60 protein-coding genes are annotated in these 51543 nt (G+C 36.5%); 31 read left to right on the forward strand and 29 right to left on the reverse strand.

All coding sequences use genetic code 11. The features are described 5' to 3' along the window. Positions 1-750 precede the first annotated feature (750 nt). The gene (locus LW137_RS06225; RefSeq protein WP_233034326.1) at positions 751-888 is read left to right on the forward strand and encodes a hypothetical protein; all 138 of its coding nucleotides are present in this window, start codon (positions 751-753) and stop codon (positions 886-888) included. Between the two features lie 75 nt (positions 889-963). Here the strand turns inward: LW137_RS06225 and LW137_RS06230 are convergent, their stop codons facing one another. The 4 genes from LW137_RS06230 to gap all read right to left on the reverse strand — a co-directional run bounded on the left by LW137_RS06230 (position 964) and on the right by gap (position 5031). Beyond that, positions 964-1392, reverse strand: coding sequence for a DUF302 domain-containing protein (locus tag LW137_RS06230; RefSeq protein ID WP_233034327.1), 429 nt, complete (start codon positions 1390-1392; stop codon positions 964-966). Between the two features lie 9 nt (positions 1393-1401). After that, the gene (gatB, locus tag LW137_RS06235) at positions 1402-2823 is read right to left on the reverse strand and encodes an Asp-tRNA(Asn)/Glu-tRNA(Gln) amidotransferase subunit GatB (protein ID WP_233034328.1); all 1422 of its coding nucleotides are present in this window, start codon (positions 2821-2823) and stop codon (positions 1402-1404) included. An 88-nt stretch (positions 2824-2911) separates the two neighbouring features. Next, a complete protein-coding gene (locus tag LW137_RS06240) occupies positions 2912-4018 on the reverse strand; it encodes an outer membrane beta-barrel protein (RefSeq protein WP_233034329.1) in 1107 nt (368 codons plus the stop codon). A gap of 29 nt (positions 4019-4047) precedes the next feature. Then, positions 4048-5031: a type I glyceraldehyde-3-phosphate dehydrogenase gene (gene gap, locus LW137_RS06245; RefSeq protein ID WP_233034330.1), complete on the reverse strand. Its 984-nt coding sequence runs from the start codon at positions 5029-5031 to the stop codon at positions 4048-4050. 150 nt (positions 5032-5181) lie between these two features. On the opposite strand from gap, the gene LW137_RS06250 reads away from it, so the two are divergent. Beyond that, positions 5182-5868 (forward strand): Bax inhibitor-1/YccA family protein, encoded by a 687-nt coding sequence (locus LW137_RS06250; RefSeq protein ID WP_233034331.1) that lies wholly within the window; start codon positions 5182-5184, stop codon positions 5866-5868. A 39-nt stretch (positions 5869-5907) separates the two neighbouring features. Here the strand turns inward: LW137_RS06250 and LW137_RS06255 are convergent, their stop codons facing one another. The 6 genes from LW137_RS06255 to pheS all read right to left on the reverse strand — a co-directional run bounded on the left by LW137_RS06255 (position 5908) and on the right by pheS (position 13523). Further along, positions 5908-6363, reverse strand: a complete 456-nt coding sequence (locus LW137_RS06255; RefSeq protein ID WP_233034332.1) for a hypothetical protein — start codon at positions 6361-6363, stop codon at positions 5908-5910. Continuing rightward, complete coding sequence (locus LW137_RS06260; RefSeq protein WP_233034334.1) at positions 6363-8024, reverse strand: 30S ribosomal protein S1; 1662 nt, start codon at positions 8022-8024, stop codon at positions 6363-6365. Before LW137_RS06260 ends, LW137_RS06255 begins: the two co-directional genes overlap by 1 nt. A gap of 72 nt (positions 8025-8096) precedes the next feature. Beyond that, a complete protein-coding gene (locus LW137_RS06265; RefSeq protein ID WP_233034336.1) occupies positions 8097-8921 on the reverse strand; it encodes a 4-hydroxy-3-methylbut-2-enyl diphosphate reductase in 825 nt (274 codons plus the stop codon). 3 nt (positions 8922-8924) lie between these two features. Next, positions 8925-10193, reverse strand: a complete 1269-nt coding sequence (gene aroA, locus LW137_RS06270; RefSeq protein WP_233034338.1) for a 3-phosphoshikimate 1-carboxyvinyltransferase — start codon at positions 10191-10193, stop codon at positions 8925-8927. Continuing rightward, entirely contained in the window at positions 10190-12538 is a 2349-nt protein-coding gene (pheT, locus tag LW137_RS06275) for a phenylalanine--tRNA ligase subunit beta (protein WP_233034340.1), read from the reverse strand. The genes aroA and pheT overlap by 4 nt, the downstream gene beginning before the upstream one ends. 4 nt (positions 12539-12542) lie before the next feature. Next, positions 12543-13523: a phenylalanine--tRNA ligase subunit alpha gene (gene pheS / locus LW137_RS06280; RefSeq protein ID WP_233034456.1), complete on the reverse strand. Its 981-nt coding sequence runs from the start codon at positions 13521-13523 to the stop codon at positions 12543-12545. Positions 13524-13610: 87 nt separating this feature from the next. Here pheS and LW137_RS06285 point away from each other — a divergent pair, with 87 nt between their 5' ends. Continuing rightward, positions 13611-13946: a histidine triad nucleotide-binding protein gene (locus tag LW137_RS06285; protein WP_233034342.1), complete on the forward strand. Its 336-nt coding sequence runs from the start codon at positions 13611-13613 to the stop codon at positions 13944-13946. Here LW137_RS06285 and hemW read toward each other — a convergent pair. Beyond that, complete coding sequence (hemW, locus tag LW137_RS06290) at positions 13938-14969, reverse strand: radical SAM family heme chaperone HemW (protein WP_233034344.1); 1032 nt, start codon at positions 14967-14969, stop codon at positions 13938-13940. The two genes, LW137_RS06285 and hemW, sit on opposite strands and share 9 nt — an antisense overlap. A 104-nt stretch (positions 14970-15073) precedes the next feature. On the opposite strand from hemW, the gene LW137_RS06295 reads away from it, so the two are divergent. The 6 genes from LW137_RS06295 to LW137_RS06320 are packed head-to-tail and all read left to right on the forward strand — an operon-like array spanning position 15074 to position 19558. Further along, entirely contained in the window at positions 15074-15544 is a 471-nt protein-coding gene (locus LW137_RS06295) for an RNA pyrophosphohydrolase (RefSeq protein ID WP_233034345.1), read from the forward strand. Continuing rightward, positions 15538-16755, forward strand: coding sequence for an aspartate kinase (locus tag LW137_RS06300; protein ID WP_233034346.1), 1218 nt, complete (start codon positions 15538-15540; stop codon positions 16753-16755). The genes LW137_RS06295 and LW137_RS06300 overlap by 7 nt, the downstream gene beginning before the upstream one ends. Before the next feature lies 1 nt (position 16756). Next, a complete protein-coding gene (locus tag LW137_RS06305) occupies positions 16757-17290 on the forward strand; it encodes a HobA family DNA replication regulator (RefSeq protein WP_233034347.1) in 534 nt (177 codons plus the stop codon). After that, positions 17257-17871 carry a DNA polymerase III subunit delta' gene (locus tag LW137_RS06310; protein ID WP_233034348.1) on the forward strand — a complete coding sequence of 205 codons (615 nt, stop codon included), beginning with the start codon at positions 17257-17259 and terminating at the stop codon, positions 17869-17871. Before LW137_RS06305 ends, LW137_RS06310 begins: the two co-directional genes overlap by 34 nt. Next, positions 17868-19022, forward strand: a complete 1155-nt coding sequence (folP, locus tag LW137_RS06315) for a dihydropteroate synthase (protein ID WP_233034349.1) — start codon at positions 17868-17870, stop codon at positions 19020-19022. The genes LW137_RS06310 and folP overlap by 4 nt, the downstream gene beginning before the upstream one ends. After that, complete coding sequence (locus LW137_RS06320; protein WP_233034350.1) at positions 19010-19558, forward strand: hypothetical protein; 549 nt, start codon at positions 19010-19012, stop codon at positions 19556-19558. The genes folP and LW137_RS06320 overlap by 13 nt, the downstream gene beginning before the upstream one ends. A gap of 17 nt (positions 19559-19575) precedes the next feature. Here the strand turns inward: LW137_RS06320 and rplS are convergent, their stop codons facing one another. From rplS to rpsP, 5 genes are read right to left on the reverse strand one after another with little or no spacing between them, the layout of a single operon-like run. After that, positions 19576-19932 (reverse strand): 50S ribosomal protein L19, encoded by a 357-nt coding sequence (rplS, locus tag LW137_RS06325; protein WP_233034351.1) that lies wholly within the window; start codon positions 19930-19932, stop codon positions 19576-19578. Then, positions 19929-20636, reverse strand: a complete 708-nt coding sequence (trmD, locus tag LW137_RS06330; protein ID WP_233034352.1) for a tRNA (guanosine(37)-N1)-methyltransferase TrmD — start codon at positions 20634-20636, stop codon at positions 19929-19931. The genes rplS and trmD overlap by 4 nt, the downstream gene beginning before the upstream one ends. Beyond that, positions 20637-21155 (reverse strand): ribosome maturation factor RimM, encoded by a 519-nt coding sequence (gene rimM / locus LW137_RS06335; RefSeq protein WP_233034355.1) that lies wholly within the window; start codon positions 21153-21155, stop codon positions 20637-20639. Continuing rightward, positions 21152-21388, reverse strand: a complete 237-nt coding sequence (locus LW137_RS06340) for a KH domain-containing protein (RefSeq protein WP_233034356.1) — start codon at positions 21386-21388, stop codon at positions 21152-21154. The genes rimM and LW137_RS06340 overlap by 4 nt, the downstream gene beginning before the upstream one ends. Beyond that, positions 21388-21621 carry a 30S ribosomal protein S16 gene (gene rpsP / locus LW137_RS06345; RefSeq protein WP_233034357.1) on the reverse strand — a complete coding sequence of 78 codons (234 nt, stop codon included), beginning with the start codon at positions 21619-21621 and terminating at the stop codon, positions 21388-21390. The genes LW137_RS06340 and rpsP overlap by 1 nt, the downstream gene beginning before the upstream one ends. 140 nt (positions 21622-21761) lie before the next feature. Here rpsP and LW137_RS06350 point away from each other — a divergent pair, with 140 nt between their 5' ends. Next, positions 21762-22778: a pyridoxal-phosphate-dependent aminotransferase family protein gene (locus LW137_RS06350; RefSeq protein ID WP_233034358.1), complete on the forward strand. Its 1017-nt coding sequence runs from the start codon at positions 21762-21764 to the stop codon at positions 22776-22778. A 50-nt stretch (positions 22779-22828) separates the two neighbouring features. Here LW137_RS06350 and LW137_RS06355 read toward each other — a convergent pair whose 3' ends face one another. Then, on the reverse strand, positions 22829-23425 hold the full coding sequence (locus LW137_RS06355; protein ID WP_233034359.1) for a peroxiredoxin: 597 nt from the start codon (positions 23423-23425) through the stop codon (positions 22829-22831). Between the two features lie 189 nt (positions 23426-23614). Between LW137_RS06355 and metK the strand changes: the two genes are divergently transcribed. From metK to LW137_RS06390, 7 genes are all read left to right on the forward strand, one after another. After that, on the forward strand, positions 23615-24772 hold the full coding sequence (metK, locus tag LW137_RS06360) for a methionine adenosyltransferase (protein ID WP_233034360.1): 1158 nt from the start codon (positions 23615-23617) through the stop codon (positions 24770-24772). A gap of 105 nt (positions 24773-24877) precedes the next feature. Beyond that, the gene (locus LW137_RS06365) at positions 24878-25153 is read left to right on the forward strand and encodes a DUF362 domain-containing protein (RefSeq protein WP_233034361.1); all 276 of its coding nucleotides are present in this window, start codon (positions 24878-24880) and stop codon (positions 25151-25153) included. A 105-nt stretch (positions 25154-25258) separates the two neighbouring features. Continuing rightward, on the forward strand, positions 25259-25672 hold the full coding sequence (gene ndk / locus LW137_RS06370; protein WP_233034362.1) for a nucleoside-diphosphate kinase: 414 nt from the start codon (positions 25259-25261) through the stop codon (positions 25670-25672). Between the two features lie 26 nt (positions 25673-25698). After that, complete coding sequence (locus LW137_RS06375; RefSeq protein ID WP_233034365.1) at positions 25699-26025, forward strand: DUF177 domain-containing protein; 327 nt, start codon at positions 25699-25701, stop codon at positions 26023-26025. A gap of 3 nt (positions 26026-26028) precedes the next feature. Next, entirely contained in the window at positions 26029-26175 is a 147-nt protein-coding gene (gene rpmF, locus LW137_RS06380; protein WP_233034366.1) for a 50S ribosomal protein L32, read from the forward strand. A gap of 5 nt (positions 26176-26180) precedes the next feature. Then, complete coding sequence (gene plsX / locus LW137_RS06385) at positions 26181-27161, forward strand: phosphate acyltransferase PlsX (protein WP_233034368.1); 981 nt, start codon at positions 26181-26183, stop codon at positions 27159-27161. A 3-nt stretch (positions 27162-27164) separates the two neighbouring features. Further along, positions 27165-28160, forward strand: coding sequence for a beta-ketoacyl-ACP synthase III (locus tag LW137_RS06390; protein WP_233034370.1), 996 nt, complete (start codon positions 27165-27167; stop codon positions 28158-28160). A 29-nt stretch (positions 28161-28189) separates the two neighbouring features. On the opposite strand, the gene mnmH is transcribed toward LW137_RS06390, so the two are convergent. From mnmH to uvrB, 4 genes are all read right to left on the reverse strand, one after another. Then, a complete protein-coding gene (gene mnmH, locus LW137_RS06395; RefSeq protein WP_233034372.1) occupies positions 28190-29155 on the reverse strand; it encodes a tRNA 2-selenouridine(34) synthase MnmH in 966 nt (321 codons plus the stop codon). Further along, positions 29156-29713 (reverse strand): hypothetical protein, encoded by a 558-nt coding sequence (locus LW137_RS06400; protein ID WP_233034374.1) that lies wholly within the window; start codon positions 29711-29713, stop codon positions 29156-29158. Further along, on the reverse strand, positions 29710-30858 hold the full coding sequence (locus tag LW137_RS06405) for an exo-alpha-sialidase (protein ID WP_233034375.1): 1149 nt from the start codon (positions 30856-30858) through the stop codon (positions 29710-29712). The genes LW137_RS06400 and LW137_RS06405 overlap by 4 nt, the downstream gene beginning before the upstream one ends. Before the next feature lie 122 nt (positions 30859-30980). Beyond that, positions 30981-32951 carry an excinuclease ABC subunit UvrB gene (uvrB, locus tag LW137_RS06410; protein ID WP_233034379.1) on the reverse strand — a complete coding sequence of 657 codons (1971 nt, stop codon included), beginning with the start codon at positions 32949-32951 and terminating at the stop codon, positions 30981-30983. A 104-nt stretch (positions 32952-33055) separates the two neighbouring features. On the opposite strand from uvrB, the gene LW137_RS06415 reads away from it, so the two are divergent. From LW137_RS06415 to LW137_RS06480, 14 genes are read left to right on the forward strand one after another with little or no spacing between them, the layout of a single operon-like run. Next, positions 33056-33283 carry a hypothetical protein gene (locus tag LW137_RS06415; protein ID WP_233034380.1) on the forward strand — a complete coding sequence of 76 codons (228 nt, stop codon included), beginning with the start codon at positions 33056-33058 and terminating at the stop codon, positions 33281-33283. Continuing rightward, positions 33270-33545: a hypothetical protein gene (locus LW137_RS06420; protein ID WP_233034382.1), complete on the forward strand. Its 276-nt coding sequence runs from the start codon at positions 33270-33272 to the stop codon at positions 33543-33545. Before LW137_RS06415 ends, LW137_RS06420 begins: the two co-directional genes overlap by 14 nt. Next, on the forward strand, positions 33542-35377 hold the full coding sequence (locus LW137_RS06425; RefSeq protein WP_233050803.1) for a primosomal protein N': 1836 nt from the start codon (positions 33542-33544) through the stop codon (positions 35375-35377). The genes LW137_RS06420 and LW137_RS06425 overlap by 4 nt, the downstream gene beginning before the upstream one ends. 26 nt (positions 35378-35403) lie before the next feature. Further along, positions 35404-35724 (forward strand): hypothetical protein, encoded by a 321-nt coding sequence (locus LW137_RS06430; RefSeq protein ID WP_233034387.1) that lies wholly within the window; start codon positions 35404-35406, stop codon positions 35722-35724. Further along, positions 35724-36299, forward strand: a complete 576-nt coding sequence (rsmD, locus tag LW137_RS06435; RefSeq protein ID WP_233034389.1) for a 16S rRNA (guanine(966)-N(2))-methyltransferase RsmD — start codon at positions 35724-35726, stop codon at positions 36297-36299. Before LW137_RS06430 ends, rsmD begins: the two co-directional genes overlap by 1 nt. Beyond that, a complete protein-coding gene (fliL, locus tag LW137_RS06440; RefSeq protein ID WP_233034390.1) occupies positions 36299-36805 on the forward strand; it encodes a flagellar basal body-associated protein FliL in 507 nt (168 codons plus the stop codon). Before rsmD ends, fliL begins: the two co-directional genes overlap by 1 nt. Next, positions 36802-37170, forward strand: a complete 369-nt coding sequence (acpS, locus tag LW137_RS06445) for a holo-ACP synthase (RefSeq protein WP_233034396.1) — start codon at positions 36802-36804, stop codon at positions 37168-37170. The genes fliL and acpS overlap by 4 nt, the downstream gene beginning before the upstream one ends. Before the next feature lie 36 nt (positions 37171-37206). Then, complete coding sequence (locus LW137_RS06450) at positions 37207-37500, forward strand: YggT family protein (protein ID WP_233034398.1); 294 nt, start codon at positions 37207-37209, stop codon at positions 37498-37500. 3 nt (positions 37501-37503) lie between these two features. Further along, on the forward strand, positions 37504-39159 hold the full coding sequence (locus LW137_RS06455; protein WP_233034400.1) for a lytic transglycosylase domain-containing protein: 1656 nt from the start codon (positions 37504-37506) through the stop codon (positions 39157-39159). Further along, entirely contained in the window at positions 39156-39986 is an 831-nt protein-coding gene (galU, locus tag LW137_RS06460; RefSeq protein WP_233034403.1) for a UTP--glucose-1-phosphate uridylyltransferase GalU, read from the forward strand. The genes LW137_RS06455 and galU overlap by 4 nt, the downstream gene beginning before the upstream one ends. Then, on the forward strand, positions 39976-40350 hold the full coding sequence (locus LW137_RS06465) for a hypothetical protein (protein WP_233034412.1): 375 nt from the start codon (positions 39976-39978) through the stop codon (positions 40348-40350). Before galU ends, LW137_RS06465 begins: the two co-directional genes overlap by 11 nt. Beyond that, on the forward strand, positions 40347-42482 hold the full coding sequence (locus tag LW137_RS06470; RefSeq protein WP_233034420.1) for a heavy metal translocating P-type ATPase: 2136 nt from the start codon (positions 40347-40349) through the stop codon (positions 42480-42482). The genes LW137_RS06465 and LW137_RS06470 overlap by 4 nt, the downstream gene beginning before the upstream one ends. 2 nt (positions 42483-42484) lie before the next feature. Then, a complete protein-coding gene (locus LW137_RS06475) occupies positions 42485-42688 on the forward strand; it encodes a heavy-metal-associated domain-containing protein (protein WP_233034422.1) in 204 nt (67 codons plus the stop codon). Next, positions 42651-43634 (forward strand): glycosyltransferase family 2 protein, encoded by a 984-nt coding sequence (locus tag LW137_RS06480; RefSeq protein ID WP_233034424.1) that lies wholly within the window; start codon positions 42651-42653, stop codon positions 43632-43634. The genes LW137_RS06475 and LW137_RS06480 overlap by 38 nt, the downstream gene beginning before the upstream one ends. Here the strand turns inward: LW137_RS06480 and LW137_RS06485 are convergent. The 8 genes from LW137_RS06485 to LW137_RS06520 form a co-directional block, all read right to left on the reverse strand. Then, on the reverse strand, positions 43606-45165 hold the full coding sequence (locus tag LW137_RS06485) for a glycosyltransferase family 2 protein (RefSeq protein ID WP_233034426.1): 1560 nt from the start codon (positions 45163-45165) through the stop codon (positions 43606-43608). The genes LW137_RS06480 and LW137_RS06485 overlap by 29 nt on opposite strands. Continuing rightward, positions 45155-46474, reverse strand: a complete 1320-nt coding sequence (locus LW137_RS06490) for an O-antigen ligase family protein (RefSeq protein WP_233034428.1) — start codon at positions 46472-46474, stop codon at positions 45155-45157. The genes LW137_RS06485 and LW137_RS06490 overlap by 11 nt, the downstream gene beginning before the upstream one ends. Next, a complete protein-coding gene (locus LW137_RS06495; protein ID WP_233034430.1) occupies positions 46419-47156 on the reverse strand; it encodes a glycosyltransferase family 25 protein in 738 nt (245 codons plus the stop codon). Before LW137_RS06495 ends, LW137_RS06490 begins: the two co-directional genes overlap by 56 nt. Further along, positions 47156-48793, reverse strand: a complete 1638-nt coding sequence (locus tag LW137_RS06500) for an ABC transporter ATP-binding protein (RefSeq protein WP_233034438.1) — start codon at positions 48791-48793, stop codon at positions 47156-47158. The genes LW137_RS06495 and LW137_RS06500 overlap by 1 nt, the downstream gene beginning before the upstream one ends. A gap of 9 nt (positions 48794-48802) precedes the next feature. After that, complete coding sequence (argS, locus tag LW137_RS06505) at positions 48803-50386, reverse strand: arginine--tRNA ligase (protein WP_233034447.1); 1584 nt, start codon at positions 50384-50386, stop codon at positions 48803-48805. Beyond that, positions 50386-50610 (reverse strand): twin-arginine translocase TatA/TatE family subunit, encoded by a 225-nt coding sequence (locus tag LW137_RS06510; RefSeq protein ID WP_233034449.1) that lies wholly within the window; start codon positions 50608-50610, stop codon positions 50386-50388. Before LW137_RS06510 ends, argS begins: the two co-directional genes overlap by 1 nt. 51 nt (positions 50611-50661) lie before the next feature. Continuing rightward, complete coding sequence (gene gmk / locus LW137_RS06515) at positions 50662-51264, reverse strand: guanylate kinase (protein WP_233034452.1); 603 nt, start codon at positions 51262-51264, stop codon at positions 50662-50664. Beyond that, a partial coding sequence (locus tag LW137_RS06520; RefSeq protein ID WP_233034454.1) for a hypothetical protein occupies positions 51261-51543 on the reverse strand: 283 nt, incomplete at its 5' end. The genes gmk and LW137_RS06520, both read right to left, overlap by 4 nt.

Here is a 51543-nt window from a genome sequence, read left to right on the forward strand (position 1 = left end):
ATTCCCTCAAGAGTTAGTGAAGAAGATTGAAGAGTTTAAGGAGAAGAAAAAATAATATTCTCCCCTCTTTTTGCTCTTTACCTCCTCTTCTTTCAAAGCAGATCTTTAAAAATCGGCCAAAACAGCTTCACTTATTGCTAACCATGAAAGACAAAAGAAGGAATATGAGAAAATCTTGCTTTTAAGATATAACAATAAATGCAATGCTCCCATGCTTTCATAGAGAAGATGTGATACATATTCCTATACTTATCTTTAATGCTTTCTACTTTCTCAATCTCTACACCCTCTACTCTAGGACAGATCTTTACTCCAGAGGATTGGGAATATTTCCAGCTCTCTTTGTTTTCTTTAAAGATAAAGGAGGAGGATAATTCTCAAAAATTTTTACTTACTAAGTTTTTTACCTATCTATATTTAGATGAGTTAAGAGATAGCAAGACAGAAAAAGCACAGAAGGAAATTACACCACAATAGAAGATAATAATTTTTTTCAAGAGTCTTTAAATCCAAAATCAAGGGAGATAGAAAGGTATTGGAAGGGAAAAAAATCAAGAATTTTGCGATTTAAAAACTTGTGTCATTTGCTACACAATATCGAAAATAGCAGGCTTTTTCATAATATCTACAACAAGAAGCTTGACTTCACAATAGAAACAATTCCCAAGCTTACAAAAAATTAAGAAGAAGCAGAAAACTTTTTGTGATTTTCTAGACAAAAAGCGACTTCGGTAGGAGTTTCAAAAAGGTATGGCCCTTTCTGAGAAAACCATCTTTCTTGTGGCAGGCTTACAATTTATGTTCGCACGAGATTTGGGGGTTGCGATTGAGTATGTTGGAAGTCCAGATACTAAAGGAATCAATACTGAACTTGCTTTCCGATTCTAAAAATCGAAGAGCAATCACTTCAAGATATAAAACTCCTTGATCATCTCTCCCCCCCTTTTTTTTCACACCTAATTGTTATTGGGATTTTTGAGTTGAATCTCTAAGGATAGCTTGCATCATTTGCTTGATTTTTTCAATAAGTTTTTGGTTTTTGATCTGATATCGCTGAGCAAGCTCTTGAATATCGATTGCAGAAACAAATACCTTTCCTTCTTTTTGATAAACCGCGATTCGCAAAGGCAACTCTAATCCAATTGCTTGATTTTCTTGCATCAGCAAAGTCCCAGCCTTTGGATTCCCAAAAACAACTACAACAGTAGGATCAAGCTTTAAATTGACTTCTTGTGCGTTTTTAGAATGATCAAATTCTGCAAAAATTATCCCCCCTCTTGTTTGAATATTTTGCTTCAATTTTTGCAAAGTTGTTTGAAAATCAAATTCACTGATCATTTGGGCATTTGCCAATCCAATACAAATCATCATAATCATCAATCCACGGAACATCTTTCCCTCCTAAATTTTTTCCTTTAGCAGTTGATTAACTCTTGCTGGACTTGCTCCTTTGGCATTCTTCATCACTTGCCCAACGAAGAATCCAAACAACTTGTCTTTTCCGCTTTTGTATTCTTCGACTTTGTCAGCATTACTCTTCAGCACCTCGTTAATCACTTGCAAAATCATTGTATCATCATTCACTTGCTCCAATCCCATTGAAACAATCAAATGATCCACATCTCCTCCCTTTTGCTCAACCAAAACATCTAGAATCTCTTTTGCACTTTTTCCACTAATTTTTTCCTCACTGATGCGCTTGACTAAGGTTGCCAACATCTCGCTAGAAATTCCGCAATTCATAATATTGATTTCCCCCTTTAATCTTCCCAAAAGCTCTGTTGTAAGCCAAGTTACAGATCCTTTTGGACTGGCTCCATATTCAAGCATCTTTTCAAAATACTCACTTAGCTCTAAAGAACTGATTAAAACCTCAGCATCGCTTTCTTTGATTCCAAAATCACGCACATATCGCTCTTTCTTTTCATCGGGCAATTCTTTGATTTGCATTCCCTCTTGCATCAATGCCTCATCAATAAAAACAGGCAACAAATCTGGATCAGCAAAATAACGATAATCTGCAGCCTCTTCTTTCCCTCTCATTGATCGTGTTACGCCCTTATTTGTATCAAACAAGCGTGTCTCTTGCACCACTTCTCTCTCATAAACACCATCTTCCCAAGCCTCAATTTGTCTCTCTACCTCATATTCAATTGCCTTGGAAATAAACTTAAAACTATTAAGATTTTTAATCTCTACTCTTGTATAAAGTTTTTTATCCCCCTTTGGACGAATGGATACATTTGCATCGCAACGAAAACTTCCTTCTTGCATATTAGCATCTGAGATTCCAATAAAACGCACAATAGAGTGAAGCTTCTTAAGGTAAGCAATCGCTTCATCTGCACTACTCATATCTGGCTCACTGACAATTTCAAGCAATGGGGTGCAAGCTCGATTTAGATCAACTTTTGATATTTCTCCCTCATGAATATTCTTTCCCGCATCCTCTTCAAGATGAGCGCGAGTGATGCCAATCACTTTTTTCTCACCACAAACCTCAATCTCAATTTTTCCTTTCTCTACAATGGGAATTTCAAATTGACTGATTTGATAAGCTTTGGGTAAATCAGGATAAAAATAATTTTTGCGCGCAAAGATAGAATTTTGGTTGATTGTTGCATCCACAGCTTTAGCAAATGAAATCGCCTTTTTCACCGCTTCACGATTTAAAACCGGTAATGCACCAGGAAGACCCAAACAAGTAGGACATACATTTATATTTGGATCTTCTCCAAAAGAAGTAGCACAAGAACAAAAGATTTTAGTTTGTGTATTGAGTTGAACATGAACTTCAAGTCCAATAACAGTTTCAAATTTCATACTTTAACCCTTTCTGTTGAGTAATAAATTGATTTTATCAAACAAATCCTCTTTCCCACAAGCCCCACACGATCAAACAACATATAAACTAAAAGATATATGTATAACTCACCCCAATCAACCAAGTAGAAAGCTCACTTCTCCATTGGGTTTTCAAAATCTCTGATCGCAAAGGTATTTTGCTCTCCAATTCAAATCGATTGTTTTCAAAAAGCGTATAGGCAAATCCCAAAGAAAGAGAGGGGATACCATAATATTCACTGATTGTTTCTGTCCCATCATTGCTAAATTCTCCATAACCCACCCCTATTCCAAAACCACCAAAAACCCCAAAACTATGATTTTCTAAAACTACAAAATCATAAAGCAATTCAGCATAAAAATTAAAATTGAGACTCATTTTCGCATCAACAACAACATTTCTCTCTCCATCAAAAAATGTTTCAGAAAATTGATTTGACCAATCCCCCAAATGCGCATAGGCTCTGATTCCCAAATATTTTGTAAAGTAAAATTGATATCCCAATCGGAAAAAATATGCAAAAGCACCATCATAGAATCTCGCATTTCCTCCATTCCCACTTACCCACAATCGATCAACACTTCCACCAATCCCTGCACCAACCATAACTCCATTGCGATTACGCACAAATAATGGTTCAATATCTTCCCCCTCATACTCTACAATATTTTGAGGTTGCGGTGGAGGAGCCTGTACTTTTACAACTTGCTTTTTACGCGGAGGAAGCTTCATCTTATAGGGTTGCGTTTTTTGAAACATCATATCCTGTGTGATTGGACGCGATTGCCCAATACTTGGAACAATGACATTTTGGGTATTTCTTGTATCATTTCCAAATACTGGAGGATATACTCTGATGTTGAGCTGATCTCGATTTTTCTGTGATTGAGCAGATTGTGACACTGGAGGCAAAACAACAACATTGGGTCGATTCAGTTTTGATTGATTTTGCGTGGGAAGATTTTGCTGCTTAATAGAAATATCTACAGGAGATGATACTCTTGAAGCACTCTGAGAGCTTGGCTGAATCTTAACTCCAAGCTGAGATCGATGAGATGATGCCTGATTAGGTGCTGGAGCAACCGATGAATTAACTCTTCCTGAAGGATTTTGATTTGCATATCTTCCGCCCCTTGCATCAGATGGAGTAATATTGTAGTTAATTCCCCACATATAAAAGAAGCAACAAAAGGAAATAAAAATTACTCGCATATCCACTGAGCCATTTCAACAATTCGATTTGCATATCCCCACTCATTGTCATACCACCCCATAACTTTAAGATGTTTTCCAGCAAGCACAAAACTTAAATCTTTGGCCAAAATCACACTTAGAGGATTTCCGATAAAATCACTCGAAACCCCATAGTTATCATCAATTCCCAAAATATCTTTCATTTTGTTTTGCGCATAATTTTCAAAAAGATGCTGAATATAATCTATCTGCACATTCTGAGAAAGAGCTATATTCAGATCAATCATCGAAACATCTGCCACAGGAACACGTACGCTATGACCATGCATTTTTTCCCTCAATCGTGGCAAAACTCTATGCAAAGCCCTTGCTGATCCTGTGCTTGTAGGAATAATGTTGATACCTGCTGCCCTACTTCGTCTCTTATCGCTTCGATGGGCATTATCAAGCAGATTCTGATCGCTTGTATAAGAATGAATTGTTGTCAAAATTCCACTTTCAATCCCAATATGATCATCTAAAATCTTGCAAATAGGTGCAATTGCGTTTGTTGTGCAAGAAGCATTAGAGATAATCTTCTCTCCTGAGTAACCATGATGATTGACTCCCAAAACAAATGTTGGCATATCATCCACAGATGGTGCAGAAAGAATAACTCTTCTAGCTCCCTTATCCAAATGATGCGCAATTGCCTCTTGTGATAGAAATTTTCCACTTGCCTCAATTACAACATCCACTTCTCCAAAATCAAGTTCTTGAGAATCTTTCGCATTCAAAAGTTCAATTTTGTGATCCCCAATTTGTAACCACCCTTCTTGCAGTTGCACTTCATGCTGCAATTGCCCATGCACACTGTCTCTTTGAAATAAATAACAAAGGATTTCCCATGATGCAATATCATTGATCTTTACTAGCTTAACATTTGGAGTCTGTAAAATCACCCTTGCAATGCTTCGACCAAGCCTCCCAAATCCATTTAATGCTATCTTCAAGCTATCTCCATTTTTGTTTTATTAAAATTAAAGCAAAAATCACTCCCTTTTAATGATTAAAAACACTTAGATGCCGAGATTATAGAGATTAACAAATCAAAAAACAAAATATTGTATGATTTGGCGCATTTTTTTAACAAAGGAGAAAAAATGGGTCTTTATGATCGAGAGTATACGCAATCTTATGATCGTACTCAAGCGCTTGATAATGCTCTTGTAAGCTTTGTCAAAACAACATACAAAATCTTTGCAGGAAGCCTTTTGCTTGGAACATTGGGGGCTCTTTTAGGCTTTATGTTTTTTGAAGTCACCATTGCCTATCGATGGGCTTTTTTTATTGCTGAACTTGTGGCATTTTTTGGATTAATGTTTTCAAGAGGCAAGCCAGGTCTCAATCTCTTGATGCTTTTTGCATTTACAACATTAAGCGGTATTACATTGGTTCCATTATTGAGCTTTGTAATCACTCAAAGTGGTGTTGGAGCAGTTGCTCAAGCTCTTGGCATGACAACAATCATCTTTGGGGTTATGAGTATTTATGCAATCAAAACAAAAAATGATCTTGCTAATATGGGCAAAATGCTTTTTATTGCTTTAATTGTTGTCTTTGTTTGCTCAATTGTCAATATTTTCTTAGGCTCACCTGCACTTCAAACTATCATTGCAGGAGTAGGAGCAGTTTTATTTAGTCTGTATGTTGCTTATGATACGCAAAATATTATAAAGGGAGCATATCAAAGTCCTGTAGATGCAGCGGTTTCGTTATATCTAGACTTTCTTAATATTTTCGTTTCACTTTTGCAGCTCTTTGGGCTTTTGGGGAACAATCGAGAATAAAAATCAATGGAGGGGGGTGGACTTTATCAATACCACTCTTTAATGAGATGAAGAATATAGAGAATATTGAATCTGATAATAATCAAAATCTTCTAAAATTTTATCCTGCATTTTTTTATCATTAAGAAAAACAACGAGCTGAATCACTTCATTTGTTTTGTAATAAGCATACTCAATTTTACTCTCAATCAAAATTTGATTAATGCAAAAAAATCTATATTCGCTTAAGTCTTTAATAAAGATGCGCAATGGTTCAACACCCCGATCAAAATCATATTTCAATACCATCTCATTTGTTGGATAAATATATGCATTGCTTTTATGATCAGACATTAATCCAACCCACTCTTGTTTCTCTTGTATCTGTGGGGAATTTTTCTTCTTTGTGTCAGAAATGCCAAAAAATAAAGGAGTTTTAATAGAGTAGGCAATCCACCCAGCAACGAATAAAAACAAAAAACAAAAAGAAATCGCTGCTAGGATTTTGCTCTTCATTAATTACGTCGCTTAAGAATATCGCCCAAAGTCATCTTTGTATCGGAATTATATTGATTTAACTGCTCTCTTTCTTTAATTCGATCAAGTCGCTTAATTGAGACACGCACTCTTGAATGTTGTCGATCAATATGCGCAATAACGCCTTCAACTTCTGTGCCAACCTGCAACTCTTCTTTTTTGAGTGGTTGCAAATCCTCATCTCTAATCAAAGCTTCAACCTCACCCAAAGAAATAAAGATTCCAAAATCCTTAATATCAACAATCTTACCCTTCACAATACTGTCAATATTATGTTTTTGCAAAAAGCGATCCAGTGGAGATTCTTCAAGAGCTTTTGTCGAAAGTGATAATTTTTCTTTTTCTTCATCAATCTTAATCACTTTAACCTTAACCAAATCTCCGACTTTTAAAGATGAAGCTTTTTGATTTTTATCCCAAGAATAATCTTCATTATGAAGAAGACCATCAACTTCACCTATATTGACAAACACCCCAAAATCCATTACTTTGACGACCTTCCCCTCAACCACATCCCCTACTTTGACTTTTTTTGTGAATTCAGCAAAAGGTTTGGGGAGCATTTTTTTAAGCGAAACTCTTAAACGTCTCTGCTCTGCGTCAATTTCAATAATCTCAACATCAAGTTCTTGACCCTGAACAATCACATCAGATGGATGGCGCAACTGCTTATCCCAAGAGATTTCTGATATATGCAAAAATCCTTCTGTCCCATTGCCTAGGTCTACAAAAACTCCATAGTTTTCAATTTTGCTAGCAACAACACGAATTGTATCTCCCACCTCAAGCTTATCTTGGATTTCTAGCCAAGGATCTTCCATGGTAGCTTTTATAGAAAAGGAAAGCCTTTTCTTCTCAGCATTAAATCCCAAAACTTTAACCTGAACTTTTTCTCCAACTTGAGCAACAACAACCGGATTTACTGGACCGTTATAGCTAATCTCTGTGTAATGAACAAGACCTTCCACTCCTTCAACCTCGACAAAAAGACCAAAAGAAGTAGTCTTTGTAACAATACCTTCATAAATTTTGGTTTTATCCTGCAAAAGCTTTTGAACATTTTCTTCTCGATTTTTCTCTATCTCATCAAGATATTTCTTTCGAGAAACAACAATTGTTTTTTCTTCCTCATTGATACCAATAATCATGGCACGAATCTGTTTCCCAATATTTTTCCCATCATCCTTAAGGGCAGATTCTCTTTTGGGCAAAAAAGCCTCAATTTCATCAAATTCAACAATATAGCCACCCTTATTTTTTCGAATGATTCGACAGTCAACAACCATTCCTTCAAAATTATTTTTAATTTCATTGATTTTTTGCTCAAGCTTTTTGAGTTTTTCAACTCTTTTATATGAGATATTTAATCTTTCTTGATTATTGCTAACATAAATTTCAATCTGATCCCCGACTTTAAATAATAAATTTCCTGACAAGTCTTGAATTTCAGCAATTGGCAATCTTCCCTCTTGCTTTGCCCCACCTACAGCAATCATGGCATACTCATTATCGATTCTGACAATTACACCGTTTTGAATTCTTCCTCTACCGTTTGCTTTTTCACTTTCATTAAACATTGTCTCAAAATCAAATTCATCATCTAATTCTAAGCTTTCAATTTGTTCTGGGTTTATCCTCATAACATTCATTCCTTACATCATAAAAAATAGTTTATATTCTATCCTAATCAATAAGTATTTTTATCTATACTTTTATAGAGCTTCTATTGCTCTCTTCACATTTTGAATAATCCAATCTGGAGTTGAAGCTCCAGCACTTAAACCACATATTTTTTTGCCCACAAACCATTTCTTATTTAAATTCTTCTCATCTTCAATCAAATAGCTATCCTTGCAATATTCTTTTGCAATATTAAGCAACTGTTGCGTGTTTGATGATGTCAATCCCCCAACAATCACCATAATATCCACCTCTTTAGCAAGTTTTCTTGTAGCATCTTGATTTTGAAAAGTTGCATTACATATAGTATTGAACACTCTTGTTTCATAAGCACAGCACATCAAAAAATGTGCTATTTCTAAAAATTTACTTGTTTGCTTTGTTGTTTGAGAAATCAAAGCAACGCGTTTAAGAATCTTCTTTTCTTTCAATTCTTCAAGATTTCCTACAACAATAACTGGCGTACTTGAATAGCTCATCACACTTTTAACTTCTGGGTGATCAATATCTCCAAAAATAATAATTTGATATCCCTGATCACTCATCTCTTCAACAATTTTTTGAGGTTTAGTAACATAAGGGCATGTCGCATCGGTTATGGAGATATTTTTTTGACGCAGGCTCAAAAGATCATTTTTGGGGATTCCATGTGTACGCACAATCACCTGATCTCCGCTCTTTAACTCATTAAGACTTTGAGCCAAACGTACACCAAAAGAGTTTTTCAATCTCTCAATTTCTTTAGGATTATGGATAAGAGCCCCAAAGGTAACTCCTCCTCGACTTCTTTCTGCAATCTTTATTGCCCTTTTGACACCAAAACAAAATCCATAACTTTCAGCTAAACGCACTTCCACAATTCACTCCTTAAAATCAGTAAAAAATTTCAAAAACTCAAAATACCTAGGAAAAGAGATCTGAACACATTCCATTCCTCGCACTTCAATCCTTCTTCTAATACCCACAAGAGCAAAGCTCATCGCAATTCTGTGATCTCCATAGCTTTGCACAACTCCATCTTGAAATTCTCCTCCCTTAATTTCCATCCCATCATCAAATTCTCCAACCTCAATTCCTAGTTGTTTTAAATTCAAAACCATTGTAGCAATTCGATCACTTTCTTTAAACCGCAATTCCTGTGCATGGCGTATGATACTAGTCCCCTTAGCACAGGCCATTGCAATACAAAGAGCGGGAATCTCATCAATCATCCAAGATAAATGAGTTGAAACCTCAACCCCCCTCAATTCACTTGATCTTACATATATATTTCCTATCGTCTCCAAACCATCCTCAACCACTTCATAATCCAATTGCGCACCCATTTTCTTCAAAATTTCAAAAGCATAAATGCGCGTTGGATTGAGCAATACTTGCGAAACTTTTAATTCAACGCAACTAGAAATCAAACACGCCACAACAAGAAACATAACACTTGAAGGATCATTTGGAATCTTTATTTTGTAAGAAGGAAGCAAACAAGTCAAAGGAGAAATACAAATCTGATTTTGCAGATGAGTAATTTTTGCACCCAAATGGGTCAAAAAACGCTCTGTGTGATTTCTGCTCAACTCATCTTCGCTGTATTTGCTTTCCCCATTTGCACACAAGGCAGCAAGGATAAAAGCACTCTTAACCTGAGCAGAAGAAACCTCGCTATGATATTCAATCCCCCTAAGCTGAGAATTTCCCCTCAAAACAAAAGGAGCATATGGAGATGAAATACTAGCCCCCATTAATTCAAGCGGAGTTTTGATTCTCTGCATTGGCCTCTGTCTAAGACTTTTATCCCCATCAAAGAGAAATTGACCAGATTTAGAAGACAAAAGTCCGGCAAACAAACGCATTGTTGTGCCAGAATTAAGACACTGCAAATTTGCTTGTTGCGGAATCTCTTTGGGAGATTCGATGAAAATGCGTTGATTTTTCTTTTGCACTTTAGCGCCCAAAGTCTTTGCAATTTGCAAAGTAGCATATGTATCCTGAGAATCAAGAAAATTTTCAATTTCGCTTCTACCTTGAGTTAGAAATGAAAAAATAATACTTCGATGAGAGAGGGACTTATCAGGAGAAACCCGATCAAATTCTAAACATTGAAAATTTGAGCGGGTTTTTGGGAGAAAAATCATTGACGCAAGCTCGCTCCCAATTTCTCCTCTAAGACCTCAAGAATACTTTGCATGCTACGATTAAGCTCCTCTTCTTGAAGTGTCTTATCCATCGATTGAAGAATAAAGCGAATGCTTAGGGCAACTTTTGTCCCTAGATTTTCATTTTTATATAAATCAAGAGGATAAAACGAAACAAGATTCTCAACCTTTGCATGATTGATGACTTCCTTCACCTTTGCAAAACTCACACAAGAATCAATCATAATCGTCAAATCCCTCATACTTGCCTGAAATTTTGAAAACTCAGGTCGCTTATGATTTTTTTCTTGCAAAAGAGGTTTTAAAAGCATCTCACAGACATAACCCTCTCCAAATCCCCCATAGGGATTAAGCTTTCCAAGATATCCGATTCTTTTTCCCTCCCTTACAATCCATGCAGATTGATAAGGATGCAAAAGCTTAGAATTTAAGGGGTGATCTTTCATTTGCTCCAATTCAAACTCTCCAATAATATTAATAAGGGTCGAAGCAAAACTATACAAATCCCACACGATACCTTTTGAGTGAGGAAAAGATTCTATTTCTTTATACTGATTGACAACAAATGCAATTCTCTCAACCTCTTCTCGCCAAGAGTTATAACAAATACCACTCTCACACAATGCAATTGCCTTGAAACCAAAATTTTCGTTTCTTGCAATACTTTCAAGCATTGCAGGTATCAGTGAGGTTCTAAGCGTATTGAGCTCATTAGTGATTGGATTTAAGATATCAAGTCCAGCATCAACTGTCTCAAATCCCAAGTCTTGCAATTGTTGTCTCTGCACAAAAACATAATGCAATGTTTCACAAAATCCTAAAGCTGTTGCTTTTTTGATCAAATTCCTTTTTTGCTTAAAGTCAAAATAACATTGGTTGTCCCCCATAGGTTGCTCTTTGAAAACCAATGGAGTATTACTAATGCGATCAATCCCATAAAAACGCAAAATTTCCTCTGCAACATCTTGAATACTTTTGATGTCATGGCGATAAAATGGAGGAAAGGCCATAAAAAATGTATCATCACAACTAGCCTCGATTCTAAACCCTATCTTTTTTAAAAGGTTTGTTACCTCTTCCTTGCAAATCTCTTGTCCAACGATTAAATTAATCGCTTCAAATGTTGCTTTGATTCCAACACCTTGCCCCTCATGTATTACACTATGATGACTTGAATACACTTCAATTTGCGTGTATTGAATCAAATAATCACACAAATATTGCATCCCCAAAAGCAAATCAGGATTGCTTCCTCTTGTGCTTTTATAAGTCATTGCAGAATCTAAAGCAAGATCTTTGTTTTGATAAATAATCTCAGAAACAATCAAAGGATCAATAAAACTTGCTTCCAACACAACCTTTTGATCTTGCAAGAAATCTTTTTTGATCATTGGGCTAATGCCCACGGCTATCTGCCCCCCCAAACCACATACATAATCAATCCCACTCTCATTCTTAAGTAAAATCTCACCTTTTGCACAAGATTCCATATCACAAAAGTACTCAAAAGGATAAATTCTCAAAAGCACTCCAACATTATGCATTGCATATTCCAAAACATCTTGCAAGTTGTGCTGAATGGGCAAATCACAAAGCCCCAAAGAAAGCACAACCTCAAGCGGAGCAGAAACCTGCTTTAGATGAGCCACTTTATAGAGCACAGAAGATGAAAAATGCCCCTCATTTGTAATCTGCAACACTCGTCCAATCCCCAATACAAGATTTTCATCGCGATAAGTCTTTAATCGCAAAGGGATTCCAAAGGCCACACTCAAATCTCGCGCAACGCCCAAAACACTCAAGCAATCTCCTCGGTTGGGCGTAAGTCCTAGCTCAAGGATAAAATTATCAAAAATATGATAAGTGTTCAATGCCCTTCCAAGCTTTAACTCTCCAATGCTCTCATCTAAGACCATAATCCCATCATTCACTTTAGGAAAACCCAATTCAGCACTTGAGCATAGCATCCCGCAACTTTCAACTCCCCTTAATTGCGTAGGACGTATCAAAAGCTCTCCCTTTGGTGTTTGAAGCCTTGATCCCTCTAAAGCCACAGCTACAAATTGATCTTCTTCTACATTAGATGCTCCACAAACAATCTGCAATCTTTGTATTCCAACATCCACATCGCACACGCTCAACTTATCTGCATCTGGATGTTTCCTTTTGCTCAATACCTTTCCAACAACAACTCCATTAGGAACTCTTAATTCTGCAAAGGATTCTACTTCTAAGCCAATTTTATTAAGTTCTCTTAAAAGATCTTCCTTGCAAATTCCCTGCAAGGAAATAAATTGTTCCAATAAATGTTTTGTAACCTTCATCGCTTTACCCTATCACTCTTAAATCTGCTTCAAAAAAACTGCGTAAATCATTGATTCCATAATAAAGCATTGCAAAACGCTCAACACCCAAACCAAATGCATAACCACTTACATCTTTATACCCAACAGATTCAAAAACAGCATGATTGACAATCCCACACCCCAACACTTCAAGCCATCCCGTATGAGAGCAAACCCTACAGCCATCTCCCTTGCAAAAAACACAACTAATATCCACCTCTGCGCTTGGTTCTGTAAAAGGGAAAAAGCTTGATCTAAAACGCACAACAATATCGCCAAAAATATATTTCAAAAAGTCTTCTAAAATCAACTTAAGATGAGAAAATCCGACTTTTCCATAAGAATCTACAACCAATCCCTCCACTTGATGAAACATAGGAGAATGTGTCAGATCATAATCACGCCTAAAAACGGCTCCAGGAGCGATAATTTTCAAAGGAGGAGTTTTTTTCTTCATAACATGAATTTGCACAGGAGAAGTGTGAGTTCTTAGCAACTTTCCATCTTGGGTATAAAAAGTATCTTGCATATCTCTTGCTGGATGGAATTTTGGAATATTGAGTGCTTCAAAATTATGAAAGTCATCCTCCACCAATCCCCCCTCGCAAAGCTCGAAATTCAACGCAATAAAATAATCTATAATTTTCTCAATCATTAAATTGACATAATGTTCTTTCCCTCTCCTTTGCCCAACGAACAAACTTACATCAATATTTTCTTCCTGTAATTTCTGAGCAAGTTCAAGAGTTCTAATCTCCCCTTTCTTTGCCTCAAACAATGCTTCAAAATCTTGTTTAAATAAATTTAGCTCTTTAGCTCTGCTTTGTTTTGCCTCCCCGTTTAGATTCTTAAGGTCAGCAAACGCAAGGGTTAAAATCCCCTTTTTTCCAACCACTTCAACTTTTAATTTTTCCAAATCTTGCGAATTTGCAACGGATTGAATTTTTTCTTTTATTGATTGAATATCGATCATTGAGATTGTCCTTAAGTTTCAAAAAATAGTGCTAGGATTTTAAAAAATCTAATTTTATATCAAAAAGGTTGGAAAACAATGAGCTCAATTTTTACAAAAATTATCAATGGAGAGATTCCATCAAACAAAGTATTAGAGAATCAAACCTGTATCGCTATTCACGATATCTCACCACAGGCTCCCATTCATATTCTTATCATTCCCAAAAAAGAAATCAAAGATTTTCAAGAACTTGATTTGCAAACCATGAATGAACTCATGATGTTTATTCAAGAAGTTGCACAAAAATTGGGACTAGACCAAAGCGGTTATCGCCTCATTACCAATGTCGGAAAAGATGGTGGCCAAGAGATCCCTCATCTTCATTTTCATCTTTTGGGTGGTGCAAAACTTAAGTGGGAAAAGTTAGCTTAACCACAAAGCAATTTCATCTGCCAAGAAAAAATCTGTGGCGATGAGATGATGACCTTGGATAAAACACTTCTTTTCGCTAAGTAAAATTTCGCTTTTTTGAGGGCAAATATCATCAAGTGATACCCCATACTCGCATCGAAGACCCAAAAAAATCCGCTCAAATTGCCTCTCTTTTTCTGTTAAAAATTCTTTGTATTTATGCGTGGGATTCTGAATATAGCTTGGAATATGCTTACTCCCCCAAAATCTTATATTACCAACACATCCTACTCCACCAGCTCCACACCCTATATAATCCTCCCCCCTCCAATAAGCTAAATTATGCTGAGATTTCCTAGATTTAAAATAGTTTGACACCTCATACTGTATAAATCCAATATCCTCTAACATCTCCCTTATATCAAAGGAATAGTCTTTTTCGGAAAGTTGGGGAGGGTTTTGATAAAACCTTGATCCCTTATCAATACTCAAAGCATAAGCAGAAAGATGCGAAATTTCAAGCTCTTTGGCAAGTCTCACTTCTTCTTTTAAAGCTGTGAGCGTATCAAGAGGAGTGTTATACATCAAATCAATACTGATATTATCAATCCCCGCCTTTTTGACCATCTCAACTGCAGAAAAAATGTCATAACTCTTATGATCTCTTTGCAAAAAATCAAGCTTTGTATCAAAAAAACTCTGCACGCCTAGGCTAATGCGATTAGCACCCATACCTTTCAGTGCATTGCACCATGAAAGACTCACAAGATTTGGATTGCACTCAAGAGTAATTTCACATTGCCCAAGATCAATAAAGCAATCAAGAAATGCAAAGATCTTTTCATATAAGGCCTCATTCAAAATATTGGGAGTTCCCCCTCCAAAATAAATGCTAGAAAAATCTTGTTTTTGAATCTGAGATTGCAAATCCAAAAGCAATGCATCGACATATTTTTCATGCAAGTGCTGATCTGAATCTGTTGAATTAAATGCACAATAACCACATTTGCTCATACAAAATGGAATATGAATATATAAAGTCACACAAGACTCCTAAAATCCTTCAATAATTATGTTTTAATTCCTTATTTATTATTCTAACAAACAATTAAAAGCCAAATGAAAGTCCAATTTTACAAGGAGGAAGAATGAACAAAAGATACAGACCCAATGTCTCAGCAGTGATTCTCTCCTCAGAATACCCAAAAAAATGCGAAATCTTTATCGCTAAACGTATTGATATGAAAGATATATGGCAATTTCCTCAAGGAGGAATTGATCAAGGAGAAAATCCCCAAGAAGCCCTCAAAAGAGAGCTAAAAGAAGAAATAGGCACTAATGCAATTGAGATTCTTGCTCAATACCCTCAATGGATCAATTACGATTTTCCATCTTCAGTAGCTCACAAATTTTATCCCTTTGATGGACAAAGTCAAAAATACTTTCTTGTGCGCCTCAAATCAAATGCACTCATCAATATTGCTACACCTGTTCCAGAATTTAGCGAATACGCTTTTGTAGAATTTGACAAAATCTTTGATAGGATAAAACACTTCAAAAAACCTATTTATAAACAAGTCTTAGATTATTTCAAGAAAGAAGGATTTTTATCATGCTGATTGTCCAAAAATATGGTGGAACAAGCGTGGGAACTTGTGAGAGAATCGAAAATGTCGCCCAAAGAGTTATTAATGCTAAAGAGCAAGGGAATCAGGTCGTAGTTGTTGTTTCTGCAATGAGTGGAGAAACAGACAAACTAGTCCAATTTTCACAAAATTTTTGCCACTCTTCCTACCCTCTCCCCAATCCACGAGAATGTGATGTAATTTTAAGCAGTGGAGAACAAGTCACAAGAGCTCTACTTGCAATCGCCCTTGAATCAAAAGGTTATAAAGCGATTTCTTTAAGCGGGCAAGAAGCTGGGATTGTAACGGATTTTATGCACACTAAAGCACGCATTGAAAAAATTCATACACAAAAAATTTGCACACTCTTAGAGCAAAACTATATTGTCATTGTTGCAGGCTTCCAAGGGGCAACCCTTCAGGGAGAAATTACAACACTAGGACGAGGAGGAAGTGACCTTTCTGCTGTAGCTTTAGCTGGTGCACTAAGAGCTGATAAATGTGAAATTTATACAGATGTGGATGGGGTATATACCACAGATCCTCGAATTGAACCAAAAGCAAAAAAAATCGATAGAATTAGCTATGAAGAAATGTTAGAACTTGCAAGCATGGGAGCAAAGGTGCTTCTCAATCGTTCTGTTGAAATGGCCAAAAAACTCAATGTCAATCTTATTACACGCAACTCATTTAGCGAAAATGAAGGAACCTTAATTACAAGAGAGGAAAATATTATGGAACAACCTATTGTCAGTGGTATCGCGCTAGATAAAAATCAAGCTCGCATTAGTATCATTGATCTCAATGATGAGCCTGGAATTGCAGCAAAAATCTTTGAATCTCTTTCCAAAGTTTCAATCAATGTCGATATGATTGTCCAAACTATCGGGCGAGATGGCAAGACAGATCTAGATTTCACAATTCCTAAAACAGAAGTAACGCAAGCCCAACAAGTTTTACAAGATTTCTCACATCTCTTTGAAAAACTAGAATATGACTGCAATATTGCTAAAGTTTCCATTGTGGGCGTTGGGATGAAGTCTCACTCCGGTGTTGCAAGTCTATGCTTCAAGGCAATGGCGCAAGAAAATATCAATATTATGATGATTGGAACAAGCGAAATTAAAATCTCAATGATCATTGAAGATAGGCATGCCCAAAAAGCAGTTAGAGCTCTTCACGCCACCTATCAACTCGACCAATAAAATGGAAAAGATTTCAGATTGGATGCTTAAAACCATCCGAGAAGAAAACAATCACGGTTTTCTAAGTGGATGGCTTGAGGAGGAGCGCTTCAAATGGACAAAGCTTGTTTCTAACACCTTAACGCGCATTATGCAAGAAACAAGTTTTCTTGTGGTTTGCGATAGCCAAAGAGAATGGTTTAAATCCTATATTTTAAGCCATATTAATCATCATAAAAATCGCCCTTTTGTTCCTATCCTAGATTTCACCCTTCTCCCCAAAGATTCACAAGAGACACAAAACATCAAAGATATGCTAGATATTGCCTATAAAGACTATGCCTTTTTTTATATTGGCAAACGCAACAATGCTCTTGCTGAACTTGCTATTGGACATGAAAATAGCTTTTTGTGGATTTTAGATGAATCACTTCAAGATGCTTTTTGTTTAAATTCTACTCATCCAATGCTTGATTTTAGACTCTTGCAACTTTATAAAATCTTTGATCTTGCATTAAGTGCTTGTATTTTCGGAAAAATCGAACTGGAAAGCTAATGGGGAAAATCTATCTCACTCGTGAAACACAGACCATTCTTGAAAAATTTCCCCAAGATACCCTTAGAATATTTGAAACAGAGGAGTTTAAGATCGCGCACGCAAAAGAAGTGATCAATGAGGCCTATGTTTTTGAAAAACAAAATAAAACCATTGCAATCATTTCTAAAATTTTCAACATTGAAGCCCAAAACGCACTTCTAAAAATTCTAGAAGAGCCACCTCAAGGAGTGGAATTTCTCATCTTTACAATAAACAAAAATGCTCTTCTTCCCACCATTAGATCTAGAATGCAAATCATCAACCTTCTTTGCAAAACTCCCATTGCTCCTCTCAATCTAAATCTCACAAACCTTACCCTTAGGGATATTTATGATTTTTTAAAATCTTTAGATTCTCTTCCTAGGACACAATCCAAAGAAGTGATTCAATCACTCCTTAAAAGCATTCAAGAATCCAAAATCAAGCTCCCACAAAAGGAGTTGGATTTTTTCAATACGGCTATACAAGCCAACATTTATTATGAAAAACTACATCATATTTTGTTGCCGATTTTACTTTATTTGGTGGAAAATAAATGAAACCCTTTATTCAACGCATTCATCCTTCTCTTTTAGAATTGCATCTTCAGGATATTCAAACCGATCCTGCTGGACAAAAAATCATCAAACAAAAATCACATGATTTTGTTTTTAAAATCTACTGCCTACCCTTAAGTGCGATGCACATTCTCAAACAAGAAGCTCTAAGTGTAGGTGCGGATCTAGCAACACCAAAAGAGGCTATCTTATGCCAAAAATCACACTATGACACCATATTGCTTGGATCTTTCTCACAGATACGTCGAATCATTCAGAAATGTCAAATTCAACCCTTTGGTCTTAAACAACTTGCCAAAACCCTCAGCACCCACCTTGCTTCAACAATCTCATTATCCCCACAACTTATGGCAATCCTCAATTTAACACCGGATAGCTTTTATGAAGGAAGTCGTTTTGATGTTCAAAAAGCCATACAAACAATCCAACGTTATATTCATCTAGGAGTGAAAATAATTGATATTGGCGGAGCGAGCTCCAAACCCCACAGCGAACTCATCGATCCTCAAGAAGAATTAGATCGCCTCAGAGAACTTATCACACTCATCTATCAAAAAAATCTTTATCGCAAGGTGCTTTTTAGCATCGACACTTACAATCCAGAAGTAGCCGATTTTGCCCTCTCTCATGGATTTAAAATCCTCAATGATATTTTGGGATTTTCCAACCCAAAGATGAAAGAAATATGCGCAAAACACAACGCACAAGCGATCTTAATGCATTCAAGAGGAACTCCAAAAACAATGCAAACACTCACCCATTATCACAATCTTTTTGAAGAGATCGATTCTTATTTTGAAACAAAAATTCACGAACTGCAAAAATATGGAATCCAAAATATTATTTTAGATATTGGATTTGGATTTGCCAAAGACCTAGAACACAATCTGTCACTCATTCAAAATCTTTTACATTTTAAACGCTTTCAATACCCCCTTCTTGTCGGTGCAAGTCGAAAAAATACAATTGGGCTTCTCACCCAACAACCCATCCACAAGAGGTTAAGCGGAACCTTAGCACTTCATCATATTGCTATACAAAATGGAGCAGATATTTTAAGAGTTCATGATATTGAAGAACATATTGATTTATTACAAATCCATCAAGCAATGGGAAAACTATGGAAAAAGTAAAAAACTTTATCTATAAATTTCTATTAAATCACGGCTTGACCGAAGAAGAACTTTCTTCCAAAAGTCCCGATGAAATTAAAAAAATTTATACCCAAGGCATCACGCAATACGTTCAAAACTTCTCTCAAAAAGAAGAAAAAAGAGAGACTGCCAAACCCCAAGATCCCTTTCAAGATCTTCAAACCCCCCATGAAATCTTCAATCTTTCGCTAGATTTCTTTGAGTCTTTTTCAACAGAAGATATCACTCTTATGCTTCACAAACGATTTCTTCAGATCCCAATAGAACAGATTCAAAAAATCGTTTCTATTTTGTTTTCCTCTTTTCAAGAAAGCATCTTAAGGGAAATCGAACAAAAGCTGAGCAACATTCCAAAAAAGGAGCGAGAAAGTATTTTGGAAATTTATGAGTCTCAACGAGATCACATATCACATCTTCTTGCAATCAATCAACAACTTGAACTTGAAAGTTTTCGTGAAAAGCTAGAAACAATTCTTAAAATTAAGACTTCTATTTATTTACAAGAGAAAGAATAATCCCCCCTTTTTTTGATTTACTTGCGGAGTTCGCGAATTCTTGCAGATTTACCCTTGCGATCTCTGAGATAGTAGAGTTTTGCACGTCTAACGCGTCCAATTCTTAAAACTTCAATTTTTTCTAAAGAATCGCTATAAAGTGGAAAAACCTTTTCAACACCCACATTGTTTGCACCCATTTTTCTTACAGTAAAAGTGCGATCTACACCATTACCGCGAATGGCAATACAAATACCTTCATAATTTTGAATTCTGCTTTTGTCCCCTTCTTGGATTTTAATCCCAAGTCTTAAAGTATCCCCAGCTTTAAATGATGGAACTTGCTTTCCAGCAATTTGTGCTTTTTCAAAGCTTTCGATATAACGATTTTTCATTTTTTGTCCTTATGATTTTTCCACTTCTGATAAAGATCGGGTCTATAATATCTTGTCTTATATTCAGAAAGGGTAAGTTTTAAACCCGCAATTTTACTATGATTTCCTTGAGAAAATTCTAAAGGTGGAGAAATTTTTGAAAATTTTTCAGAATCTTGAATGGTTTTTGCAAAAACTGGAGCTTCAAGTAAAAAATTCTCAAAACTCTCCCCCTTTAGAGAATCTACATTTCCAAGAACTCCCTCAATCTGTCTAGAAATACTATCACACAAACAAAGAGATGGAAGTTCCCCTCCAGTCACGATAAAATCGCCCATACAAAACACTTCATCTGCCCAAGATTCAATAGCTCTTTCATCAAATCCTTCATATCGACCACAAACAAAGACAATGTGCTGTTTTTGACTCAATCTAATGCTATCTTTTTGAGAAAAAAGAGGAGCACTAGGAGTTAGAAAGATCACCCAAGGATTTTGCTCTCTCAATGATTCCAATGCGCGATCCAAAACATCAGCACAAATCACTTGTCCAGCTCCTCCCCCAATCTGAGGCTCATCGACTTTGTGATATTTGTTAGAAGCAAAATTTCTCAAATCAATAATATCAACCTCTATTAACCCCCTATCAAGTGCCCGCTTTAAAATAGAATCTTGAAAATAAGATGCAACCAAAGAAGGAAAAAGAGTAAGAAAAGAAAATTTCATCTAACTTTCTAGCCAAATATCTTTTGCTCCACGTGTCAATATCTTCCCAGAAGAACAAGACAAAATATAACGATCAATATAGGGAATCATAAAAGATTTTGGGAGTTTTGAACATGCAACGTTTACACTTACAATCAAATAATCTATATTTCCAATACGCTCCACTTCTTTGACAATTCCCAAACACTCTTGACCATCAATCACTTCACATCCCACCACTTCAAACCAGAACATTTCTCCATCGCGAAGCTTACATATTCTTTTTGTATCCTCAAGGCTCATCCCAAGAACTGCATTGACAAGATCTTTGGCACTCTCTAAACTCTCATACCCCTCAAAATACACAATGCCTTCTTTAAAGTGCTTGATTCGAATTTCAAAAAGATCTTGTTTGAAATTTCCCTTGCGTACCAAAAATGAAATTTTGTGTGAAAAAATTTGTGGAAAATCAGTCAGAATATGTAGTCTAAGACCCCCATGCACCCCCACAGTTTTTCCAATTTTTGCAACTTCAATCATATGGGTTGAATAGCAATTTTGTAATTTTTTCCATCCTTTACTCTGCAACCTGAAAGGATATTTTTAAGTGAATAAATCATCTTTCCATTTTTCCCAATAAACTTCCCCATATCCTCTTGAGAAGAAAAAAGAATGATCTCTACCTCATCTCCCCTATCAGATTTTTCAACTTTGATAGAATGAGGATGAGTTGCTAATTTCTTAGCATAATTTTCAATAAAAAGTTCAACCATTATTGCCCACTAGAAAGCTTTTCAACTCTCTCACTCATTTTTGCACCAACACTCTTCCAATATGCCAATCTTTCTGTATTGATCTTAATATATGCAGGCTCTACAAGAGGGTTATAAATCCCGATAGATTCAATCCATCCACCATCTCTTCTTTTGCGACTATCTGTCACAACAATACGATAAAAAGGCTTCTTTTTTCTTCCCATTCTCGTCAATCTAATCACTGTTGCCATTCAAAAATCTCCTTAAATGTACTTTTTAGAAATATAAACCGCGTATTATAAAGTGTTTTTACTTCAAAGTATTTGTGTTTTTGCAAAATGATAGAATTTGACATGCAAACTAAGATCACAGAAGAAAACAAAGAGGAAAAATGCATTTATTTACAGCAGGACCAGCTCAAACCCCAAGAAAGATTCTTGAAGCACTTTCATTGCCCACTCTTCATCATCGATCAGAAGAATTTTTAACACTCTTTCAATCATGCAAAGACAAACTTCACTCCCTTATTTCTCTTCCGCACCTCTTTTGTCTTTGCTCTAGCGGGAGCGGAGGAATGGAAAGTGCGATCACAAGTTTTTCTCCTCGCAAGATTCTGGTCCTCAATCATGGTAAATTTAGTCATAGATGGCTTGAAATTGCCCATTGTTTCAACATCCCCTCATACAACTTTGAAATCCCTCCATATCAAGCTCACAATCCACAAGAAGTGTTAGAGTGGCTCAAAAAAGATCCTCTAATTGATTGTATTTGTATGCAAAGCTGTGAGAGCACAGGTGGAGTCAGACAAAATTTTGAAGCAATTGCCAATGCGGTCAAATCATACAATCCCGAAATTTTGGTTTGTGTTGATGGCATCGCATCATTTGCAATAGAACCAATCGACACTTCACATATTGATATTTTTATTGCTTCCTCACAAAAAGCACTCATGCTTCCAGCTGGATTAAGCTTTGTATTTCTTAGCTCTTATGCATTTTCACTTTTGAAATCCAAAAAACCAAAATCTTTTTATTTGGCACTGCAAAATTACATCTTAAATGAAATTGCCTTTTCTTTTCCCTCCAACCTTTTTCAAGCCCTTAATCTCGCACTTTCTTCTATAAACCCTCAGACAAATTACAAACTGATCAAAAAACGCTTTCTTCGCTTTGTAACTATGCTTGCTCAATATGATATTGATCTATTTCCGCTTAATCCCTCTTATGGAATCATTGCCTTTAAAGATCAAAATGAACAGATTAAAAATCAACTCAAATCCAAACAGATTCTTGTCTCTGGTGGACAAGGCAATTTAAAAAATCAAATTTCAAGAATTGGTAATTTTGGAATTTTGCAGGATTTTGATTTTTTGTTTGATTCTTTTGAATCAATTCTGAAAACAAGATAAGTATTTATAAAGCAACAAAGTAGAGAAATTTCCCTACCTTGTAAAGAAGATTAAAGCTTTTCAGCATTGTTTGCTAGATATTCAGCAACTCCACTTGGGCTTGCTTTCATTCCCTTATCTCCCTTATTCCATCCTGCTGGGCAAACTTCTCCATGCTCTTCAAAGAACAACAAAGCATCTACCATTCGGATCATTTCATCTACATTTCTTCCAAGAGGGAGATCATTAATCACTGCATGACGTACAACCATATTGCGATCAATCAAAAATGAACCTCTTAGAGCAACAGCATTTCCAAATAAGACATCATAATCTCTTGCAATCTCATGAGTCAAGTCTGCTACCATTGGAAACTGTACTTGACCAATTCCTCCTTGATCAACAGGTGTATTCTTCCACGCCAAATGAACAAACTCAGAATCGATAGATACACCAATAACACTAAAACCTCTTTGCTCAAACTCTTTTACTCTCTTGTCAAATGCAATAATCTCTGAAGGGCAAACAAAAGTAAAGTCTTTTGGCCAAAAGAAAAGTACTGCACCATTTTTTCCTAGATTTTTAGAAAGTTGAAAATCATTTACTATTTCATTATTTGCCAAAACAGCAGTCGCTGTAAAATCCGGAGCTTTTTTTGTAACTAACATTGTTTATCCTTTAAAAAGTTTATATAGTGTAATTAACACAAACACTCTAAATTTATAGATAATAAAAATTATTATCTAGTGAACAAAATTATATATCACAAAACATTAATCATTTATAAAGACATGATTTAACAAATGCTACACAAAAGAGTGATAAAATACAAAAAATTTCAAATACAAGGTGATTTTATGAAAAATGAATTTTTATTTACGTCCGAATCTGTTACAGAGGGACATCCAGACAAAATGGCAGATCAAATTAGCGATGCAATTTTAGATTACATTATCCAAAGGGATCCAAAAGCAAGGGTTGCGTGTGAAACATTGGTTTCAAATGGCTTTTGCGTGATCGCTGGAGAACTCAAAACAAATACTTATGCACCTATGCAAGAAATTGCACGGGAAGTTATCAAAGAGATTGGATATACAGATGCTCTTTATGGTTTTGATTTCAAAAGTGCTGGAATTCTCAATGGTGTAGGAGAGCAAAGCCCAGATATCAATCAAGGCGTTGATCGTGAAGATGGGGAAATTGGAGCAGGAGATCAAGGGCTTATGTTTGGTTATGCATGTCAAGAAACAGATGTTTTGATGCCTCTTCCTATCTATCTCTCCCATCAACTTACTTTGGGACTTGCTCAAAAAAGAAAAGATGGGACACTTCCTTTTTTACGTCCAGATGGAAAATCGCAAGTAACGGTTAAATATATCGATGGGAAACCTGTAGGAATTGACACAATTGTTATTTCAACCCAACATTCTCCAGAAGTTACTCAACAACACATCAAAGATGCCGTCATTGAAGAAATTGTTTATAAATACATTCCTCAACAATATCTAAACAACAATATTCGTTACTTTGTCAATCCCACAGGACAATTTATCATTGGTGGGCCGCAAGGAGATGCTGGTCTCACTGGAAGAAAAATCATCGTTGATACCTATGGCGGAAGTTGTCCTCATGGAGGAGGAGCATTCAGCGGAAAAGATCCAAGTAAAGTAGATAGAAGTGGGGCTTATGCAGCAAGATATGTTGCTAAAAATTTAGTCGCAAGTGGCGCATGCCAAAAAGCTACAGTCCAAATTGCTTATGCTATTGGTGTAGTCGAGCCAGTTTCAATTCTTGTTAATACTCACGGAACAGGAAAAGTAGAAGATTCAAAACTCTGTGAGTGCGTTAAGACAATCTTCAAACTTACACCAAAGGGAATCATTGAAAGCCTAGATCTTTTGCGACCAATCTATCGCAAGACAGCTGCTTATGGACATTTTGGGCGAGAATTACCAGAATTTACATGGGAGAGAACAGATAAAATCCAAGACATCCAAGATTTTCTCAAAATATAAATCAAAAAGAGAAAAAATGATTCTTGTTAATGAAAAATTAACTATACTCACAATGAGGTTCAAAATGAGAATCTGTATTTACACTTTGTTCTAAAAGGAGAAAAAATGTCTGTAAAAATTACTGATATCTGTATTGCTTGTGGATCTTGTATTGATGAATGCCCAGTAAGTGCAATTGTGGATGATGACGACAATCCAAACGGAGAAGGAATCTATTATGTTTATCCCGACAAATGCGTTGAGTGTGTAGGACATAATGATGAACCAGCCTGTGCAAGTGCTTGCCCAACAGATGGATGCATCGTTTGGAGTGCTCCAGGAACAACAAGTCGAGACGAAATTGGATCTGACCTAAGAGACGGCACTCACGCCGTATGCTAATAAGCCTCCCACATGGGAGGACCTTATAACCTTATATACATCTTCTTTCCTATCTTTCTTTTGATTTTTGATATAATTCAAGCTTTTAAATTTGTAGGAGTTTTAATGGAGCAAACACTTTCAATCATCAAACCAGATGCTGTTTCAAAAAATTGTATCGGGAAAATTATCGATCGTTTTGAAAGCAATCACTTACGCGTTGCAGCAATTAAAAAAATTCAACTCACAACAGATCAAGCACAATCTTTCTATGCAATTCACAAAGAAAGACCTTTCTTCTCTAGTCTTGTTGAGTTCATGACAAGTGGTCCTGTTATTGTGATGGTTTTAGAAGGAGAAAATGCGGTATCCAAAAATAGAGATCTTATGGGCGCCACAAACCCTCAAGAAGCAAAAGCTGGAACAATCCGAGCAGACTTTGCAAGCAGTATTGAAGCAAATGCAGTTCACGGAAGTGATAGTTTAGAAAATGCAAACAATGAAATTGCATTCTTTTTCAAAAAAGAAGAGATTCTTTGAAAATAGAATTTAAAAAAATTTCCTCTGTGCCCAAAAGCTTTTCCCTCCAAAAAGGGGATCTTAGCTTTTCTGGAGAGGTTAAGCGCATTGATGCAAAGCTCTTTGAAATTCAATCTCTTTTGCATGGGAAAATTTCTCTTATATGCGATCGAAGTGGAGAAGAGTATCAAGAACAAATTAATGAAAATTTGGTTTTGTTTGCCTCAAACGGAATTTGGGACAAACAAAGCCAAAATAAGAGCGATGATTTTGATGTCATTGAATTTTTTGAAGGCTTTATTGACTTTGAATACATTTTGCAAAGCGAAATTGATTCAATTCAAATGCAATATCATATCAAAGAAGGAGACTAATCCATGGCAGTTCCAAAGAGAAGAGTGAGCAAAACGCGAGCAGCAAAAAGAAGAACTCATTACAAAATTAGTTTAGCTACACCTGTAAAAGATAAAGATGGGAATTGGAAACTTCCTCACACAATTAATAAATTTTCAGGCAAATATTAACAACGATGAAAATCGTTATTGATGCTATGGGGGGTGATTATGGAGTAAATCCCATCATTCAAGGGACACTTCAAGCTCTTCAAAAACAAGATTTTTTTGCTTTAGTTGTTGGAGATCAGGATCAGATTACCCCTCTCATCCCCTCCAAATTCAAATCCAGAATCCAAATCATTCATTCCAAAGATTACATCAGAATGGAAGAACAAGCCTCAAGTGCAATAAAAAGACAAGATAGCTCAATCTTTATGGGAATAGAAATTTTGCGTCAAGACAATGCTGATGCTATTGTTTCAGCTGGACACAGTGGAGCTACAATGAGTCTTGCAACACTTAGACTTGGTCGGATATCAGGAGTTTCTCGCCCAGCTATCTGCACAACAATGCCTACAAGCAAAAATACATATAGCCTAATCTTGGATGCTGGAGCCAATACAGATTGCAAACCTGAATATTTATTGGATTTTGCATTGATGGGATATGAGTATTGCAAAAATGTAATGAATGTTGCCCATCCCAAAATTGGACTTCTTTCAAATGGGGAAGAAGAAACAAAGGGAAATGACCTGACAAAAGAAACTTTCGCGCTTCTAAAGAAGTACCCTTTCTTTATTGGCAATGTTGAGGGAAAAAATATTTTTGATGGCAGTGTAGATGTAGTTGTATGCGATGGCTTTAGTGGAAACCTCGTTCTTAAAGCAAGCGAGGGAGTGGCACAAACAATCACTAAGATTCTCAAACAGGAAATCCAAAAAACTCTTTGGACAAAAATAGGCGCTCTTCTAATGAGAAAATCTTTCCAAACACTTAAGAGTAGAATTGATCATTCTGAATATGGTGGAGCCCCCTTATTAGGTGTCAATAAGCCCGTAATCATTAGTCATGGTAGTAGCAATGCGCGAGCAATAGAGTGCGCAATCTATCAGGCAATTCACGCCATCAATGGAGATATTTGTACAAAAATCCAACAAGCGCTCAAAAAGGATTAGTTTATGATTTATGCTTCAATGCGCTCCATTGCTTCCTATATTCCTAAGCAATGCATCACAAACTTTGATTTAGAAAAAATAGTCGATACAAGCAATGAGTGGATTACCAAACGCACAGGAATCAAAACACGCTACTTTGCTGACAAAACTCAAGCCACAAGTGATTTGGCCACCTATGCCGGAGAACTAGCTATCCAAAGAGCAGGACTTCGACCAAGTGATATTGATTTGGTAATTGTTGCGACTTTGAGTCCTGACTTTCTTGGGATGCCCTCAACTGCTTGTATCGCTTCGCACAATTTAGGCATTCACAATAAGCCTGCATTTGACATCACGACAGCTTGCACGGGATTTATTTATCTTCTTTCTTTAGCAAAAGCATATATCCAAGCAGGAATGTATGAAAATATACTGATTATTGGTGCAGAAAAAATCAGTTCATTGCTAGATTTCAATGATCGTAGCACCTGCGTTCTTTTTGGAGATGGTGCTGGCGCATCAGTGATTAGCGCCACTTCCGACCAAAATGAGGCTATTGTAGATGTTCATATTAGCGCAAATGGACAATATAGTGATTTTCTTGTTACTCCAGGTTGTGGGAGTCGAAATCCTGCAAATCAACATGTTATCGATTCTAATCTTCAATTTATCCAAATGAAAGGCAATGAAACCTTCAAACTTGCTGTTAAAACTCTTGCCAATGATGTGGATTACATTCTCAAAGCAAACTCTATGCAGCCTGAAGATATTAAATTTTTTATTCCCCATCAAGCCAATCTACGAATTATTTCAGCTGTTGGAGAAATGCTTGATTTTCATCAAGATCAGATTGTTGTTACAGTTGATCAATTTGGCAACACTTCAGCAGCTTCAATTCCTATGGCGATCAACTCTGTTTATGAAGCACAGAAACTTCAAAAAGGGGATTTACTTCTGCTAGATGCATTTGGTGGAGGATTGACATGGGGATCTGCACTTTTAAGATTTGGGGGTTTATAAGATCAGCTTCTCTTTTTGAAATCTCTATTTTATATACTCATCTCTTCTTTCAGCAAACAAAGTTCTTGATACGCCAAATCAAGATTTTCAGCATTGATCACAATATCACATTGATTTTTTCGATAGACACGATCATAATATTTTTCAAGCAAAATAAAAGCGATCCGCTCTTTATCTCCATGATCCCACGAAGAAAGCACATCATTATAAAATTGTCTTTGAAGATAGGGCTTAATTTTTTGCATGCACCCTATAAAATTCTCATAAGAAATATGAGCATACATTTTAACAATGCGTTTTACCCTCTCTTCAATGCAAGTTTGTATCAAGATTTTTTTACCACAATGGATAGCATCAAACACTGAATTAGGTATAACAATATCCCCAATCTTTTTAGACTCTCCCTCAACAAGAACAATGCCCATTTTGGATCGCAACTCATATTCAAGCAAATTCTCAAACATCGCACGACTAGGTTGCCCTGTAAAATTATTTGCCTGGTGACCAAAGCTTGATCCATAATGTCCACTCATCCTTTCAAGATCAATACTCCATGCGTGGGCCATCTTGATCAAATCGCTTTTTCCGCTTCCTGTCATACCATATAAAGTAAAAAATGTCTGACTTGGAAAAATAGACAGATTTTTCAAAACCTCTTGGCGATATCGCTTATATCCTCCCTCTAATCGCTCACAATCAAAGCCAATTTCACGTAAAATACTCCACAAGCTCTTGCTTCTTTGACCCCCCCTTGCACAATATAAAATTAATTTATGACTTGGATGAAATACACTAGTTTGCTCCAAAAAGGCTGCAATATTTTTACAGATATAAGCACTCCCGCGCATCTTTGCCTCAAACGAGTTATAACGATAAATTGTCCCAATTTCCTCATATTCTTGATCACTCAATACAGGAAAATTCAATGCTTGGGGGATATGAGCCTGCCTATATTCTCTTGGGCTACGCACATCTAAAATTTTAATCTCTCGCAATCAATGCTTCCTCTTTTGTAAAAATCCTTCTGCAATCAACCAAATCAATGCATACAGCCAAACACTCACATCAATCAAATAAAGAAAAACATTTTCTTTCAGACCAAATGCAAATACAACCAAACACAATAAATACAAGATTCCTAAAAATAAATCTATCGATAAGGCAAACAATAAAATCCCCAAAACCACAGCAATTTGCACATCAAAATTTAATGCAAACAAATCAAATCCCCACAAAAGATTTAAATTTCCTGCAAAAACAACAAATCCAAAAACAACAATAAAAACTTTAGAGCGCACAGGCAGTATTTCCTCACGAGGAGCGTAAAAAATCAAAAAACATGCACTTAAACTCAAAAAAAACAAAAACAAACTTGGTTGCCCCAAACAACTATCTACCCAATCCACTAAACTCAAGCCATAAACCATAGGAAGATTAATCACTACAGCACCAAATATAAAAAACAAGATTTTGCTTTGCAAACTATAAAAACGCAAGAAGAAAATGCAAGAACTGCAGATTGCAAGAGTATAAACAAAAGACCAAAAATTCATTTCTTTCCTTCCTTCATTTGCTCAAAAATCCATTTTTGATTGAGCCGTATGTGTGATATAGCGGTGCGATTATTGGTATAAACAATATCAACCATATCACCACTTACAAACACATTAGGATAAGACACTTCAACACTTTTTATCCCCTCTCTCTTTCCTTGAGCGACATCCAAAATTGTCACCTTTTCCCAACGCCCCTCATCTAGATAAGATAAGACAAGCGTGCCACGCGATTCGTGCTCTGATTTTTCACGCGTATTATGGAGCAAAAAAATCTTCTGACCCAATTTAAAAAGAGCAATAGAATTTGATTCATTTAACACATTGCTTGTTATAGGTTTATCCCACTTCATTCCCCCATCTTCACAGTTTTGCATATACATCTCTTTCTCTCTATAATTTCTCAATACAGCTAAGCATCTCTTAGAATCTAAGGCTACAATTGAGGGTTGAAGTTGACCATTGTGAGCGGTTATTTTTTGCGAATAAAGCATTTTTCCATTTTGATCAAACCTTACTATGAGTGGATATTTATCAGCAAGTTCATGATAGATAGGAAGATAAAATCCCCCATCTTCCAAACCAACTGGACTTGATCGAACCAAATGACTAATATTCATCAATGGCCCCAATCTCAAAACTCCTTGATATGCAAAAGATTTCGCCTCATCTTTAGAGATATAGTGATAAATTTTGCTTGTAGCCCATCCTCCAAAACTAACTCCCACCACAAACAAATGCAGATCTCCATTGGCAGATTGATAGATAACAGGATTGCCTAATTTCTTAATAAATTGATGGGAATCTTTTATGAGACGCTTGCGATCAAGATAGCTTTTGGGCTCCTCCCAAATATTGCTTGAAATATTATAAATGCTTCCATAAATTTCAACATCTGGCCTACCCTCCCCGCTACCAGCAAACCACAGAGCAATCAATTTTCCACTAGACAAGCGAGCAATACTGGCAGAATGCACAGAGGGAGCTTGTTTGATAATGGGAAGATTATTTTTGATAAAAACAGGAACTTCTGATGGGCGCACATCTAGGTCTTGGACAAAAAATGGAGGATTGTAACTCTTGTGAGAAATAAAAATAAAAAAAGTCAGCGCACACGCAATCACATAAAAGATAAGTCGACTCATAGCAAACCTTAAAAACCCAATTATTTTATATTCAAAGATTGTAATCAAAAAAGCTTAGTTTATTGATCGTGTTTTTAGCTAAAGCTAAGAAAAATATATTCTTTTTATCTTTCTTAACTTTCTCACAAATTGCGAATTCTTGCAATCTCATCTCTCAACCTTGCAGCCTCTTCAAATTCTAGTTTTTTGCTTGCCTCAAGCATTTTAGCCTTTAGTTCTTTGATCATCGATTCTCTTTCAGCCTTTGGAATCTTGGATTTCTTGGCATAAACATTGGCACTACTTTCAAGTTTGAGCTCTTCCTCCACCTCTCGCTTAACGCTCCTTGGCGTGATTCCATTAGCAAGATTAAACTCCATCTGTTTTTGACGTCGATAATCTGTTACTTGACATGCCTTTTTGATCGATTCTGTCATCTTTTGCGCATAGAGAATGACTTTTCCATTGAGATTTCTTGCTGCACGCCCCATTGTCTGGATAAGACTTGTCTCACTTCTTAAAAATCCTTCTTTGTCTGCATCCATAATAGCTACCAAGCTCACTTCTGGCAAATCAAGCCCCTCCCTTAAGAGATTGATTCCAATTAAAACATCAAATTCACCTAGACGCAAAGAGCGTATCAAGTGATTTCTTTCGATTGCATCAATTTCGCTATGCATATATGCCACTCTAATGCCGCAATCTATATAGTATTTGCTCAACTCTTCTGCCATTTTTTTGGTTAAAACCGTAATAAGCACCCTTTCTCCCCTTGCAATCACTGCTTTCATTTCTTCTAAAAAGTCAAGAACCTGATTTTGACTCTCTCTAATTTCATAAAGAGGATCAAGCAATCCTGTTGGACGAATGATTTGTTCTGCGACACACTCTCCACTCAATTCAAGCTCCTTGTGAGCAGGGGTTGCTGAAACAAACAAAAAATGAGGTGGCTTAATAATAAATTCATCAAATTTAAGCGGACGATTATCCAAGGCACTAGGAAGACGGAATCCATATTCCACCAAAACCTCCTTTCGACTTCGATCTCCTGCATACATTCCTCCAAACTGAGGAAGACTAACATGTGATTCATCCACAATCACCAAATAAGGTTTTTGCTTTTGCTCAAAATAATCAAGCAGAGAATAAGGTGTCTCTCCTTCTTGTTTTCCTGTCAAATGACGTGCATAGTTTTCAATCCCCTTACAGATTCCACTTTGAGCAATCATCTCTAAATCAAATTCTGTACGACTTTTTAAACGCGAGTGCTCGATCATCTTCCCCTGCGTCTCAAATTCTCTCAAGCGCCCATCTAGTTCTTCTTCAATATTTTTAATTGCCAAAGAAAGCCGATTGGCACCCACGATAAACTGATTGGCTGCATATAAAACATAAGAGGGGAGCTTTTTAACCAAAACATTGCTTAGTGCCTCCATCACACAGATTTGTTCAATCTCATCTCCAAAAAATTCAATCCTTATATACTCACTCTCATTGTATGCAGGGAAAATATCAATCACCTCGCCATTAACTCTAAAGTTTGCCCTCTCAAATACAGAATCATTGCGACTATAGCCCATCTCAATCAACTTATGCAAAAGCTGTTTTTGCCCATAACTCCTACCAACTTCTAGCTTTTCAATCATTTCCAAATACTCACTAGGATTACCAAGCCCATAATTTGCAGAAACCGAAGCAACAACAATCACATCATCATATGCAAGGAGAGAGGTTGTTGCAGAAAGTCTCAAACGCTCCAAGTCTTCATTGATTGAGCTATCCTTTTCGATAAATAAATCTCGTCTTGGAATATACGCTTCAGGCTGATAATAATCAAAGTGAGAAATAAAATATTCCACATGATTGTGCGGAAAAAAACCCTTAAACTCACTATAAAGCTGTGCTGCAAGGGTTTTATTATGCGTCATAATAAGTGTTGGCATATTTAATCTAGCAATAACATTGGCCATCGTATAAGTTTTTCCGCTCCCTGTAACCCCAACTAGCGTCTGATAACGATTGCCCTGCAAAATAGATGAGCAAAGCTTTTCAATAGCTTGCGGTTGATCTCCAGATGGAGAATATTGAGAGACTAATTCAAAAGTTTTTTTCATTACCAACGCCTTCAAAATTTAAAGTTTCAAAATTCTACAAGATAATTTTTGTATGTGGTAAAATCCATTCCTAAAGTAGGCCATTACTCATAAGGATTCAAAGAATGTCAGCATTAGGAAAATTAATCGAAAAAATTGATGAACTTTGTCAGAAGATTGATTCTCAAAGAGAAGAAATCAAGCTTCTAAAAGACAAAAACCAAGAACTTGAACTTTCTATTTTGCAAAAAGAGCAAGAAATCTCTGAAATGTTGGCAAATCAGTCTAGTGGAGAGCAAAAACTCGAAGCTCTTTTCAGCAGAATGGAGCGAGCACTTAATGACAACCAATAAGCTTCAAGCAACAATTAAATCCAAAGATGGGGTAAGAGTTTTTAATCTTACACTGAATTCTATGTCCCAAATCACTCAGGATACACTAAAGGGGTTTTTTACAAAAAAAGACTATGTAAGTCTTGAAGAATTGCTTTCATTTTGTATTTCTCAAACAGAAAAAGCAAGTCAGCTCCAAGGACAAAATAAAAATCTCAAAGAAGAATCCCAAAAGCTCCAACAAGAGATAGAAAAACTCTGCTCCAAGCTTGAAAATCTTTGAAATATTATCTTATCGCTCCCCTTAGTCACTCTCCTCTTTTAGTCTATTCATCACAAATGTCTCTTCAAAAAGGAGAGATTGTCCATATCAAACTCAAAAATCACGATCAAAAAGGTGTGGTATGGGAAGAGTGCGAAAAGCCAAATTTTTCATGCAAAGAAGCACAATCTCTCAATCTTTTTCTTCTTCCCCATCAGATTTTGTTAGCGCATTTTATTGCCCAATATTACTGCACATCTTTGGGAAAATCCCTCAACCTCTTTGTTCCAACTCCCTCACCTATAGCTCCACATCCTCAAGCCCTATCTTTTTCAAATCCACTGACACTCTCTTCTCATCAAAAGCAAGCATTAAACTTTCTCTCCAAACATCCCCTATCTCTATTGTTTGGAGAAACAGGGAGCGGAAAAAGTGAAGTTTATATCCAACTGATTATTCAAACTCTCCAGAACAAACAATCTGCCTTGCTTTTGATGCCCGAAATCTCTCTTACCCCTCAAATGCAACAACGCCTTGAGCGTGTTTTTGGATCTTGTGTTGGAATCTGGCATTCCAAAATGAGTCAAAAAAAGAAACAAGAAATACTTGCCAAAATAGAATCTCAAGAAGTGCGTCTTATTTTGGGAGCAAGAAGCGCCCTATTTCTCCCTATTCCCCATCTAGGAATTATCATTGTGGATGAAGAACACGATGATGCTTACAAGGCACAAAGCTCTCCACGATACAATGCAAGAGATTTGGCAATCTACTTAGGAAAAAAACAAAATATCCGTATCTTGCTTGGATCTGCAACACCAAGTGCTACTTCTTATTTTCTTACCCTCCCTCTGCAATCAATCTTTAAGCTCAAAAAACATTTCCCCTCTCATAATCACCTCATCTTTCTCAAACAAAAAACAGAGCTTTCTGCAACAATCTTAGAACACATTCACACAACTCTACTTCAAAAAAAACAAGTGATTATTTTCCTTCCTACGCGCGCAAACTTTAAATACCTTCTTTGTCTCTCGTGTGGAGAAGGAGTTAAATGCCCATTTTGTAGTATTTCAATGAGTTTGCATCGTAATAAAAATATGATGCTTTGTCATTATTGTGGATTTTCTCAGCAGATTCCTTCTGTATGCCCAAATTGCCAATCTCCCCATTTTCAATCTCATCGCATTGGGACAGTCCAAGTTGCAGAAGAATTGCAGGATCACTTTCCTCACTCTAAATTAGCCATCTTTGATCGCGATCATATTCAAACACAAGCTAAGCTAGAAAAAATTTTGCAAGACTTCGCACAAGAAAAAATCGATATTCTTGTTGGGACACAAATGCTAAGCAAAGGCCATGATTACCACAACATTGGTTTGGCTATCATCTTGGGGATTGATGAAATTTTACACTTCGGAGATTTTAGATCAAGAGAAAAAGCAATGTCGCTCTTTTTTCAGATCAAAGGAAGAGTTGGACGCAAAAATGATGGAATCACCCTTATCCAAACACTCAACCCAAGCTTTTTTGACTTTCAAGATTATGAAAAATTTTTAGAAGATGAGCTTTATTTTCGTCAAGATCTTTATCCCCCTTTTATGCGACTTGCGACCATCACTTTTTCTCACACCAATGCCCAAAAAGCCCAAAATCAAATGCTACAAACACTTGAGATTCTAAAAAACTTCCCCCATATTCAAGTTGTTGGCGGAGGAAAAGCAAGAATTGAAAAAATCAATTCAAAATACCGCTATATGATTTTATTACGATCCAATCACCCAAAACCTCTCCTTCTAGCCCTTCATTCTTTACCCAAGGAATGTGAGATCGATATAGATCCATTAAATATTGTGTAAAATTTGCTTTTATCAAAGGAGAAAAAATGCGCATTGCCCTTGAGTGCAAATCACTGCTTTTGCAAGATAGCCTACACCACTATCTTTCAGAATATTTATGCGATATCAATGATTGTGATTTCATTATTAGCGATCATCTTCGCGTTGCAAAAAAACCTATTTATTTTCTTTCCTTTGAAAACAAAACACTTCCCTTTGTTCCAGAAACACTTCTTCAGAATCTTCAAGCCTTTCACCAAAACCTTCAGTTTCCCCAAGTTCAAGATGATGAACTCAAAAATGAAATCCAATCTCTTTTAATGGAATTTGCAGATCGCTTTTTGCAGATTCTTAAAAAGTATCGATAATGCCTCATCTCAAAGTCATTGGAGGTAAATTTAAAGGGCTCAAGCTTGAAATGCTCGACTCGCACCTCACAAGACCAACAAAGGCGATTTTAAAAGAATCTCTTTTTAACACACTCCAAAACGATATTGCTCACTATGCATTTTTAGAGGGATTTGGAGGGAGTGGATCTGTTGGAATTGAGGCACTAAGCCGTGGAGCAAGGGAGGCATATTTCATCGAACACAATCCTCAAAGTTTTTCTACACTTCAGCACAATCTTGCAAAGCTTCCAAATATCAAAGCATATGCTTTCTTAAATGATACTTTCATCTTCCTACCAAAGCTTTTCTCTCAGATAAAGATTCCTTGCATTCTTTATCTTGATCCTCCTTTTTGTATCCGAGAAAATATGCAAGATATTTATCAAAAATGTTTTCAGCTTGTCAAAATGCTTCATCAACCCCTCATTCACCTTGTGATTTTCGAGCATTTAAGCACCTATGAAATGCCAGAAAATCTAGGGAATTTCTGTATAATCAAGCAAAAAAAATTTGGTAAAAGCTCATTAAGCTATTATACATTAAAGGAAGGATGATGTCAGAGGAAGTAAGCACAGAAAAAAAGGGGAATAAGGGATTACTAATTGCAATTATTGGCTTTTTGGTTGTTTTGATTGTTGCTATTGTTGTTGTGGTTATCCTTCTTTTGGGGGGAGAAAAAGAAACAGAACAAGCCCCAGCTCAAAAAGCACAAAAAGAGCGACCCAAGGTTGAAGAACGATCAGATTATGCAAGACCAGGACCAATATTTGCAATTCCTGAATCATTTGTCGTTAATCTCATGGGACAAAATGGAAGAAGATATGCAAAAGCCTCTATTTCTCTTGAGATGAGTTCGCCAGAACTCCAAAAAGAAATCACAGCCAAACTTCCACTGATCAAAGACACAATCATTAGAACTCTCTCATCTAAAACTTTTGAAGAGATTTCTACTCCCAAAGGAAAAGATAAACTCAAAGAAGAAATCACACAAGAGCTAAATGCATTTATGCTAGATGGCTATATCAAAAGTATTTTTTTCACAGAGTTCGTTATTCAGTGATTGGAATTGATATCATCAGCATTGATCGCATACAGAAGGTTTGCGATCGCTTTGGGTCAAAGTTTCTCTCTCGCTTCCTATCTCAACAAGAGATTCAGCTCTGCTTAAAAGATACACAGGAACTAAATTATCAACGTATTGCGGGCTTTTGGGCTGCCAAAGAAGCGATTTCAAAAGCGATTGGAACAGGAATTGGAGAAGATTTATTATTTTTAGACATTTTGCTCTCAAAAGATTCTAAAGGAAAACCACAAGCAACACTTCTGCCTCACAAAATGCAAGCTTTCCATCTCAAAGAACTTGCAATCAGCATCACTCACGACCAAAATTTAGCCATCGCTATAGCTTGGATTAGACAAAATTGAGTAAAATCTTTCTTTATCTCTATAGCAAGGTTTCTCATGGTTTTAACAACCCTTCTTGATGCTATTTTTCAAATTATAAGCATCTTGATTAATGCCTACATCTGGATTATCATCATTCATTCCCTGATTTTACTGATTGCACCCCCATTTCATCATCATCCTATTATGCAAACCCTTGATCGGCTAACACGACCTGCTTATTTTAAGATTCGCAAATATATCCCCACCATCTACAATGGCATTGATTTTGCTCCACTGATTGTACTTATAGGTTTAAAGTTCCTTGATCTTTTTTTGATCCGTCTCATTTTGCAAACCCTCCAAGGATAATGAATGAAAAAAATCTTTTTATTTCTTTTAATTTGCCTATGTGCCCATACCAAAGACAAAGTTACTTTGGATTTTTTGAAATCCAAACCATCTGGAATCGCTCGTGATTTTTATATTTGGCAATTTCTACAAATGCCCCAAACCTCCCTCCAAGAAGCTATTGAAGCATACAATCTTGTCTATCGCAAAAATGACAAAATTGAAAAACTAGTCGCTCAAAAAGGTTATATTCACGAACTCCCCAAAGATGTCAGATGCAAAAAACTCCCCTTTAATACCCTTAAAAATGAAGATGCAGAATGCATTTCTTTTGGCCTAAAACTCTCAAATATCCCCTCCATCTCTTCTCAAGAGGCACAAAGTCTCATCCAAAAACTAACCCCCAACTACCCTATTCTAGCTCAAGAAATTCAGTTACTTCTCTCTAAAGATCCCCTTGATTTAATTCTCAAAAGCCAAAATGCGCAAGTTGTCAGCGAGATCTTTTATGGTCTCAATTTAGAGCAAAGACTCTCCATCTTTGATCACAAAATCCCTCCCCAACTCATTCAAACTTTGGCCGATCAAAACTATCCAAACTTCAACAAAATGCTTCAATACATTCTTCTTTCTGAACGCTTCTCCAAATTCAAGCAATCCATTCTTGAGGCAAAAATCACACAAGCTGATGAAAAAATTCTCTTGCTTCTTGGCGTTGTGCAACTCCAATATCAACATCCCCAAAAAGCAAAAGAATATTTTAACCTCGCTCTTCAAAGTGCCAAATCTCCACTCATTAGAGATAAAGCACTTTTTTGGCTCTATCTTACTTCCCAAGATTCTTCTTTTTTGGAACGCTTGGCAGACAGCAATACGCTCAGCCTTTATAATATCTTTGCGATTCAAAAACTCAATACAAAACCCAACTACAATGTCATCTCACATCTTCCCAATCTCAATCAAGGCCAAGCCCAGTTTGATATTACAGATCCATTTGCGTGGCAGACACTTAGAAGCTCTTTGATTAAAATTCCTTCTAGAGATGATTTTCAAAATACCATTCACAAACAACTTGCTTATTTAGATTCACAACCCCATATGGCAGTTATGCTCACGCGGATCAAAGGCTTCCAAAACAACTATTTTCTTATGCCTTATGCAGACTCTCTTACTTGGGAAAATGATCATCAAAAAGCCCTAACTTTTGCCATCGCTCGCCAAGAAAGCAATCTAATCCCTGCTCTTGTTTCTACCTCCTATGCCCTGGGAATGATGCAAATTATGCCCTTCAATCTTGATCCTATTGCTAAATCCTTGGGCAAAAAAGATATGAATCTAAGCGACTTATTCAAACCCCAAGTTGCCCTTGAGTTTGGAAGATATTATCTCAAAGAGCTCGAAGATGAGTTTAAACATCCCCTTTTTGTGGCCTATGCCTACAATGGTGGTCCTGGTTTTTGGCGCAGAACACTCAAAAAAAACACTCTCTTTATTCAAAATAGAGCCTATGAACCATGGCTTAGCCTTGAGCTCATTCCCTATGAAGAATCCAAAAATTATGGCCCTCTTGTTTTGGCAAACTATATTATCTATCAAGAACTTCTAGGAAACTCGATTAATCTTGATAAACTTCTCTCTCAAACCTTAGTCAATTCACAACCCAAAAAGGAGAAAAAATGATTCGAAAATGCCTCTTCCCAGCTGCTGGATATGGGACAAGATTCCTTCCTGCAACAAAAGCAATGCCAAAAGAAATGCTTCCCATCGTCAATAAACCCCTCATTCAATATGGAGTAGAAGAAGCATTTGAATCAGGATGCACGCAAATTGCCATCATCACGGGCAGAAACAAAAGAAGCATTGAAGATCATTTTGATATTAGCTATGAATTAGAGCGAGAAATTCAAGGAACAGATAAAGAACACTATCTTGAAGGGATTAGGAAAATTATGCATAGCTGTTCATTTTCCTACACACGACAAAATGAAATGAAGGGTCTAGGGCACGCAATTTTAACAGGGGAGACGCTGATTGGGGATGAGCCTTTTGGAGTGATTTTGGCTGATGATTTATGCTTAAATGAAAAAGGCCGAGGGGTTTTAGCCCAAATGTGTAATTTGTATGCCAAATACCATTGCGCAATTGTTGCAATCGAAGAAGTAGATCCCTCACAAGTTGATAAATATGGAATCATCCAAGGAGAAGAAATAGAACAAGGTATTTTTAAAGTGCATTCTATGATTGAAAAACCTAGCCAAGAAGAAGCCCCGAGCAATCTAGCCATCATAGGACGCTATATCTTGATTCCTGAAATCTTTGACATACTTAGAACCACTCCTGCAGGAAAAAAAGGGGAAATACAAATCACTGATGCACTGCAAACCTTAGCCCTTCAAGGGAAAGTGATTGCCTATCAGTTTCAAGGCAAACGCTATGATTGTGGAAGTGTTGAAGGTTTTATTGAAGCAACCAATGTTTTCTATCAAAGAATTAAAAATGCAAAATAATTTTATTTTCTTTTTTTATTTGCTTGCTTTTTTGCTCTATATCCCCACTCTTATTTTGGGGACATTCCTAAAACCACCAACAAAAAAGCAAATCTCTCCTCCAACCCCCCAAAGCATTCTTGCAAGAATCAAAAAAGGCTCAAAATACACAAAACAAGCCCTAGAAGACTTTGAAAAACTTTTTTTAAATGCACAATCTTGTGATCAAACACTTTGGCTTGAAATCATCAAAGAATTTGCCCTTTCCCCAAGCCTTGAGATTAAAGAAATTACATCGCTCCAAGAAAAACTCAAACAAAACAATCCAAATCTTCAAAACGAAATCGCCCTAACTATTAGTGTTGCCATCAAAGAGCGAAAATGAAAGAGGTCTTTAATATTCAAGGAATGAGTTGCAGCGCTTGCTCATCAAGCATCCAATCAGCACTCAAACGCAAAAAAGGGATTCAATCAATCCATGTTGATCTTCTCAATCATCGTGCGGTCATTGAGTTTGATGAGGAAATCATTTCTTTGCAGGATATTTTTTCTTTTATCACAAAGCTTGGCTATATACCCCAAAAACAAAGCGTGATTCAAAGATTAGATTCTCGCTTTCTCACTCCCAAAAAACGTGTGATCTTTGCGCTCATTTTTACCTCCATCACACTATATCTTGCAATGCTTCCCATGATTTTTCCCTCTTTTGTTCCCATCACCCCATCGCTCAATGCCTTTTTACAGCTTTTTTGCACTCTGGTTGTTATGCATATGGGAAGGGATTTTTACCTCAGGGGATTTAAAACTCTTTTGTCTTTTCATCCAACAATGGATACTCTTGTGGCGCTAGGAAGCGGAAGTGCGTTTATTTATAGTCTTGTCGCTCTCATCACTCAAGATCATCATTCCCTATATTTTGAAAGCGTATGTGTGATTTTGCTTTTTATTTTGATTGGGAAAACAATTGAAGAAAAAGCCAAACAAAATATTCAAAGTTCACTCCTCTCGCTTGCCTCACTCAAAGAAACCTCTGTGATCAAAATCCAAAATCAACAAGAACAAATCATTCCTATAGAAAAGATTCAAATTGGGGACATCCTCAAAATTACTCCTCAAACCACCATCCCCACAGAAGGAATCTTGATAGAAGGTTCTGCCAATCTTGACCTATCAAGCCTCAATGGAGAAAGCCTTCCCATTCACAGGACGCAAGGAGAGCATTTAGATTCGGGAGCTCTCAATCTTAATACAACCTTTTTGATGCAAGCCACTCAAATTGCTCAAAATAGCACTTATTGGAAAATTTTAGACTTAGTGCAAAATGCCTTGACTTCTAAGCCCCCTATTGCAAAATTTGCCGATCAAGTTTCACTCTACTTTGTCCCATGCGTCATTATCCTTGCGCTAATATCTGGAGGAATATGGCTTTTTATCAAAGAAGATCTTGGCCTTGCTTTGCAAATCTTTTGCAGTGTCTTACTGATCTCTTGTCCATGTGCCTTAGGGCTTGCAACTCCGCTTGCTCTCAATATCGCCTCAAATCTTGCAAGTCAAAAAGGGATCTTTTTCAAAGATGCACGCATTTTAGAACTCATCGGCAAAACACAAACTATTTTTTTTGACAAAACAGGCACACTAACACACAAAGAACTCAAACTCCAATCTATCAATACTCTTTCATCTCTAAGCTCTAAAGAATTGCTCTCTATTGCCGCCTCCTTAGAAGCACAAAGCCATCATATTATCGCTCAAAGCATTCTATTGCAGGCCCAAGGGATTAAGCATCTAAAAGCTCAAAATATCATCATCCAAGAAGGATTTGGAATCTCTGGAGAAATTGATGGAAAACGCTACAAGATAGGAAATGCCAAAAGTTTCAATCCACCCCCCAATCAAGAAGGTGAAGGTATCATTGTTTTTATTGGCACAGAAGAGAATCAACAAGATAAAATCCTAGGCTATCTCATCTTAACAGAGCATATTCGCGATGAAGCCAAATCCTGCATTTACCAACTAAAACATCAAGGAATCTCTCCTATTCTCCTAAGCGGAGATTCAAAACACAATGTCCAAAAGATTGCACAACATCTTGAAATAGACTTTATTGCCAATGCACTACCACAAGATAAACTAAAAGCCATTCAAGATGCTTCTCCCAAAATTACGATGATGATTGGTGATGGGATCAATGATATGCTTGCCCTCTCCAAAGCAGATATTAGCGTCAGCATTGGTGAGGGAAGTCAAGAGGCAATCGCTAGTGCCAACCTAATCATTCTCAACAACAATCTCGAGAATATCCCCTACTGCATCAAGCTCAGTCGTGCAACTCTAGCCAATATCAAACAAAATCTCATCTGGGCCTTTGGCTACAATACCCTTATGATTCCTATTGCCTGTGGAGCATTGCTTGGTTATGGTATTTTGCTTTCTCCCATGTTTGCTTCACTTGCGATGACACTTAGTAGCCTTAGCGTTGTTTTCAATGCCCAAAGACTTAGATTATTTAAAGGATAAAAATGATTACAATAACTCTACAAGTTCCATCAATGCATTGCTCACACTGCACCCAAAAAATCCAAACTTTTGTTTCTGAAGTGCAAGGAGTGCAAGACATCCATTTTGATTTAGATTCTAAATCTCTTACTGTTTCTTTTGTCCCTCCAGCAACAAAAGAAGCCATCATTGAAGCTATTGAGGATTGTGGATTTGAAGCACGATAAGCCATTTTTTTCCATTATTTTCCCCATCTACAATCGAGAAATATATCTTCAAGAAACTCTTCAAAGCATTCTTAGCCAGTCTTTTGGGGATTTTGAACTCATTGCCATTGATGATGGATCTACAGATCAGAGTTTAGCTATCCTTCAATCCCTGCAAGATCAACGCATCAAAGTTTTCACCCAATCCAATCTTGGCGTGAGCGAAGCTAGAAACACAGGGATAAAACATGCAAAAGGAGAGTATCTTTGCTTTGCTGATTCTGATGATATCTTACACCCCAATTATCTGCAAGACTTTTATACCCTCATTCAAAAAACACAAGCTTCCCTAATCAAAAATAATTCAATCATCAAATTTCACTCATCGCCTAAATTTCGCCCACACTATCAGCTCAAACATATTCACATCGTTTCTTTAAATACTAAAAACATCAAAATTGGCGGAACAATTTGGAGCTATTGCATCAAGACTTCTTTAGTTAAAGATATCCATCTTCTTTTTCTTCCACAACGCATTATGGAAGATGAAATATTTATCTTTATGCTTCTACCCTTTGTTGATCATCTTGTGTTGTTTAGAGGTTCCCCCTATTTGTATCGACAACACTCCAATTCTATCGTTTCAACTCACCCTGTCGCTTTTGATCGCATCAACAACTTTCATGATCTTATTTTGTGGTATCAACATCACAAATTTTTGGATTCCTTTCCTATCCCTTTTTATATCCTTTATGACATAAGTCTCAAAAATCCAAACTATCTTACATATATCTCGCGCTCAAAAGAAATGCTTCAAACACTCAATCTCTCCCCCTCTCTTTTAAGCCAAGATCCACTTATCCCACATCTTCTAAAAGAGGAAGCAAAAGCCTTTCAAGAATATCACGCAAAGAGCCGTGGGAAAATCAAGTTTTATCTTAGAAAATTTCTTTGTCGATTTTTTTGATTCCATTGCAACACCAAGTCTTTTTTTCTCTAAGACTTTGAAGATAGATTTGATGATTTTCCTCAAGCATTGCTCTTGAATTTTCCTCATGCCACAAATGATAGGCAATCCCTGCAAATCTTAGCTTTCTCATTTCTCCCCCAACATTCAAAAAACGCACTACAAATTCACTATCCTCTCTTCCCCAGCCAACAAAATCCTCATTGAAACCATTGATAGACTCCACATCTTCCTTGAAAAAAGCCATATTGCACCCCTTCACAGGCAGAAAACGATCAATGCTCAAATCCTTTTGCTTAAAGCAAGGCCAAAAACACATGGAACTTAAAATTTGAGAGCGTGTTGTTTTGAATGTTTTTTTTGCAAAAGCCAAGCTGCATTTTTGTTTTTCTAAAATGATTTGTGTCTCTTTTTGAGAGAGCAAAATACGCCCACCTTGGACAAAACAACCTCTTCTTGCCCTATCTTGATGATCCTTCACAAAACTAGGATGCAAGATCATATCCCCATCAATCACTACAATATATGTCCCACGGGCACTTTTGATTGCTTCATTTCTAGACTTTGCCAAACGATACCCACAATCTTGATGCCAAATGTGTCTTAGTGGGATAGGAAAATTTTCCTGATATTGACGCACCAATTCTCTAGTATCCTCTCTACTTCCATCATCAGCAATCAAAACCTCAAAGGGCAAAACCTGCTGAAGACAAATAGAATCTAATACAAGCGCAAGTCTCTCTTTTTGATTATAGGTTGTTACAATCAAAGAAAGCGAGGGTTTTTGAAGAGTGTTTTCATAAAGCTTCATATATTTAAAAAAAGCTCCCAATCCATTGCATACACTAATCACAAATCCCCTATATCCATAAATAAATCCTCTCTTAAAAAGAAAATTTCTTATAAAAGTCCAAAATCCCCTCAACAATGCCCCAAAGGGAGAGGATTTTTTCTTAACATTTTGCATAGCCCACAAAGTCGAGTAGCGTTGAAGCTTATCAAGCAATCCATCAATATTTTCAAAAGAATAATGCTTAATGCCTCCACTTTTTAAACGCACTTCTTTACAAATTTTTGGGATCTCAAGCCCCTCATGCACAAGATCATTTTTAAACACTATCTCTTGTTTGCAAAAAAGACGCTTAACCCAATCAGGATGCCAACCACACCCCCTAATCCACATATCTCCATAATGATTTTTTCGCAAAAAAGAATAATATTTTCCCTTCTCTAATCGGAGTGCTTTAAGCTCATCAAGCAACTCTCTTTCTATGACCTCATCGCTATCAAGAGAAAATATCCAATCATTTGTCGCATAACTTATAGCTAGATTCTTTAGTGCTCCAAAACCAATAAACTCACTTTCATAAATTTTGACATTCTTGAATTCTTTGGCAATTTCTTGTGTTTGATCCGTGCTTTTATTATCAAGCAAAATCACCTCATCAAATTCTTTTACACTCTCTAGGCATGCTCTAAGTGTTTTTTGAGCATTTTTTGCCAAAATAGTGACGGAGATTTTAGTTTGCATTTCCCCTTCCTGCGTGAATCATTTTCCAAAAAATACAAATAAAAAGTGTCATCAAAGGGAAACTCACATTAGATTCCCATGGATCGCCAATCAAAGCATTAGGGAAGATAAAATAAAATATCATACATATTCCAGCAAATGCAAAAAGCTCTCCCCTCCTAAAAGAAGAGAAAAAAAGCTTCACTGAAGCAAACCAAACAAACAACAATACCAATACACCCACAGCTCCTCGTTTTGCTGCTTGATTTAGAATCTGGTTATGTTTAGTTCCAATTGCCTCTTGATAGGTTTGCTCTCTCTTAATCATACTCCGACTTTTTTCTGTAATCTCAGGCATTCTCTGCAAAATTTCAGCCGTACTTAATCCCAAAAATGGAGCCATCTGAAACATCGTCGCGGCCTCTTTCCACATTTCAAATCGAGCACCAATGCTATTTTTGTCAATTTCTCCTTGATGATAACGCTCCAAGTCATCATGAGCTATTTCCAATCTCAAAAAGTCACTTTTCCCATCACCTAGCCCAACAATTGAGCATAGGCCTAAAAAACAGATACAAATAGCCCACAAATAACTCTTGATTTTTTTTCTATGTTTCCAACACAACAATCCACCCACAAAAGCAAATGTCAAAATCATCCCAAGCATTGCCCCTCTTGTTCCTGTCAAAACTGAGGCAAGACAAGATAAAAACATTGCTGCAAAATACAAGACTTTTTCTTTTTTAGAATCTGCAAAAATCAATAAAAGCAGAGAAAGGATTCCCAATATTGCTGAAGAATCTGCCATCTCAGTGATTCCACTCCATCCATAAACCCTCCCTACCCCCAAAATATAGCGCTGATAGATTCCAATACAACCATTAGCAATACCCCCCAAAGCAATGCCATAACACAATGCTTTATAATAAATCCTAAAATCAAGCTTAATAAACAGATAAAAAACCAAGGCTCCCAAGAGGTATTTAGAAGGAGTGTCTAGATCAGTCAAGGAAGGCATGGATGGATTTCTAGCGCTTTTAAGCTCCCATCCACTTCCAGCAAGATAAGACAATACAGCACTTAAAAAAAATAAAATCAAAGCAAGAATAAAAAGTTTTTCATTTTTTTCTAGAGGCTTTTGATCTTTTGATGAAGCAAAGTAAGCAACACATAAAGAGAGCGCAAGCAATACCTCAACCACCATGCTCATATGGCGATATGCTGTTCCCAAACACAAAATAAAAACTAAAGCAGAAATCCAATAACTCAAAAAATCATTTGTTACTCTTTGTCCATTCATCATACTTCCTCCATATCCATTCCAAAGCATTTAAGCACTCTTTTGTGATTTTGTAGCCAAAAAAAGTTTTTTGCACCTTTCTTAATTCTCTTTTCCCAACAGAATCAATACAAGATTGCAAAGCAGAATTCTCTGCAATAATTGGTGGCGAGAAGAAAAAAGTTCTTATGCCATGCCAATATGCTTTATCTAAAAAATTATCGACTGGACAAAACCACAATTTAGCCTTTTGAACAAAAGCTAAAGCAGCCCGAGGTGTCAAAAAATATCCCTGTGTTCCACACACTCCTTCCAAAACTTGATAGAGATCACCTTCAATATGTACAGATCTCTTTTTAAAAAGAGGCATTAATCTCACAAATTGCCACCGAGGATTCAAAAACAAATCCTTGACTTTTATTTCAAAGTCCTCAAAAAACAAAACATCATCTTCAAGGATCAAAATTGGTCGGTTAAGCTCAATGCACTTCTGCCACAATGCATAATGAGATGCAAAGCAGGCTTTTTCTCCATCAGTCAAAGTTTTCCCCCGATAAATTTTAGTTAAAAAATCACAATCCCATTTTTGACGATAAGATAAAAATTCCCTACTTCCAACAGAAATGGCATCAAAAAAAATAAAATCAATGTCTTGAAATTTTTGAATTTGTTTTTGCATCAATGTTTTTCTTTCTTCTGCTTGAGAAAGATTGATGATAAAAGCCTGAAACATTATTGAATTCTTCCCTCTTCCAATCGATACACCCTATGTGCAAGCTCAATCGTGCTTGGACGATGTGCGATAATGATAATGATTCTATCTTTTGCAATAGAGGCAATAATCTCACGAAATGCTTCTTCTGTCTTAGAATCTAAAGCACTTGTTGCCTCATCCAAAATTAATACCTGTGGATCTCGATACAGGGCCCTAGCAATAGCGATTCTTTGGCGCTGTCCTCCGCTTAGATTTGTTCCAAACTCATCAAGCTCTGTATCAATCCCTTGAGGTAAAGTCTCTACAAAATCCCAAATCAAAGCCTTCTTGAGCGCCCATACAACCCTCTCTCGATCAATCTCTCTACCATAAGCCACATTGCTTGCGATGCTATCATTGAAGATAAAAATGCGCTGATTAACTAGCGCAAAATGTTCCCTTAAATCTGAAATCTTAAACTTTGTATAATCTTTTGCATTGATAAGAATCTTTCCACTTCTTGGCTCATAAAGCCTCATCAAAAGAGAGATTAGTGAGCTCTTGCCACTTCCACTCTTCCCTACAAATGCCACAATCTCATTCTTAGAAATCTCCAAAGAAATATTATGTAAGATATTCTCTTCTTCATATCCAAAATTGACATCTTTAAACACAATGCTCTCAATTTTTTCTTCCAATGGATCTTTTCCATCAATAATCATTGATGTCTGTCCCAAAATCTCATGAATCCGATCACTTGCAACAATTGCTGTTTGCATTCCTATTACACAGTTAATCAAACGCTTAATGGGGGTATAAGCCATAAAAAGAGCTGTTGTAAAAGAAAAAAACTCTCCAGCACTCATCTCTCCACTAATTACACTATGCCCTCCCAAAAAAATCACACCACCTATCGCAAAAGCACCCAAGATCTCCATTGTTGGAGTATCAAGATGATTGATAAAAAAGTTTTTCATATTGATTCTAAAAAACTCTTGATTCTCTTCTTGGAATCGTTGGTTTTCTAAAGCTTCTCCATTGCTTGTTTTGATCACTTCAATGTTGTTAAACACTTCACTTAATCTTGATGTGATGTCGGCATTTTTTTCTTGAGCTTGGCGTGAGATTTTTTTGAGCTTTTTGACAATAATTGAGAGTGGCAAAATAGCTAGAGGAATAATCAAAAGGCCGATAATGGCTAATTTTGGACTTTGATAGCAAACCACTCCAACCAAAGCAATCGCAGTAATTCCCTCTCTAACAAAATCTGTCGTAATAGATGAAACTGCATTGCGCACAAGTCCAATATCATTTGTGATTCTAGCTAGAAGCTCACCATTGCGATTTTTGTTAAAAAAGCTCAAATCAAGCTCAAGCATTTTTTCAAGCATTTTATTGCGAATGAGCTTGACAATATTCTCACCAATATAACCCATAAAAAAAGTTTGAACATATGCTCCAATTGCCTTCCCACAATAAAGCAAAACAAGGAGAAAAGGCAAAATGGCCAACATTTGAGCATCTTTGTTGATAAAAATCTGATCCAAGACGGGTTTAACAAGATAGGTCACTCCAGCCGTGCAAAGGGCTGCGACAACTCCCCCCACAATAGCAATCCCAAAAAAGAAATAATGCCCCTTAATATAGGGGAGAAATTTTTTAAAAAACTCTAGCATCAAATCAACCTACATTTTTCTCTTTGCTTTGATTCCCAAGAGCTCCATTCCTTTCTCTAAACTCATAGAGACAGACAACAAAATTTTCAAAACCTCATTTTGATTTGGCATCCCCAAAACCTTATTGGCATTATAAAAAGCATGTAATTCTGCAGCTAAGTTTTTAAGAAAATCACACATCTTGAGAGGAGAGCGATCTTCAAATGCACCTACAGCTACGCTACTAACTTGCGAGGCAAGGAAAGCAAGATTTTGAAGAGAATGATCTAAATGAGAGATTTCTACACTTTTAATTTCTTCAAGGCTTTTTTGACTTTTTTCAATCAATGTATGAATGCGAGCATTGGCATAATTAATATAAAAAATTGGATTTGAGCTGTCTTGCTTTTGTAGATCATTGATCTCAAATTCAAGTCCAACATCAGGCGTTTTAGAAAGAAACACAAATCGTAAGGCATCACTTCCAATTTCCTCCACCACATCTTGCATCAAAATAAAATTTCCCGCTCTTTTGCTCATTTTATAAGGCATTCCATCTTTAAGAAGCTTAACCATTTGCGAGAGCAAGACTTCAAGCTTGTTTGAATCAAACCCTAAAAATTCAATCGCAGACTTTACTCTTGCAATATAGCCATGATGATCAGCTCCCCAAATATTGATATAGTGATCAAAGGGGCGCAGAAATTTATCCTCATGGTAGATAATATCTCCTGCTAAATATGTCGGCTCTCCGCTTTCGCGGACAATCACACGATCTTTTTCATCTTTGTGGTGTGTTGATTTGAGCCATAATTTCCCCTCTTTTTCATAGATTCCATGATGTTTTCTAAGTTTTTCTAAAACTTTCTCCCATCGATCATACAAAGATTTTTCACTCACATAAGAATCAAACTCAATCCCCACAGATGCGAGATTTTCTTTGATTTCTTTAAGCATCAAATCTTTACCAAACTCAGCCAAATGAGGAATATTTTCTTCCTCAAAATAAGAGGAGCCAAATTGCGCAATTGCCTTATGTGCAATTTCAGAAATATACTCTCCTCGATAGTATTGCTCTGGATATTCTACGGGAATATTTAAAATCTCTCTTCCAGCTAACAAAATAGAAAGCCCAAGCATTGAGATTTGCGATCCAGCATCATTAATATAGTATTCGCTCTGAATCTCATATCCTGAAAATTTCCCCAATCTTAGCAAAGTATCGCCATAAATAGCACCTCTTGCATGCCCAATATGAAGAGGACCCGTTGGATTGGCACTCACATACTCAAGCAAAATTGAGTGATTTTTTTTTAGAATCTCCTTTTGAAAATCCCCATCCAAAACAGAAGAAATCGACCAAAGAAGCAAAGGTTGCGAAAGAGTGAGATTAATGTAGCCATTAAGCGTTTCTACCTTTTCAAACAAAGGAGATGTTCGTAATTTTTCAGCGATCTCCTCACTCAGCACCTTTGGATTTTTTCTCTCAATCTTTGCAAGCATAAAGGCAATAGGAGTAGCAAAGTGTCCAAACTCCCTATTTTTTGGACGCTCCAAAACAACATCACAACCCAAAAGCTCATCAAGCTCTCGTTTGACCTTTAAATAAAGCATTAAGCTTGTTTTTCCTCAGTTTTTGTTGTAGCTTGGATATTGTCTTGAGCCTTGTTTTCTACATTTTTTGTGGCAATCTCTTCATCTTCATCTTCTTTCATTGCTTTTTTAAAATTTTTGATCCCACTTCCCATACCTTTAGCAAGCTCAGGAATCTTCTTTGCCCCAAAAAGCAAAATCACAATCAACAAAACAACCAAAATTTGCGTTGCACTTGGTGCCATGGTCACTCCTTCTAATCAATATAAAAATGTTTTTATTATACCCTTATTATTTTACCCCAACCATTCATTCAATAGCTTTTGAGTATCTTCCAAACGCTGAGCATAACGAAGACTTTGCACAATTGATAAGATTGCTTCTGTTGCAGTTTGAATCTCATCATTAACGATCAAAAAATCAAACTCATCAATATGCTTCATTTCATTATAAGCATGCATCAAACGCATTTCAATCACTTCTTCATTATCTGTTCTTCTCCCCTTTAGACGCTCTGCCAAAACACTTTTGCTGGGAGTTGTTACAAACACAGAGGTTGCAAGCTTCCCATAATATTTTTTGATATTATGATGCCCTTGCACATCCACATCAAACACAACAATTTTTCCCTCATCGATAGCTTCCTCTACGGGTTTAAGCGAAGTTCCATAATAGTTTGAATGAACTTGCGCCCACTCCAAAAAATTTCCCTCTTCAATGTCTTTTAGAAACTCTTCTTGAGACAAAAAGTGGTATTCTCTCCCATTTTTTTCTCCCTCTCTTGGTTTTCTAGTTGTTGAAGAGATTGAAAAATAGACATTAGGAATTTTTTTCATAATGGCAGAACAAAGTGTGCTTTTACCACTTCCGCTTGGACCAGACAAAATCAAAATACTCATTTTTCATCCTTTTTTGGAAAAGAAATATTGATCGTTAATTGCATCCCATCTAAAACATCTCGTAGTGATTCTGAGTTTTTGGTCCGCAAAATCTGATGTAAAAAATCTAAGCCATCGGGTTGTTGAACTTTTTCTTCTTGGAGCAAGCCCTTGATTTTCTCAATCTCTCGCAAATCCAATACCCCTCCCTCTTGTGGAATTGGCCACTCTTCCTCCATATGTTCTTGTTCTTGTTCTTGTTCTTGTTCTTGTTCTTGTTCTTGTTCTTGTTCTTGTTCT

Source organism: Helicobacter kayseriensis (genome assembly GCF_021300655.1).
Lineage (GTDB): Bacteria > Campylobacterota > Campylobacteria > Campylobacterales > Helicobacteraceae > Helicobacter_G > Helicobacter_G kayseriensis.

What these genes read in the sequence shown, in the direction of transcription:
- LW137_RS06450 (WP_233034398.1), top strand. Translation starts at nt 37,207, where the DNA reads ATGGTTTTAACAACCCTTCTTGATGCTATTTTTCAAATTATAAGCATC.
- LW137_RS06490 (WP_233034428.1), bottom strand. Translation starts at nt 46,474, where the DNA reads ATGCTTTGGAATGGATATGGAGGAAGTATGATGAATGGACAAAGAGTA.
- LW137_RS06510 (WP_233034449.1), bottom strand. Translation starts at nt 50,610, where the DNA reads ATGGCACCAAGTGCAACGCAAATTTTGGTTGTTTTGTTGATTGTGATT.
- folP (WP_233034349.1), top strand. Translation starts at nt 17,868, where the DNA reads ATGAAACCCTTTATTCAACGCATTCATCCTTCTCTTTTAGAATTGCAT.
- LW137_RS06240 (WP_233034329.1), bottom strand. Translation starts at nt 4,018, where the DNA reads ATGTGGGGAATTAACTACAATATTACTCCATCTGATGCAAGGGGCGGA.
- LW137_RS06475 (WP_233034422.1), top strand. Translation starts at nt 42,485, where the DNA reads ATGATTACAATAACTCTACAAGTTCCATCAATGCATTGCTCACACTGC.
- LW137_RS06390 (WP_233034370.1), top strand. Translation starts at nt 27,165, where the DNA reads ATGATTTATGCTTCAATGCGCTCCATTGCTTCCTATATTCCTAAGCAA.
- uvrB (WP_233034379.1), bottom strand. Translation starts at nt 32,951, where the DNA reads ATGAAAAAAACTTTTGAATTAGTCTCTCAATATTCTCCATCTGGAGAT.
- LW137_RS06295 (WP_233034345.1), top strand. Translation starts at nt 15,074, where the DNA reads ATGAACAAAAGATACAGACCCAATGTCTCAGCAGTGATTCTCTCCTCA.
- ndk (WP_233034362.1), top strand. Translation starts at nt 25,259, where the DNA reads ATGGAGCAAACACTTTCAATCATCAAACCAGATGCTGTTTCAAAAAAT.
- LW137_RS06300 (WP_233034346.1), top strand. Translation starts at nt 15,538, where the DNA reads ATGCTGATTGTCCAAAAATATGGTGGAACAAGCGTGGGAACTTGTGAG.
- LW137_RS06495 (WP_233034430.1), bottom strand. Translation starts at nt 47,156, where the DNA reads ATGTTTCAGGCTTTTATCATCAATCTTTCTCAAGCAGAAGAAAGAAAA.
- LW137_RS06225 (WP_233034326.1), top strand. Translation starts at nt 751, where the DNA reads ATGGCCCTTTCTGAGAAAACCATCTTTCTTGTGGCAGGCTTACAATTT.
- LW137_RS06305 (WP_233034347.1), top strand. Translation starts at nt 16,757, where the DNA reads ATGGAAAAGATTTCAGATTGGATGCTTAAAACCATCCGAGAAGAAAAC.
- LW137_RS06340 (WP_233034356.1), bottom strand. Translation starts at nt 21,388, where the DNA reads ATGGTTGAACTTTTTATTGAAAATTATGCTAAGAAATTAGCAACTCAT.
- LW137_RS06405 (WP_233034375.1), bottom strand. Translation starts at nt 30,858, where the DNA reads ATGAGTCGACTTATCTTTTATGTGATTGCGTGTGCGCTGACTTTTTTT.
- LW137_RS06255 (WP_233034332.1), bottom strand. Translation starts at nt 6,363, where the DNA reads ATGAAGAGCAAAATCCTAGCAGCGATTTCTTTTTGTTTTTTGTTTTTA.
- LW137_RS06320 (WP_233034350.1), top strand. Translation starts at nt 19,010, where the DNA reads ATGGAAAAAGTAAAAAACTTTATCTATAAATTTCTATTAAATCACGGC.
- galU (WP_233034403.1), top strand. Translation starts at nt 39,156, where the DNA reads ATGATTCGAAAATGCCTCTTCCCAGCTGCTGGATATGGGACAAGATTC.
- LW137_RS06400 (WP_233034374.1), bottom strand. Translation starts at nt 29,713, where the DNA reads ATGAATTTTTGGTCTTTTGTTTATACTCTTGCAATCTGCAGTTCTTGC.
- LW137_RS06365 (WP_233034361.1), top strand. Translation starts at nt 24,878, where the DNA reads ATGTCTGTAAAAATTACTGATATCTGTATTGCTTGTGGATCTTGTATT.
- rplS (WP_233034351.1), bottom strand. Translation starts at nt 19,932, where the DNA reads ATGAAAAATCGTTATATCGAAAGCTTTGAAAAAGCACAAATTGCTGGA.
- rsmD (WP_233034389.1), top strand. Translation starts at nt 35,724, where the DNA reads ATGCCTCATCTCAAAGTCATTGGAGGTAAATTTAAAGGGCTCAAGCTT.
- rpsP (WP_233034357.1), bottom strand. Translation starts at nt 21,621, where the DNA reads ATGGCAACAGTGATTAGATTGACGAGAATGGGAAGAAAAAAGAAGCCT.
- LW137_RS06260 (WP_233034334.1), bottom strand. Translation starts at nt 8,024, where the DNA reads ATGAGGATAAACCCAGAACAAATTGAAAGCTTAGAATTAGATGATGAA.
- LW137_RS06250 (WP_233034331.1), top strand. Translation starts at nt 5,182, where the DNA reads ATGGGTCTTTATGATCGAGAGTATACGCAATCTTATGATCGTACTCAA.
- argS (WP_233034447.1), bottom strand. Translation starts at nt 50,386, where the DNA reads ATGCTTTATTTAAAGGTCAAACGAGAGCTTGATGAGCTTTTGGGTTGT.
- LW137_RS06470 (WP_233034420.1), top strand. Translation starts at nt 40,347, where the DNA reads ATGAAAGAGGTCTTTAATATTCAAGGAATGAGTTGCAGCGCTTGCTCA.
- plsX (WP_233034368.1), top strand. Translation starts at nt 26,181, where the DNA reads ATGAAAATCGTTATTGATGCTATGGGGGGTGATTATGGAGTAAATCCC.
- metK (WP_233034360.1), top strand. Translation starts at nt 23,615, where the DNA reads ATGAAAAATGAATTTTTATTTACGTCCGAATCTGTTACAGAGGGACAT.
- LW137_RS06455 (WP_233034400.1), top strand. Translation starts at nt 37,504, where the DNA reads ATGAAAAAAATCTTTTTATTTCTTTTAATTTGCCTATGTGCCCATACC.
- LW137_RS06230 (WP_233034327.1), bottom strand. Translation starts at nt 1,392, where the DNA reads ATGTTCCGTGGATTGATGATTATGATGATTTGTATTGGATTGGCAAAT.
- rimM (WP_233034355.1), bottom strand. Translation starts at nt 21,155, where the DNA reads ATGATTGAAGTTGCAAAAATTGGAAAAACTGTGGGGGTGCATGGGGGT.
- pheT (WP_233034340.1), bottom strand. Translation starts at nt 12,538, where the DNA reads ATGAAGGTTACAAAACATTTATTGGAACAATTTATTTCCTTGCAGGGA.
- LW137_RS06285 (WP_233034342.1), top strand. Translation starts at nt 13,611, where the DNA reads ATGAGCTCAATTTTTACAAAAATTATCAATGGAGAGATTCCATCAAAC.
- gatB (WP_233034328.1), bottom strand. Translation starts at nt 2,823, where the DNA reads ATGAAATTTGAAACTGTTATTGGACTTGAAGTTCATGTTCAACTCAAT.
- LW137_RS06430 (WP_233034387.1), top strand. Translation starts at nt 35,404, where the DNA reads ATGCGCATTGCCCTTGAGTGCAAATCACTGCTTTTGCAAGATAGCCTA.
- LW137_RS06420 (WP_233034382.1), top strand. Translation starts at nt 33,270, where the DNA reads ATGACAACCAATAAGCTTCAAGCAACAATTAAATCCAAAGATGGGGTA.
- LW137_RS06355 (WP_233034359.1), bottom strand. Translation starts at nt 23,425, where the DNA reads ATGTTAGTTACAAAAAAAGCTCCGGATTTTACAGCGACTGCTGTTTTG.
- fliL (WP_233034390.1), top strand. Translation starts at nt 36,299, where the DNA reads ATGTCAGAGGAAGTAAGCACAGAAAAAAAGGGGAATAAGGGATTACTA.
- LW137_RS06485 (WP_233034426.1), bottom strand. Translation starts at nt 45,165, where the DNA reads ATGCAAACTAAAATCTCCGTCACTATTTTGGCAAAAAATGCTCAAAAA.
- LW137_RS06465 (WP_233034412.1), top strand. Translation starts at nt 39,976, where the DNA reads ATGCAAAATAATTTTATTTTCTTTTTTTATTTGCTTGCTTTTTTGCTC.
- rpmF (WP_233034366.1), top strand. Translation starts at nt 26,029, where the DNA reads ATGGCAGTTCCAAAGAGAAGAGTGAGCAAAACGCGAGCAGCAAAAAGA.
- LW137_RS06500 (WP_233034438.1), bottom strand. Translation starts at nt 48,793, where the DNA reads ATGCTAGAGTTTTTTAAAAAATTTCTCCCCTATATTAAGGGGCATTAT.
- aroA (WP_233034338.1), bottom strand. Translation starts at nt 10,193, where the DNA reads ATGATTTTTCTCCCAAAAACCCGCTCAAATTTTCAATGTTTAGAATTT.
- gmk (WP_233034452.1), bottom strand. Translation starts at nt 51,264, where the DNA reads ATGAGTATTTTGATTTTGTCTGGTCCAAGCGGAAGTGGTAAAAGCACA.
- trmD (WP_233034352.1), bottom strand. Translation starts at nt 20,636, where the DNA reads ATGAAATTTTCTTTTCTTACTCTTTTTCCTTCTTTGGTTGCATCTTAT.
- LW137_RS06415 (WP_233034380.1), top strand. Translation starts at nt 33,056, where the DNA reads ATGTCAGCATTAGGAAAATTAATCGAAAAAATTGATGAACTTTGTCAG.
- LW137_RS06350 (WP_233034358.1), top strand. Translation starts at nt 21,762, where the DNA reads ATGCATTTATTTACAGCAGGACCAGCTCAAACCCCAAGAAAGATTCTT.